This is a genomic window from Pseudomonas sp. BF-RE-22 (assembly GCF_019956155.1).
Taxonomy (GTDB): domain Bacteria; phylum Pseudomonadota; class Gammaproteobacteria; order Pseudomonadales; family Pseudomonadaceae; genus Aquipseudomonas; species Aquipseudomonas migulae.
This window is the reverse complement of sequence record NZ_JAHBDD010000005.1, coordinates 56,085-113,755: the sequence shown is the minus strand read 5'-3', so window position 1 is coordinate 113,755 and position 57,671 is coordinate 56,085. Positions and strand designations below refer to the sequence as shown.

57 protein-coding genes (1 of these 57 only partly in view) are annotated in these 57,671 nt (G+C 60.1%); 56 read left to right on the top strand and 1 reads right to left on the bottom strand.

Annotated features, from left to right (window positions below):
- Positions 1–1,372 precede the first annotated feature (1,372 nt).
- The 56 genes from rfbF (at position 1,373) to KGA82_RS03655 (ending at position 57,346) form a co-directional block, all read left to right on the top strand.
- Positions 1,373–2,146: a glucose-1-phosphate cytidylyltransferase gene (rfbF, locus tag KGA82_RS03930; RefSeq protein WP_008044636.1), complete on the top strand. Its 774-nt coding sequence runs from the start codon at positions 1,373–1,375 to the stop codon at positions 2,144–2,146.
- A complete protein-coding gene (gene rfbG / locus KGA82_RS03925) occupies positions 2,128–3,210 on the top strand; it encodes a CDP-glucose 4,6-dehydratase (RefSeq protein WP_008044634.1) in 1,083 nt (360 codons plus the stop codon). Before rfbF ends, rfbG begins: the two co-directional genes overlap by 19 nt.
- A complete protein-coding gene (locus KGA82_RS03920) occupies positions 3,207–3,767 on the top strand; it encodes a dTDP-4-dehydrorhamnose 3,5-epimerase family protein (protein ID WP_192226012.1) in 561 nt (186 codons plus the stop codon). The genes rfbG and KGA82_RS03920 overlap by 4 nt, the downstream gene beginning before the upstream one ends.
- Complete coding sequence (locus KGA82_RS03915) at positions 3,764–4,990, top strand: class I SAM-dependent methyltransferase (protein WP_223449651.1); 1,227 nt, start codon at positions 3,764–3,766, stop codon at positions 4,988–4,990. The genes KGA82_RS03920 and KGA82_RS03915 overlap by 4 nt, the downstream gene beginning before the upstream one ends.
- Positions 4,987–6,108, top strand: a complete 1,122-nt coding sequence (locus tag KGA82_RS03910) for a DegT/DnrJ/EryC1/StrS family aminotransferase (RefSeq protein ID WP_223449650.1) — start codon at positions 4,987–4,989, stop codon at positions 6,106–6,108. Before KGA82_RS03915 ends, KGA82_RS03910 begins: the two co-directional genes overlap by 4 nt.
- Entirely contained in the window at positions 6,105–6,770 is a 666-nt protein-coding gene (locus KGA82_RS03905) for an acetyltransferase (RefSeq protein ID WP_032832884.1), read from the top strand. The genes KGA82_RS03910 and KGA82_RS03905 overlap by 4 nt, the downstream gene beginning before the upstream one ends.
- A 31-nt stretch (positions 6,771–6,801) precedes the next feature.
- Complete coding sequence (locus KGA82_RS03900) at positions 6,802–7,530, top strand: cephalosporin hydroxylase family protein (protein WP_192226020.1); 729 nt, start codon at positions 6,802–6,804, stop codon at positions 7,528–7,530.
- 54 nt (positions 7,531–7,584) lie between these two features.
- Positions 7,585–10,518, top strand: a complete 2,934-nt coding sequence (locus KGA82_RS03895; RefSeq protein WP_223449649.1) for a glycosyltransferase family 2 protein — start codon at positions 7,585–7,587, stop codon at positions 10,516–10,518.
- A 30-nt stretch (positions 10,519–10,548) separates the two neighbouring features.
- Positions 10,549–11,550 carry a UDP-N-acetylglucosamine 4,6-dehydratase (inverting) gene (gene pseB / locus KGA82_RS03890; protein WP_008044619.1) on the top strand — a complete coding sequence of 334 codons (1,002 nt, stop codon included), beginning with the start codon at positions 10,549–10,551 and terminating at the stop codon, positions 11,548–11,550.
- Positions 11,547–12,710 (top strand): UDP-4-amino-4,6-dideoxy-N-acetyl-beta-L-altrosamine transaminase, encoded by a 1,164-nt coding sequence (pseC, locus tag KGA82_RS03885; protein WP_223449648.1) that lies wholly within the window; start codon positions 11,547–11,549, stop codon positions 12,708–12,710. The genes pseB and pseC overlap by 4 nt, the downstream gene beginning before the upstream one ends.
- A gap of 4 nt (positions 12,711–12,714) precedes the next feature.
- Positions 12,715–13,410, top strand: coding sequence for a pseudaminic acid cytidylyltransferase (gene pseF / locus KGA82_RS03880; RefSeq protein WP_223449647.1), 696 nt, complete (start codon positions 12,715–12,717; stop codon positions 13,408–13,410).
- A complete protein-coding gene (gene pseG, locus KGA82_RS03875) occupies positions 13,407–14,912 on the top strand; it encodes a UDP-2,4-diacetamido-2,4,6-trideoxy-beta-L-altropyranose hydrolase (protein ID WP_223449646.1) in 1,506 nt (501 codons plus the stop codon). Before pseF ends, pseG begins: the two co-directional genes overlap by 4 nt.
- Positions 14,905–15,957, top strand: coding sequence for a pseudaminic acid synthase (gene pseI, locus KGA82_RS03870; protein ID WP_223449645.1), 1,053 nt, complete (start codon positions 14,905–14,907; stop codon positions 15,955–15,957). Before pseG ends, pseI begins: the two co-directional genes overlap by 8 nt.
- A gap of 228 nt (positions 15,958–16,185) precedes the next feature.
- Entirely contained in the window at positions 16,186–17,112 is a 927-nt protein-coding gene (locus KGA82_RS03865) for a ketoacyl-ACP synthase III (RefSeq protein WP_008035244.1), read from the top strand.
- An 86-nt stretch (positions 17,113–17,198) separates the two neighbouring features.
- The gene (locus KGA82_RS03860; RefSeq protein ID WP_223449644.1) at positions 17,199–18,491 is read left to right on the top strand and encodes a motility associated factor glycosyltransferase family protein; all 1,293 of its coding nucleotides are present in this window, start codon (positions 17,199–17,201) and stop codon (positions 18,489–18,491) included.
- The gene (locus KGA82_RS03855) at positions 18,488–18,763 is read left to right on the top strand and encodes a hypothetical protein (protein ID WP_223449643.1); all 276 of its coding nucleotides are present in this window, start codon (positions 18,488–18,490) and stop codon (positions 18,761–18,763) included. The genes KGA82_RS03860 and KGA82_RS03855 overlap by 4 nt, the downstream gene beginning before the upstream one ends.
- 244 nt (positions 18,764–19,007) lie before the next feature.
- Positions 19,008–19,853 carry a flagellin domain-containing protein gene (locus KGA82_RS03850; protein WP_008044606.1) on the top strand — a complete coding sequence of 282 codons (846 nt, stop codon included), beginning with the start codon at positions 19,008–19,010 and terminating at the stop codon, positions 19,851–19,853.
- 72 nt (positions 19,854–19,925) lie between these two features.
- Positions 19,926–20,291 (top strand): flagellar protein FlaG, encoded by a 366-nt coding sequence (locus tag KGA82_RS03845; RefSeq protein WP_008044605.1) that lies wholly within the window; start codon positions 19,926–19,928, stop codon positions 20,289–20,291.
- A gap of 82 nt (positions 20,292–20,373) precedes the next feature.
- Entirely contained in the window at positions 20,374–21,807 is a 1,434-nt protein-coding gene (fliD, locus tag KGA82_RS03840; protein ID WP_223449642.1) for a flagellar filament capping protein FliD, read from the top strand.
- 129 nt (positions 21,808–21,936) lie between these two features.
- On the top strand, positions 21,937–22,332 hold the full coding sequence (gene fliS, locus KGA82_RS03835) for a flagellar export chaperone FliS (protein ID WP_008044602.1): 396 nt from the start codon (positions 21,937–21,939) through the stop codon (positions 22,330–22,332).
- Positions 22,333–22,342: 10 nt separating this feature from the next.
- Positions 22,343–22,639 carry a hypothetical protein gene (locus KGA82_RS03830; RefSeq protein ID WP_008044601.1) on the top strand — a complete coding sequence of 99 codons (297 nt, stop codon included), beginning with the start codon at positions 22,343–22,345 and terminating at the stop codon, positions 22,637–22,639.
- A 173-nt stretch (positions 22,640–22,812) separates the two neighbouring features.
- Complete coding sequence (locus tag KGA82_RS03825; protein WP_008044600.1) at positions 22,813–24,288, top strand: sigma-54 dependent transcriptional regulator; 1,476 nt, start codon at positions 22,813–22,815, stop codon at positions 24,286–24,288.
- Between the two features lie 110 nt (positions 24,289–24,398).
- Positions 24,399–25,622 (top strand): sensor histidine kinase, encoded by a 1,224-nt coding sequence (locus KGA82_RS03820; RefSeq protein WP_411737485.1) that lies wholly within the window; start codon positions 24,399–24,401, stop codon positions 25,620–25,622.
- A gap of 5 nt (positions 25,623–25,627) precedes the next feature.
- Entirely contained in the window at positions 25,628–27,013 is a 1,386-nt protein-coding gene (locus KGA82_RS03815; protein ID WP_008044596.1) for a sigma-54-dependent transcriptional regulator, read from the top strand.
- A gap of 214 nt (positions 27,014–27,227) precedes the next feature.
- Entirely contained in the window at positions 27,228–27,557 is a 330-nt protein-coding gene (gene fliE / locus KGA82_RS03810) for a flagellar hook-basal body complex protein FliE (RefSeq protein WP_008044594.1), read from the top strand.
- A gap of 15 nt (positions 27,558–27,572) precedes the next feature.
- Positions 27,573–29,360, top strand: a complete 1,788-nt coding sequence (fliF, locus tag KGA82_RS03805; RefSeq protein WP_008044586.1) for a flagellar basal-body MS-ring/collar protein FliF — start codon at positions 27,573–27,575, stop codon at positions 29,358–29,360.
- Complete coding sequence (fliG, locus tag KGA82_RS03800; protein ID WP_003184041.1) at positions 29,353–30,372, top strand: flagellar motor switch protein FliG; 1,020 nt, start codon at positions 29,353–29,355, stop codon at positions 30,370–30,372. The genes fliF and fliG overlap by 8 nt, the downstream gene beginning before the upstream one ends.
- Positions 30,373–30,379: 7 nt before the next feature.
- A complete protein-coding gene (gene fliH, locus KGA82_RS03795) occupies positions 30,380–31,180 on the top strand; it encodes a flagellar assembly protein FliH (RefSeq protein WP_008035210.1) in 801 nt (266 codons plus the stop codon).
- Positions 31,170–32,528 carry a flagellar protein export ATPase FliI gene (gene fliI, locus KGA82_RS03790; protein WP_223449641.1) on the top strand — a complete coding sequence of 453 codons (1,359 nt, stop codon included), beginning with the start codon at positions 31,170–31,172 and terminating at the stop codon, positions 32,526–32,528. Before fliH ends, fliI begins: the two co-directional genes overlap by 11 nt.
- Positions 32,529–32,534: 6 nt before the next feature.
- Complete coding sequence (fliJ, locus tag KGA82_RS03785; RefSeq protein ID WP_008024572.1) at positions 32,535–32,984, top strand: flagellar export protein FliJ; 450 nt, start codon at positions 32,535–32,537, stop codon at positions 32,982–32,984.
- A 214-nt stretch (positions 32,985–33,198) separates the two neighbouring features.
- Positions 33,199–33,498, top strand: coding sequence for an STAS domain-containing protein (locus tag KGA82_RS03780; RefSeq protein ID WP_008024574.1), 300 nt, complete (start codon positions 33,199–33,201; stop codon positions 33,496–33,498).
- 5 nt (positions 33,499–33,503) lie between these two features.
- Positions 33,504–35,207, top strand: coding sequence for a SpoIIE family protein phosphatase (locus tag KGA82_RS03775; protein WP_223449640.1), 1,704 nt, complete (start codon positions 33,504–33,506; stop codon positions 35,205–35,207).
- 30 nt (positions 35,208–35,237) lie between these two features.
- A complete protein-coding gene (locus KGA82_RS03770) occupies positions 35,238–35,606 on the top strand; it encodes an Hpt domain-containing protein (RefSeq protein ID WP_223449639.1) in 369 nt (122 codons plus the stop codon).
- Positions 35,607–35,688: 82 nt separating this feature from the next.
- Positions 35,689–37,065, top strand: a complete 1,377-nt coding sequence (locus KGA82_RS03765) for a flagellar hook-length control protein FliK (RefSeq protein ID WP_223449638.1) — start codon at positions 35,689–35,691, stop codon at positions 37,063–37,065.
- Between the two features lie 237 nt (positions 37,066–37,302).
- Positions 37,303–37,803, top strand: a complete 501-nt coding sequence (gene fliL / locus KGA82_RS03760) for a flagellar basal body-associated protein FliL (protein WP_223449637.1) — start codon at positions 37,303–37,305, stop codon at positions 37,801–37,803.
- A 9-nt stretch (positions 37,804–37,812) separates the two neighbouring features.
- Positions 37,813–38,781: a flagellar motor switch protein FliM gene (gene fliM, locus KGA82_RS03755; protein WP_008024584.1), complete on the top strand. Its 969-nt coding sequence runs from the start codon at positions 37,813–37,815 to the stop codon at positions 38,779–38,781.
- A gap of 69 nt (positions 38,782–38,850) precedes the next feature.
- Positions 38,851–39,309 carry a flagellar motor switch protein FliN gene (fliN, locus tag KGA82_RS03750; protein WP_008039811.1) on the top strand — a complete coding sequence of 153 codons (459 nt, stop codon included), beginning with the start codon at positions 38,851–38,853 and terminating at the stop codon, positions 39,307–39,309.
- Positions 39,310–39,753, top strand: coding sequence for a flagellar biosynthetic protein FliO (gene fliO, locus KGA82_RS03745; RefSeq protein WP_008024589.1), 444 nt, complete (start codon positions 39,310–39,312; stop codon positions 39,751–39,753). It begins immediately after the preceding gene.
- Positions 39,753–40,511 carry a flagellar type III secretion system pore protein FliP gene (gene fliP, locus KGA82_RS03740; RefSeq protein WP_008039813.1) on the top strand — a complete coding sequence of 253 codons (759 nt, stop codon included), beginning with the start codon at positions 39,753–39,755 and terminating at the stop codon, positions 40,509–40,511. The genes fliO and fliP overlap by 1 nt, the downstream gene beginning before the upstream one ends.
- The gene (gene fliQ / locus KGA82_RS03735) at positions 40,508–40,777 is read left to right on the top strand and encodes a flagellar biosynthesis protein FliQ (RefSeq protein WP_008024593.1); all 270 of its coding nucleotides are present in this window, start codon (positions 40,508–40,510) and stop codon (positions 40,775–40,777) included. Before fliP ends, fliQ begins: the two co-directional genes overlap by 4 nt.
- Positions 40,778–40,780: 3 nt before the next feature.
- Positions 40,781–41,566: a flagellar biosynthetic protein FliR gene (fliR, locus tag KGA82_RS03730; RefSeq protein ID WP_207285368.1), complete on the top strand. Its 786-nt coding sequence runs from the start codon at positions 40,781–40,783 to the stop codon at positions 41,564–41,566.
- A gap of 3 nt (positions 41,567–41,569) precedes the next feature.
- The gene (gene flhB, locus KGA82_RS03725) at positions 41,570–42,709 is read left to right on the top strand and encodes a flagellar biosynthesis protein FlhB (RefSeq protein ID WP_192419620.1); all 1,140 of its coding nucleotides are present in this window, start codon (positions 41,570–41,572) and stop codon (positions 42,707–42,709) included.
- A gap of 256 nt (positions 42,710–42,965) precedes the next feature.
- A complete protein-coding gene (flhA, locus tag KGA82_RS03720; protein WP_008039816.1) occupies positions 42,966–45,095 on the top strand; it encodes a flagellar biosynthesis protein FlhA in 2,130 nt (709 codons plus the stop codon).
- Positions 45,096–45,106: 11 nt separating this feature from the next.
- Positions 45,107–46,435 (top strand): flagellar biosynthesis protein FlhF, encoded by a 1,329-nt coding sequence (gene flhF / locus KGA82_RS03715; protein ID WP_008024604.1) that lies wholly within the window; start codon positions 45,107–45,109, stop codon positions 46,433–46,435.
- 116 nt (positions 46,436–46,551) lie between these two features.
- Positions 46,552–47,382 (top strand): flagellar synthesis regulator FleN, encoded by an 831-nt coding sequence (fleN, locus tag KGA82_RS03710; protein WP_008001746.1) that lies wholly within the window; start codon positions 46,552–46,554, stop codon positions 47,380–47,382.
- A complete protein-coding gene (gene fliA, locus KGA82_RS03705; protein ID WP_007894214.1) occupies positions 47,379–48,119 on the top strand; it encodes an RNA polymerase sigma factor FliA in 741 nt (246 codons plus the stop codon). Before fleN ends, fliA begins: the two co-directional genes overlap by 4 nt.
- 167 nt (positions 48,120–48,286) lie before the next feature.
- Entirely contained in the window at positions 48,287–48,658 is a 372-nt protein-coding gene (locus KGA82_RS03700) for a chemotaxis response regulator CheY (protein ID WP_008006721.1), read from the top strand.
- A 22-nt stretch (positions 48,659–48,680) separates the two neighbouring features.
- On the top strand, positions 48,681–49,469 hold the full coding sequence (locus KGA82_RS03695) for a protein phosphatase CheZ (protein WP_008039817.1): 789 nt from the start codon (positions 48,681–48,683) through the stop codon (positions 49,467–49,469).
- 55 nt (positions 49,470–49,524) lie between these two features.
- Positions 49,525–51,798 carry a chemotaxis protein CheA gene (locus KGA82_RS03690; RefSeq protein WP_223449636.1) on the top strand — a complete coding sequence of 758 codons (2,274 nt, stop codon included), beginning with the start codon at positions 49,525–49,527 and terminating at the stop codon, positions 51,796–51,798.
- Positions 51,799–51,848: 50 nt separating this feature from the next.
- Positions 51,849–52,979 carry a chemotaxis response regulator protein-glutamate methylesterase gene (locus KGA82_RS03685; protein ID WP_223449635.1) on the top strand — a complete coding sequence of 377 codons (1,131 nt, stop codon included), beginning with the start codon at positions 51,849–51,851 and terminating at the stop codon, positions 52,977–52,979.
- Positions 52,979–53,719, top strand: coding sequence for a flagellar motor protein (locus KGA82_RS03680; RefSeq protein WP_008024616.1), 741 nt, complete (start codon positions 52,979–52,981; stop codon positions 53,717–53,719). The genes KGA82_RS03685 and KGA82_RS03680 overlap by 1 nt, the downstream gene beginning before the upstream one ends.
- 15 nt (positions 53,720–53,734) lie before the next feature.
- Positions 53,735–54,625, top strand: a complete 891-nt coding sequence (motD, locus tag KGA82_RS03675; RefSeq protein ID WP_223449634.1) for a flagellar motor protein MotD — start codon at positions 53,735–53,737, stop codon at positions 54,623–54,625.
- Between the two features lie 39 nt (positions 54,626–54,664).
- A complete protein-coding gene (locus KGA82_RS03670) occupies positions 54,665–55,453 on the top strand; it encodes a ParA family protein (RefSeq protein ID WP_008039835.1) in 789 nt (262 codons plus the stop codon).
- 1 nt (position 55,454) lies between these two features.
- A complete protein-coding gene (locus tag KGA82_RS03665; protein WP_223449633.1) occupies positions 55,455–56,393 on the top strand; it encodes a CheW domain-containing protein in 939 nt (312 codons plus the stop codon).
- A 74-nt stretch (positions 56,394–56,467) separates the two neighbouring features.
- Positions 56,468–56,953, top strand: a complete 486-nt coding sequence (locus KGA82_RS03660; RefSeq protein WP_008024622.1) for a chemotaxis protein CheW — start codon at positions 56,468–56,470, stop codon at positions 56,951–56,953.
- Positions 56,954–57,346 carry a DUF2802 domain-containing protein gene (locus KGA82_RS03655; RefSeq protein ID WP_008039837.1) on the top strand — a complete coding sequence of 131 codons (393 nt, stop codon included), beginning with the start codon at positions 56,954–56,956 and terminating at the stop codon, positions 57,344–57,346.
- Between the two features lie 117 nt (positions 57,347–57,463).
- Here KGA82_RS03655 and KGA82_RS03650 read toward each other — a convergent pair whose 3' ends face one another.
- Positions 57,464–57,671 carry the 3' portion of an EscU/YscU/HrcU family type III secretion system export apparatus switch protein gene (locus KGA82_RS03650; protein ID WP_008026830.1) on the bottom strand. Its footprint extends 122 nt past the window's final position, so only the last 208 of its 330 coding nucleotides appear in the window; its start codon lies beyond the right edge, outside the window; the stop codon is at positions 57,464–57,466.

Genomic DNA, 57,671 nt, shown 5'->3' with positions numbered 1-57,671 from the left:
CCCGGGGGTCTGTTGCGATTGGGGGGCATATCCGTTGCTGCGGTTATGGCGGCTATTGGTTTCGCCCTTACGGCGAGTCACTTTCGAAAAGCGCGAAAGTAACCAAAGCGCTCTTGCCCCTTTCGTTCGGTGCCTCGCCTAGGCTCGGCATACCCTCGCTCCGGTCCTGCTCCGTGGGCCCGCCGCCATCGGCCATCCATGGCCGGGGGCGGCTAACCCGGCATCCATGCCGGGTTGCCCACTGCGCAGAACCTGCGCTCGGCCTCTCGAGGGGGCGACCACCGCCACAGCCGCCGAGGCGGCCTGAAAGCCGACCTGGCTCTTTGGTGCGTGCGTTCCCTCATTCCGGATATGTACACCTATCCCCTGTAGGAGCCGGCTTGCTGGCGATGGCGTCCCTCCAGCCAATACATACGTTGACTGATCCACCGCCATCGTCGGAACGCCGCCCGCAGCAAGCCGGCTCCTACACGGTGATTGGGTTCGCACGATTCAAAATTGTAGGAGCCAGCTTGCTGGCGATGGACGTCAACGATAACGCAGTCTGTCTGAATGAGCGCGTCGCTCAGACGCTTTTCGCCGGCAAGCCGGCTCCTACAGGGAATCCCATACGCTTTTGATTTTCACCACTCATCAGGCCGAGCGTTAGCTCGCCTTGCTGCGTTCAGTCATTCCGGATATGTACACCGCTCCCCTGTAGGAGCCCGCAGCAAGCCGGCTCCTACACGGTGATTGGGTTCGCACGATTCAAAATTGTAGGAGCCAGCTTGCTGGCGATGGACGCCAACGATAACGCGGGCTGTCTGAATGAACGCGGTGTCCAGACGATTTTCGCCGGCAAGCCGGCTCCTACAGGGGGCACGTACGCTTTTGATTCCCACCACTCATCAGGCCGAGCGTTAGCTCGCCTTCCGCTTTTGATCTGAGCGCCCCCTCGAGAGGCCGAGCGCAGGTTCTGCGCAGTGGGCAACCCGGCATGGATGCCGGGTTAGCCGCTCCCGGCCATGGATGGCCGATGGCGGCGGGCCCACGGAGCAGGACCGGAGCGAGGGAATGCCGAGCCTAGGCGAGGCACCGAACGAAAGGGGCAAGAGCCCTTTGGTTACTTTGGGGCTTTTCGAAAGTGACTCGCCGTAAGGGCGAAACCAATAGCCGCCATGACCACAAAAACGGATATACACCCAAGGCCAGAGCCCACCCACCACAGCGAAAGAGCTGGCGCGTTTCCTGCAAGCCCCCCCGATATCGCCATAAAACGAGCACTTCCGGTGAATCCAGAAGCGCCCTGAGCGGCATTGAAGGTTTTATCCAGAAGGCCTGCAAAAGCTTGATACAGCTTGGCTGAGCCCTGTGACGAACAAGAGGGGAGACGATGAAGGCAGTTATTTTGGCGGGCGGCCTGGGCACGCGCATCAGTGAGGAGTCGCACCTCAAACCCAAGCCGATGATTGAAATCGGCGGCAAGCCAATTCTCTGGCACATCATGAAGCAGTACTCCGCTCACGGGATCCATGACTTCGTGATTTGCCTGGGCTACAAGGGCTACGCGATCAAGGACTTCTTCGCCAACTACTTCCTGCACACCTCTGACGTCACGTTCGACATGTGCAACAACCGCATGGACGTTCACCAGAACTACAGCGAGCCATGGCGCGTCACGCTTATCGATACCGGTGAAGACACCATGACCGGCGGGCGCTTGCGTCGGGCCAGCCGCTACCTGGAAAACGAAGACGCGTTCTGCTTCACCTACGGCGACGGCGTGTCCGATTTGAACATCGGTGCCCTGGTGGACTTCCACCTGTCCCACGGCAAGCTCGCCACGGTAACGGCGGTTCAGCCGCCTGGCCGTTACGGCGCGCTGGAACGCGACGGTCACCTGGTCCGCGGTTTTACTGAAAAGCCGCGCGGTGACGGAGGCTGGATCAATGGTGGCTTCTTTGTGCTGTCGCCCAAGGTCCTGCCGCTGATTACCGCCGACGAGACGGTTTGGGAATCCGAGCCTTTGGTTGGCCTGGCCAGCAGCGGTCAACTGGCTGCCTACCAGCACGATGGTTTCTGGCACCCGATGGACACCCTGCGCGATAAAAACCATCTGGAGCATTTGTGGCAGAGCGGGGAGGCCCCATGGAAGCAATGGGACTGAGCCCGGAATTCTGGCGCGGCAAGCGGGTTCTGCTGACCGGCCACACCGGTTTCAAAGGCAGTTGGCTGACGTTGTGGCTGCAAAGCCTCGGCGCGAAAGTCAGCGGGTTTTCCCTCGATCCGTCCACCGAGCCGAGCCTGTTCGAACTGGCACGTGTCCACGAAGGCATCAACGATCAGCGCGGCGACCTGCGTGACCTGGGGGCCCTGCTTGAACTGATCGCCGACACCCAGCCGGAAATCGTCCTGCACCTGGCGGCCCAGCCGCTGGTGCGCGAGGGTTATCGCGATCCGTTGGGGACTTACTCCAGCAACGTCATGGGCACCCTGAACCTGCTTGAAGCGATCCGTCAGGTCGGCGGCGTGCGCGCCTGCGTGCTGGTGACCACCGACAAGGTCTACGCCAATCAGGAATGGTTGTGGCCATACCGTGAAAACGAAGCCCTCGGCGGCCACGACCCTTACAGCAGCAGCAAAGCCTGCTGCGAGTTGCTGGCGCAGTCGTATGCGGCGTCGTTTTTCCCGGCCGAGAAGTATGCCGAACACGGTCTGGCCCTGGCCACGGCCCGAGCCGGCAACGTGTTGGGTGGCGGTGATTTTGCCCCTGAGCGTTTGATTCCCGATGTCCTGAAAGCCTGGTCCGCCGACGAGCCGGTGACCCTGCGCTACCCGCAAGCCGTCCGCCCGTGGCAACACGCGCTGGAGCCGCTGGCCGGTTACCTGCAACTGGCTGCCGCTCTTTACGAGCGAGGCCCCGAGTTCGCCGGTGCGTGGAACTTCGGCCCGAGCGAAGCGGACATGTGCAGCGTCGGCGAAGTGGTCGAGCTGCTCGCCAACCGTTGGCCACAAGCGCGCGGATTGCGCATCGAACCGAGTGAACTGCATGAAGCAGGCCTGTTGCGCCTGGACAGCAGCCGCGCCCGCCAACTGTTGGCCTGGCAGCCGCGCTGGTCGTTGCAACAATGCCTGACCCAGACCCTCGACTGGCATCTGGCCTGGCAAAACGGCGACGACATGCGTGGCATCACGTTGGGTCAGTTGAACCTGTACCGAGGCGCGCTGTGAGTGAGTTTTCGTTGAAGGCGCTGCCGCTGACGGGTTTGTTCAGCGTGCAGCACAAACGCTTCGAAGATGATCGCGGGCACTTCGCCCGGTTGTTCTGCGAGGGCAGCCTGAGCGCCTTCGGCCAAGCGTTTTCCATTCGCCAGATCAACCATTCCTGCACCCGCGCACGCGCGAGTGTGCGTGGCCTGCATTACCAGAATGCCAACGCGCCGGAAGCCAAGTTGATCACCTGCCTGCGCGGTGAAGTCTGGGATGTGGCGGTGGACTTGCGGCCCGACTCCGCAACGTTCCTGCACTGGCACGCCGAACACCTGCGGGCCGGTGACGGTCGCAGCCTGCTCATTCCTGCCGGGTTTGCCCATGGCTTCCAGACCCTGACCGACGACGCCGAATTGCTTTACCTGCACAGCGCCGACTACGCGCCGGAGCATGAAGGCGGCTTGTCGGTGAACGATCCACGGCTGGCGATTGCCTGGCCGTTGCCTGTCAATAATCTGTCAGCCAGGGACGCCAGCCATCCCTTGCTCGATGAACGTTTCGCTGGAGTGCGTCTATGAACTGCCGTGGTTGCGGTACTCCTTTGGCCTTGCCGCTGATTGACCTCGGCACCTCGCCACCGTCGAACGCCTACGTTCGTGCCGATCAGCTGGAACAGGCTGAACAGTGGGTGCCACTCAAGGTTGCGGTATGTCAGCAGTGCTGGTTGGTGCAAACCGAGGATTACACCAGCGCCGACAGCCTGTTCGACGCTGAGTATGCGTATTTCAGTTCGTTCTCCAGCACCTGGCTGGCGCATGCCGATCGCTACGTCGCCGAGATGGTCGAGCGCTTCGGCCTGACCGCCGACAGTCGTGTGGTGGAAATCGCTGCCAACGACGGTTACCTGTTGCAGTACGTCGCCGGTCGCGGCATTCCTTGCCTGGGCGTCGAGCCAACCCGCAGCACCGCGCAAGCGGCGCGGGAAAAAGGCCTGGAGATCCGCGAGTTGTTCTTCGGCCGTCACACCGCTGCGCAATTGGTCAGCGAAGGCTGGTCCGCGGACCTGATGGCTGCCAACAACGTGTTGGCCCACGTACCGGACATCAATGACTTCCTCGGCGGCTTTGCGACCTTGCTCAAGCCGACCGGCGTGGCGACATTCGAGTTTCCGCAACTGCTGACGCTGATGGCCGGGCAACAGTTCGACACGCTGTATCACGAGCACTATTCCTACCTGTCCCTGACGGCCGTGCAGACATTGTGCGAACGCAACGGCCTGGAAGTGTTCGACGTCAGTCAGCTGTCGACCCACGGCGGTTCGCTGCGGGTTTTCGTCCAGCGTGCCGATGGCGTTCGTCGTGACGTGCAGCCTGCGGTTGCTCAGCAACTGCAAGCCGAAATCGCCGCCGGGGTGAAAACCCCCGAGTACTACGCGACCCTCGCACCAGCCGCCGAGGGCATCAAGCACCAATTGCTGCGCTTCTTGTTGCAGGCGAAAGCCGATGGCAAACGAGTGGTCGGTTACGGTGCTGCTGCCAAGGGCAACACGTTGCTTAACTACGCCGGGGTCAAGCCTGATCTGTTGGCCTGGGTCGCCGACGCCAATCCGCACAAACAGGGCAAGTTCTTGCCTGGCAGCCGGATTCCGGTGGTGTCGCCCGAGCGTATCGCCCTCGAACAACCCGACTACATCCTGGTTCTGCCATGGAACCTGTTGCCTGAAATCACCCAGCAATTCGCCTCGGTCAAAGAGTGGGGCGCACAGTTTGTCGTTGCCGTTCCGGAGTTGAGTATTCAATGAGCAGAATTCACTACACCAAACCGAGTGTCGGCGAACTGGAAGCCCGGTATGCCCTGGATGCCGTGCAGAACGGTTGGGGCGCGCGTTGCTACGAATACCTGACGCGTTTCGAGCACGGGTTTGCCGAGCACCTTGGTGCGACCTATGCCATCGCGACGTCGAGCTGCACCGGCGCGCTGCACATGGGGATGGCTGCACTGGACATCGGCGCGGGTGATGAAGTGATCCTGGGCAACACCAACTGGATCGCTTCGGCAGCACCGATCACCTATCTGGGCGCTACGCCGGTGTTTGTCGATGTTCTGCCGGATAGCTGGTGCCTGGATCCGGAGCTCGTCAGGCAGGCAATTACCCCGAAGACCAAAGCCATTCTCGCGGTCCATCTTTACGGCAACCTGTGTGACATGGACGCATTGCTGGCGATCGGTCGCGAACACGGTATCCCGGTCATCGAAGACGCCGCCGAAGCCATCGGCTCGCAGTGGCGCGGCAAGGCTGCCGGCTCGATGGGGGCGTTCGGTGCGTTTTCATTCCATGGCACCAAAACCATGACCACCGGCGAGGGCGGTATTTTCGTCACCTCGGATAAAGCCTTGTATGAGCGCGTCCTGACGTTGTCCAACCATGGTCGTGTCGCGGGCAGCACCAAACAATTCTGGCCAGAGTTCATTGGCTTCAAATACAAGATGAGCAACTTGCAGGCGGCCGTCGGCTGCGCCCAGGTCGAGCGGATCGAAGAGCTGATCGAACGCAAACGGACGATATTCGCCAATTACGCCCGCGCGCTGTCATCGCTGCCGGGGGTTTCGCTGAACCCCGAACCTACCCATGCGCGCAACGGTTACTGGATGCCCACGGTGGTATTCGATGCCGGGACCGGGATCCATCGCGACGAGATGATCGCCGCGTTCCAGGCCGCCGATATCGACGCCCGGGTGTTCTTCTGGCCACTGTCGTCGTTGCCCATGTTCAGAGAACACGTGGTCGATACACCGGTTTCGTTTGCCTTGCCGGAGCGTGCGTTCAACCTGCCGAGTTATCACGACATGACTGACGCCGATCAGGCACGGGTGGTGGATGTGGTGCGTACACTGCTGGCAAAAAGGCAATCACTGTGAAGATGTACTTGCTGGGCGCGGCCAACCCGGAAGCGGTGCGCATGCTGCACGCGGTGAAGCGCAGCACACCGAACGTCGAGTTTGCGTTTCTGGACAATGACCCGAACAAACACGGGACACCGTTTTTTGGTGTGCCGGTCATTGGCGGTTCGGCGTTGGTCAGTGAGCTCAAGGGGCCGGACGTACGTTTCGTCAACCTGATCACCGGCAGCACCCAACTGCGCTACGAGACCACTCGCCAACTGGTCGAGGCCGGTGCAACGCTGGGCCAGTTCATCCACCCCGGCATTGACCTGACCATGATTCGCATGGGGCAGGGCAGTTATCTGCAGGAAGGCGTAATCATGCAGGCCGAGGTGACGCTGGGCGACAACACCAGCATCAGCGCCGGCAGCGTGGTGGGGCATGAAGGGCAAATCGGCCACTCGGTGTTCATGGCGCCCGGCGTGTGCATCGCCGGTTGCGTGGAGATCGGCGACGGCACGTTCATCGGCACCAACGCCACCATTCTTCCGCGCTTGCGTATCGGACGCTGGGTGACCATCGGCGCCGGCGCCGTCGTCACCAAAGATGTCCCGGATTATTCAGTCGTGGCGGGCAATCCCGCCAGGATCATCAAGACCAACGTGGTGCCTTACCCCGACGGTAAGGTCTTCAACTAACCCGTTTGCCTATTTTTTTTGGAGCGTTTCAATGAATCCCCATGAGCAGTTTCGCGAAGAAGTAAAAGACAACATCGAAGGCCTGAAGAAGGACAAGGCACTGCAAGCCGAGTCGCTGGGCTGGGTCGGCACCACGGCCAAACACAAGTACACCTACAACTTCAGCTGGATGGGCCGGCCGATCATTCAGTTCCCGCAGGACATGGTCGCCATGCAGGAAATCATCTGGAACCTGCGTCCGGATGTGATCGTTGAAACCGGCATCGCCCACGGCGGTTCGCTGGTGTTTTACGCCTCGATCCTGGAACTGATGGGCCATGGCGAAGTGCTGGGTGTCGATATCGATATCCGCCAGCACAACCGCGAAGCGATCGAAGCTCACCCGATGAGCAAACGCATCCAGATGATCCAGGGTTCGAGCATCGACACCGCCATCGTCGACCAGGTGCGCGAGCGCATCCAGGGCAAGAAAGTGCTGGTGGTTCTGGACTCCAATCACACCCACGAACACGTGCTCGAAGAGCTGCGCCTGTATGCACCGATGGTCTCGGTGGGCAGCTATTGCGTGGTCATGGACACCGTGGTCGAAGACATGCCGGAAGATGCGTTCCCGGACCGTCCATGGGGCAAGGGTGACAACCCGAAAACCGCGGTCTGGGCCTACCTGGAAGAGAACCGTGATTTCGAGATCGACCAGGCCATTCACAGCAAGCTGCTGATCACTGTCGCGCCGGATGGCTACCTGCGCCGAGTACGTTAAGCGACACCTCTATTCAAGCGTTAATCAGGCAATCGGTCTGTGGTGGGGAAGGATATGCAAGGCATTTACGGTTCTGAAAACATGCGGCCCTTGAGTGAACTGTTCACTCTGGTGCTGATTACACACAATCGCCCGACGTTCCTGCGCAGGGCATTGCAGTACTACAGCACGTTGCCTTGCAAGATCCTGGTTCTCGATTCGTCGGCCATCGCACTGGAGGGCGCGGCGACGGTTGCGGACACCATCGACTATCGGCATTTGCCGCAATTCGGCTACTGGGGAATCCAGGCCAAACTGGTGTACGGCGTCGAGCAGGTCACCACGCCTTACATGGTCTTCGCCTCCGACGATGATTTCCTGATGCACGGTGGCCTCACCGAGTCGGTGAACTTCCTCGAAGCCAACCCCGACTACGGTCTGTGCCATGGCTATTGCCTGATGTACCTGACCCACTCCAACTATGTGCAGTACTACCTTCGTGACAAGAAAGTAAACGAGGACTACAACGCCGAGCTCGGTCAGGATCGTGTACTCGATTACGTGAGCCAGTACATTCCGCCGTTCTATGCGGTCCATCGGACTTCGCTGCTGCGTGACTGGTATGCCGCGATGCCTGAAGGAACGATCTTCCAGTGGCAGGAGATCGGGCATGTCTACTACATGCTCGCCCGGGCCAAGGCACGGATTCTTCCAATTCCTTACGTGGTGCGTGAGGTCAACTATGGCCGCTCGGATCACAACACCGAGATCATGACGACCCTGGCCCTCAAGGACGCCCGGTCTGTCGCCGACCGTGAGCGTTTTGCCGGCTTCCTGGCATCGCTGCCGACCGGCATCAAAGGTCTGGATGAACACCAGACCGCGCAGGTCGCGCTGCAAAGTTTTGCCGCCCTCGCCGAGAGCCTGACGAAACGCAACGCGCTGACCATCGAGCCGATTTTCGAGTCTTACTGGACGGATCCGACGATAGGGCCGAAGCGGGTCTTCGGCCCTCAGCAATACGTTGAAATGCCGTTTTATAACAGTGCCTTCTTCGACCAACTGACGCAGTGCGAATTCCTGCTTCATTCGATGCCGGCGGGACGCCTGCAACTCGAAGAAATGGAAGGCGTGTTGCTCAAGCAGGAAGCGTTGCAGCGCACCTATTCCAATGACACTCCGGCGACCATCCAGACCCGTCTGATTGAAGCCGTTGGCCTGGGAGCGTTCAACCGTCGGGTGATGCAGAAACTGGCGCAGCAGCTGTTGGATATGGATGAAGCCGCTGATGCCCGGATACTGACCGACTGGGTTGAGCGTCTGGACAGCGTGCCAACCTTCGACAGCCGTCAGTTGCTCGACACAATGCCGTCGGGACGTTTGCAAAACTGGCTGCAGGCCCGGCAACCGAACGACACCGCGGTGCGCAAAATCAACCAGCACCTGGCGGCCAACGAAGGGGGCCCTCAGTTCGGCATTCTGCTGCTCGATCTGGACGCAGACATGGACAAGCTTCAGGTCACTCTGGACAGCCTCATGGAAAGTGCGTTCCGGGCGTTCAAGGTGGTGATCTTCACCACGGGCGACTTGCCGGCAGTCACCACGGCACAAAACACCCTGCATTTCGTCAAGGTCACGGCGGCCAATTACGTCGACAAGCTGAACCAGATCGCTCGTCAGTCGACTTCGGACTGGTTGCTGCTGGCCGAGGCGGGTGACGAGTTCACCACTGCCGGCTTCCTGCGTGCCAGCCTCGAGTTGCAAGACGCCGAGGGTTGCCGTGCGGTGGCGATGGACGAAATTCATCGCCAGGAGAATGGCACGCTGGTCGATGTGTTCCGGCCAGCCTTCAACCTCGACCTGTTGCAGAGCCTGCCGTCACTCATCGCGCGGCACTGGCTGATTCGCCGCGAAGCGCTGGTGGAAGTCGGTGGTTTTGCCCGCGAGTTCGCCTCGGCGCTCGAGTTCGACCTGCTGCTGCGCCTGATCGAAACCGGTGGCCTGGCCGGCCTTGCCCATTTGGCCGAGCCGTTGCTGATCACCGCCGCTCCTGAGCCGACAGCCAACGAACACGAGCGTCAGACGCTGGTCCGTCATCTGGTGACCCGCGGTTATCAAGCCCAGGTCAGTGCCGAAGCATCGGCTGGTTTGCGTATCGAATACCGCCATGCGGGGCGTCCGAAGGTATCGGTCATCATCCACAGCCAGGACAACCTGGAGCACTTGCAGCGCTGCCTGGTCAGTGTCTTGCAGCGCACGCGCTATCAAAACAACGAAGTTATCATTGCCGATAACCACAGCCAGTCCGCCGAACTTCACACCTGGCTGGACAGCCTGGAACGAAACGGACGGGGCCGGATTCGTCTGGTCAAGGCAGAACAGCGTCTCAGCACGTCGGCCCTGATCAACCTCGCAGCCGGCGAGGCTCAAGGCGAATACCTGGTGCTGCTGGCGGCGGACGCCGAAGTGGTCAACGCCAACTGGATCGAGGCGCTACTCAATCAGGCCCAGCGTCCCGAAGTCGGCGTGGTCGGTGCCAAGCTGGTGGACCGCGAAGGCAGCGTGACCGGTGCCGGGTTGATTCTGGGGCTCAACGGCGGGATTGTTTCGCCCTTCATCGGTGAGAAGAAGGACGCGTCGGGCTACATGCGCAGACTGCTCGTCGAGCAGAATTACGCGGCTGTCAGCGGTGCATGCCTGATGATTCGCAAGGAAGTATTCGACGCGCTCGGTGGTCTGGATCGGGAGCATTTCGATGACGTGTACGCCGATGTCGATCTGTGCCTGAAAGTCGCCGACGCCGGGTTGCTCACGGTGTGGACGCCGCAAGTGCAAGTTACCCACCCGGGCACCTTGCCGGACGCTCCCCAGGCAGTGGCGGCCCTGCGCGACAAGTGGCAGGCGCGTTTCGCGCACGACGAGGCTTACAACAACAACCTGGCCTTGACCGGCACGGGCTTTGCCCTGAGTGAACCGGCCCCGGTGAACTGGGCGCAGTTGCTCGCATAAGCCTGACTGACAGGTACAAGGACTCAAGGCATGTTCAACGGTAAATCGATTTTCATCTCTGGCGGCACCGGCTCGTTCGGGCGCAATTTCATCCGCCGGCTGCTGGAGCAATATCAGCCGAAGCGGGTGGTGGTGTTCTCGCGCGATGAGCTCAAACAGTACGAGATGCAGCAGACGTTCAACGCGCCGTGCATGCGTTACTTCCTCGGTGATGTGCGCGATGCTGATCGTCTGCGCCAGGCCATGCGCGGCATCGATTACGTGGTGCATGCCGCGGCACTGAAACAAGTGCCGGCGGCGGAGTACAACCCGACCGAATGCATCCGCACCAACGTCAACGGCGCGGAAAATATCATTGCCGCGGCTATCGACAACGGTGTGAAAAAAGTCGTCGCGCTGTCCACCGACAAGGCTGCCAGCCCGATCAACCTGTACGGCGCGACCAAGCTGCTGTCGGACAAGTTGTTCGTCGCCGCGAACAATATCGCCGGCGACCAGAACACCCGTTTTTCGGTGGTCCGTTACGGCAACGTTGCCGGTTCGCGTGGCTCGGTGGTGCCGTTTTTCAGCAAGCTGATCGCCGAGGGCGCCACGGAGCTGCCGATCACCGATGAACGCATGACGCGTTTCTGGATCACCCTCGATCACGGTGTGCAGTTTGTGCTCGACAGCTTCGCCCGCATGCACGGTGGTGAAGTGTTTGTGCCGAAGATCCCGTCGATTCGTATCGTCGATCTGGCACTGGGCATGGCTGAACATTTGCCGCACAAGAACGTCGGCATTCGTCCGGGAGAAAAACTCCATGAGTTGATGGTGCCGCTGGACGACGCGCGGATGACCCTGGAGTTTGCCGATCACTACACCATTCAACCTTCGATTCGGTTCACCAGCGTCGATGTGGATTTTGCTGTCGACAAACTGGGCGAGCAGGGCAGGCCTGTCAGTGAAGACTTCGAGTACCGCTCCGACACCAATCCGCACTACCTGTCGGTTGGCCAGATTGCTGATCTGCACGCGAAACTGCCGGCATGATTCCCTACGGTCGGCAGAGCCTCGATCAGGCAGATATCGATGCGGTGGTCGCCGTGCTGCAGTCGGACTGGCTCACTCAAGGGCCGACCATCGAACGCTTCGAACAGGCATTGGCGCAACGTTGCCAGGCTGATTTCGCCGTGGCGGTGTGCAATGCCACGGCGGCGTTGCACATTGCCTGCCTCGCGGCCGGACTCGGCCCGGGCGATCGGCTATGGACTACGCCGAATACGTTTCTGGCTTCGGCCAACTGTGGTCGCTATTGCGGCGCCGAGGTGGATTTTGTCGACATCGATCCACTGACGTGGAATCTCGACGCTTACGCACTGGCATCGAAGCTTGAGGCCGCCGAGCGCGCTGGCACGCTGCCGAAGGTGCTGGTGGCCGTAGCGTTTTCCGGGCAGAGCTGCGACATGCGCATGATCGCCGGGCTGGCCGAACGTTACGGTTTTACGGTGATTGAGGACGCGTCCCACGCGGTCGGTGCTTCCTATGCCGGACGTCCGGTGGGCTGCGGCGAATTTGCGGCGATGACGGTGTTCAGTTTTCACCCGGTGAAAATCATCACCAGCGCCGAAGGGGGCATGGTGTTGACCAACCGCCCTGAACTGGCCGAGCGCTTGCAGCGTCTGCGCAGCCACGGCATGACCCGCGATCCGCAACAGATGACCGAAGCCAGTCACGGCCCCTGGTACTACCAGCAGGTGGAGCTGGGCTTCAATTACCGGATCACCGATCTGCAGGCGGCACTCGGTCTGTCGCAGCTGGACAAGCTCGATGGCTTCATCGCGCGCCGCCGTGAACTGGCGGCGCGTTATGAGCAGTCGCTGGCGTACTTGCCGCTGACCTTGCCCGGCGCGCAGCCGGAGGCCGAATCGGCGTGGCATCTGTACGTGGTGCGGCTGCACACCGACCGGATCAACCTCAGTCATCGCCAGGTGTTCGAAGGCTTGCGAGCGGCCGGGGTCGGTGTGAACCTGCACTACATACCGGTGCATTTGCAGCCGTATTATCGCGACCTGGGGTTTGCCGAAGGCGACTTCCCGCAGGCCGAACGTTATTACGCCGAAGCCATCAGCCTGCCGATGTTTCCTTTGCTGAGCGATGAGCAGCAGGACTATGTGGTGGCGCAACTGCGGCGCCTGGTTCTTGAGGAGTAGTGTTGTGAGCAGCGTTGCGATCATTCCGGCCCGCGGCGGCAGCAAGCGAATCCCGCGCAAGAACCTCAAGCCGTTCGACGGCGTACCGATGATCGTTCGTTCGATTCGCACGGCGCTGGAGTCGCAACTGTTCGACCAGGTGATCGTCAGCACCGACGATGAAGAAATCGCCGAGGTCGCGCGGGCTCATGGGGCTCAGGTGCCGTTCTTGCGCCCGGCGTCGTTGGCCGACGATTTCACCGGCACCGCCGCGGTGATCGTTCATGCCTTGAATCAATTACCAGCGTTCGACTATGCCTGCTGCATCTACGCAACCGCACCGCTGTTGCAGGAAAGGTTTCTGCGCCAGGGACTTGAACTGCTGGAGCAGCATCCGGAAAAATCCTTCGCGTTTTCCGTGACCGATTTCGGCTTTCCCGTGCAGCGCGCCTTGACCCTCGACGAGCAGGGCGCGCTGACATCGTTGTACCCGGAATTCCGCAATACGCGGTCGCAGGATCTGGCCGCAGCCTTTCAGGACGCCGGCCAGTTCTACTGGGGACGCAGCGAGGCCTGGTTGCGCGGCGACGTGTTGTTTTCCCCGGTGAGCCTGCCGGTGATCCTGCCGCGGCATCTGGTGCAGGACATCGACACCCTCGAAGACTGGACGCGCGCCGAATACTTGTACGCTGCGCTGAAGGCCGGTGGTGAGTTGCAATGAGAGTGCTGATTCGCTCCGACGCGTCGCGCACCATTGGCAGCGGGCACATCGCCCGTTTGTTGCCGTTGGCCAGGGTTTTGCGCAAGCAGGGCTCGCATGTTGCTTTTGCATGCCGCCAACTGCCGGGGCATCGGCTGGACATGCTGGCAGACGAAGGCTTCGAAACCTTCGCGCTGCCCGATCGTTATCCCGACGAGGACCCGCAACAAGCCATCGAATCCATGCTGCCGTGGCAGGCGGACATCGACGCGCTGGCGCACGCGTTGGAAAGCCATCCTGCATTCGACTGGATCATCGTCGACCACTATGGGCTCGACCATTACTGGCAGACGGCGGCCCGGCGCTGGGCGCCACGGATCGCGGTGGTGGACGACCTCGCCACTCGCCAGTACGCGGTCGACCTGCTGCTCAACCAGAACCTGTCGGGTACACCAGAGGCTTATGGTTCGCTGCTTGAGCCTGGTTGCCAGACGTTGTTCGGCCCGCGATTCGCGATGCTGCGCGATGAGTTCTGCTGCCCGGCAATTGCGATCAAGCCCCAGGTAAAACGGGTGCTGGTCAATTTCGGCGGTTTCGATGCGGCGATGCAGACTTATCACGCGATGTTGGCGATGGCCGATTTCCATGCGCTGGAAGTTGATTTCGTGGCCGGTGCCGATAACCCGGCATGGGACAAGATGATGGCCATGGCGGCGAGTCATCCCAACTGGCGCTTGCACAGTTTTGTCAGCGACTTCTACCGCCTGATGATCGAGGCCGACCTGTTCGTCGGCGCCGGTGGGGGAACCAGTTGGGAGCGGGCGGCCCTGGGGTTGCCGACGATTTGCATTGCGGTCTCGAATAATCAGCAGGCCAACGGCGAGGTCATGGCGGCCTCGGGCGCCCATGTGTACCTGGGCGCCCGTGAGCAGGTGAGCGTCGAACAATTGCGTCAGGCCATCGGTTTTGTCGCGGGCAATCCTGGGATACGCCAGAGTCTGGCCGAGCATTCGCGCCAGTTGGTGGATGGTCGGGGCGCACAGCGGGTGGCGGCCGCCCTGGCCGGCGCGGTGTTGCTGATCCGCCCCGCGACCACCGACGATGCACAGCTTCTGTTCGACGGGCGTAATGCCGAAGCGGTACGGCGCTGGTCGCGGGAGACCGGGGTGATCGAATGGTCGTCGCATCAAAACTGGCTGGCCGCCAGTTTGAACAATGCACAGCGTCTGCTGTTGATCGCCGAGGCGGATGACGGCCCGGTGGGCGTGTTGCGTTATGACTTGTGCGAATTTGAAGCTGAAGTCTCGATTTATCTGTTTGAAGATCGCATCGGCCTGGGCTGGGGCAGGGCGCTGCTGGCTCGGGGCGAGGCCTTCGTGACCACCCATTGGCCGCAACTGCGGACTATCACCGCTCAAGTCGTGCCAGATAACCAGCCGTCGCTGAAGGTTTTTCGCGAAGCCGGTTTCACTCAGAATGCTTGCGCGTTCACGCGCGTATTAAAGGACCACTGCAATGACTAGCTTCAAAATTGGCGACCGCTTGATCGGGGCCGATGCGCCGCCGTTCATCATCGCCGAGATGAGTGGCAACCATAACCAGTCACTGGACATGGCCCTGCAAATCGTCGATGCCGCAGCCAAGGCGGGTGCGCACGCCTTGAAGCTGCAAACCTACACAGCCGACACCATGACCCTGGACCTGTCCGAGGGCGAGTTCTTCATCAAGGACCCGAACAGTCTTTGGGTCGGATCTTCCCTGTACGCGCTCTACGAAAAAGCGCATACGCCGTGGGAATGGCACGCGCCGATTTTCGCCCGCGCCAAGGCGCTGGGGATGCTCGCGTTCTCCACGCCGTTTGATGACACCGCAGTGGACTTCCTCGAAAGTCTCGACGTGCCGGCCTACAAGATCGCCAGTTTCGAGAATACGGACCTGCCGTTGATTCGTCGGGTCGCTGCGACCGGCAAGCCATTGATTATTTCCACCGGCATGGCCAGCATCGCTGAACTCGACGAAACCGTACGTGCCGCCCGCGAAGCCGGTTGCAAGGATCTGGTGTTGCTCAAGTGCACCAGCACCTACCCGGCGACGCCCGCCAACAGCAACGTGCGGACGATTCCTCATTTGCGCGAATTGTTTGGCTGTGAAGTCGGGCTGTCTGACCACTCGATGGGCGTCGGTGTGTCTGTGGCCGCGGTGGCTCTCGGGGCGACGGTGGTGGAAAAGCACTTCACCCTCGACCGTAGCGCCGGTGGCGTGGACGCCAGTTTTTCGCTGGAGCCGGCGGAGCTCGCCAGCCTGGTGATAGAAACCGAGCGCGCGTGGCAGGCCATGGGGCATGTGCATTACGGTGTGACGGACGCCGAGCGCAAGTCTCTGATGTACCGCCGCTCGCTCTACGTGACTCAGGACATGGTTGCCGGCGAGCCCTTTACTGTCGCTAATCTGCGAGCCATTCGTCCGGGGCTGGGGTTGGCTCCAAAACACGCAGAAACTCTTCTGGGCCGCCGTGCCCGTCAGGCCATCCCGCGCGGAACGCCCCTGGACTGGTCGTTGGTCGAATAACCCCTTATGGTGCTGATTCGGCAAAATAGCGTGACCTGCGAGTCATAACGCGCATCTTCACTGTATTGTATTAATCGGGAAGGTGGCGCCTGGCCTGTTTTTGGCCCAGTGATAGCCTTTTATTCTTCCCGCTGTCGCCTCAATGAGGCGGCGTTTTTCTCCGTTTGTCGGCGCCCCTCGAATCATTACGAGCGGTGGTATTGGGCTGTTTATTATTGGGAAGCCGTAATGATTGGCATAAAAAGCATTGCGAGCTACGTTCCTGTAGCCGGCGTGGACAATTACGCACAAGGTGCAAAATTCGAAAAGGATGAAGAATTCATCCTGGGCAAGATCGGTTCGGCCTTCCTGCCGCGCAAAGACGCTGGTCAGGAAACCTCGGACCTGTGTGTCGAAGCAGCCAATGCGCTGTTCGCCAACAATCCGGACTTGAAACGTGAAGACATCGACGTACTGATCGTCGTCACGCAGAACGGCGACGAAGAAGGCCTGCCGCACACCGCCGCCATCGTTCAGGACAAACTGGGCCTGCCGACCACCGTCGCCGCGTTCGATATTTCCCTGGGCTGCTCGGGCTACGTCTACGGCATCTACGCCATCAAGGGCTTCATGGAAGCCGCAGGCTTGAAGAATGGCCTGCTGATCACCGCAGATCCGTACTCGAAGATCGTCGACCCGGAAGACCGCAACACCACCATGCTGTTTGGCGATGCCGCCACTGCGACCTGGATGGGCGAAAACGCGCCATGGCAACTGGGCAAGGCCAAGTTCGGCACCGATGGTTCCGGTGCGCCGCACCTGAAGGTGACCGACGGGGTGTTCTTCATGAACGGCCGTCAGGTGTTCAACTTCGCGCTGCTGAAAGTCCCGGCGCACTTGCACGAACTGCTGACCGATTCGCAGCTCACCGCTGACGATATCGATGCGTTCTGCATTCACCAGGGCAGTGCCGCGATTGTCGACGCCGTAGCGCGACGCTTCGAAGGCGAGCCGGAGAAGTTCATCAAGGACATGGTCGAGACCGGCAACACCGTTTCGTCGAGTATCCCGTTGCTGCTGGAGAAACACGTACTGGACTCCACCTGGAAACGTGTGGCGTTGAGCGGTTTCGGCGTTGGTTTGTCATGGGGCTCGGCGATTATCTATCGCCCTTGATCCTTCAAAAGCCAGGCATAAAAATAGCGTTCAAGGTGTAACCTTGAGCGCTATTTTTTTTTTGCCCGAATGAAAAGCGAGGCTCCATGAGCGAGTTGTTTGAGCGCAACGGCGAGTTGATTCAGCGGCGTTGGCCCAAGGTCTGGCATCGACTGTCGGTGGAGAACAGCGCCGAGTTGCGCGCTGATCTGGTGGATGGCCAGGGCTCGACATTGAGCATCAATGGCATTCAGTTGACCAGTCGCCATGACCGCACTCGCGAAGCGTTGCTTCAGGCCGGCAGCCTGTCTGTCGACAGTCCGGTGGTGCATGTCTATGGCACCGGGCTGGGGGATTTGCAGCTGCAATTGCTGGAGCGAACCGGGCTTGAACGGTTGTACGTGCACATTCTGAACGGCGCGGTGTTTTCCCTGGTGCTGCAACTGCTCGATCAACAGTCGTGGCTCGCCGATTCACGAGTGGTGCTGCTGTACGCCGGCGATCTGGCGGAAATCCAGTTGCCGTACTTCGCGCTGCCTTCGGAGCTGGTGCTGGCGGACGACTACAACGCCAAGATCCGCGACCGGCTGATCAGCGAAACCCATTTGACCTTCAACAATCGCGAGTTCAATGCCGACAATCCGGAGATTGCCGAGCGTTTGCAGGCGAGTGTCGAGCGTGTTCGCGCCGATGCCGATGCTGCCGAGCTGTTTGCCACCTGTTCCGGCAGGGAAGTATTTGTCATTGCCACCGGACCCAGCCTGGAACAGCACTTCGACACGCTGCGCGCGGTACGCGAACAGGCGCAGCGGCCGTTGTTCATTTGCGTCGATACCGCCTACCGACCGCTTATCGAGCATGGGATCAAGCCGGATGTGGTGGTCACGATTGATCAGCGCATCTCGACGCGACATTTGCCGCCCGATGCCACGCGCGAAATCACGCTGGTCTACATGCCCATGGTTGATCCGGAGGTCTTGGGGGGCTGGCAGGGCAAGCGTTACGTGGCCTATTCCGCCAGCCCTGTCTATAGGGACATGCGCGAGCAGTTGCCCAAGGCCCAACTGTTTGTCGGTGGCAGTGTGATTCACCCGGCGGTGGACCTGGCGGTACACATGGGGGCCAGCCAGATCACGCTGTTCGGCGCCGATTTTGCTTTTCCGAACAACAAGACCCACGCCGGCTGGAATGACGGTGATCTTGGGCCGCAGGTGGGCGCTGCCCGGCACTGGGTGCTCGATGGCCACGGTCAGCGAGTCAAGACGCAGCTCAATTTCCGCAGTTACTTGTGCGAGCTGGAACGGTACATCGCCGGGCATCCTCAGATGGCTTTCTATAACAGCAGTCGGGCAGGGGCGATGATCGTCGGCACGACGTTTCACCCGGAGCTCACGCGATGACTGAATCCTCCCTGATTGCCGAGGCGCGTCAGTGTTCTGTTTTGTTCCGTCTGGGGCGAGATGTCGAAGCGGCGCTGCACATGGTCCAGATATGCAGTGATGTGCAATCCGCAATGGGGCACGAGACTGTCGAGGTCCAATCCCGCTGGACGGCGTTGCTCACCCACATGCAGGCCTGTCAGGAGGCGCAGGATTGGTTGGCGCTGGCCGATTATCTTGATTATGAGTTGCCCCAAATGCTGGAAGCGGCCGCGGCCGGTCAAGGCTTTTGACAATGTGCCGGTACAGGCGAGTCCTCGCTGTCCCGTTACCGGCATTTCCCTGACGTCACTTTTTTGGATTGGCTTGCCGCCAAGCCCTTGTTTTATGGGGGGTGGCAGTGTGATGGCAAATTTTTTTCAAAATGGCCTAAAGCAACCTGCATTCGCGACGATAACTATTACGAAGGTTCTCTAGGCCATACCCGGCGGTTGCCAGGGCCGGAAGCCGCAGTACCCAACCAACGAGGAATTCGTCATGGCTTTGACAGTAAACACCAACACTACGTCGCTGAACGTTCAGAAGAACCTGAACCGTGCTTCCGACGCGCTTTCGACTTCGATGACTCGCCTGTCTTCCGGCCTGAAAATCAACAGCGCCAAAGACGACGCCGCCGGCCTGCAAATCGCTAACCGTATGACCTCGCAGATCCGTGGTCAGACCATGGCTATCAAAAACGCCAACGACGGTGTTTCGATCGCTCAGACCGCTGAAGGCGCTCTGCAAGAGTCGACCAACATTCTGCAACGTATGCGTGAAATTGCACTGCAATCGCGAAACGACTCCAACGGCACTGCTGACCGTACCGCTCTGGACAAAGAATACCAACAGTCGGTTGCAGAACTGACCCGTATTGCTCAGTCCACCAACCTGAACGGCAAAGCGCTGATCGACGGTACTGCTGGCGCGATGGAATTCCAGGTAGGTTCGAACACTACTTCCGACAACCAGATCACTCTGACCCTGTCGACCAGCTTCGACGCCAGCGCCCTGGGCATGACCGGTACTACCATCTCCGGTACTTCCAACTCGGGTAACCACAACTCTGTATTGTCCGCGATCTCGGCCATCAACATTGCCCTGGACAAAATCAACTCCACTCGTGCTGACCTCGGTGCTGCTCAGAACCGTTTCTCCACCACGATCTCCAACCTGCAGAACATCAACGAAAACGCCAGTGCTGCACTGAGCCGCGTACAAGATACCGACTTCGCTGCTGAAACTGCACAGCTGACCAAGCAAAACACCCTGCAACAAGCTTCCACTTCGGTTCTGGCCCAGGCCAACCAACTGCCATCCGCTGTACTGAAACTGCTTCAGTAATAGCTGGGTAAGTTTTGGCGGGGGAGTGCGCACGCGCGCTCTCTCGCTTTTTCAATTTAAGAGGTGATGGACATGGATATGAGCGTGAAGCTGAACTTGTCTTATCCTGCCGCGAAGCCGGCGACGACTGTTGCTGAACAATCGGTGGAAAAGCCTCGAGCCGATGCTGCCACCGTGGCAACGGTCAAGGATGAATCAAAAGACGCGCAAAGCGAGCAGGACAAACTGAAGATGGCCGTTCAGGAAATCGAAAAGTTCGTTCAATCGATCAAGCGCAATCTGGAGTTCTCGATCGATGAACCTTCAGGCAAGGTTATCGTTAAAGTGATCGCCAGTGAGTCGGGTGAAGTGGTTCGCCAGATCCCCAACGAAGAAGTGCTCAAACTGGCCAATAGTTTGAATGATGCAAGCAGCCTGTTGTTCAGCGCTAAAGTCTGACAGCTGGCACGAATTTTGTTGCTATGTTCTTTTGGGCGTTGTAATGGTCAAAAGGCCGGCGACACACTGAAGGGAGTCCCACATGGCAAGTCCAATTCTACCGGGTCTGGGGTTAGGCTCCGGCCTTGACACCACGGCTATCGTCAAAGCTTTGGTTGATGCTGATAAATCGGCCAAGCAAACCCAGATCAACCGGCAGACGAACACCAATACATCGCAGATTTCCGGTGTCGGGACCCTCAAGAGTGTGTTGGCGAATTTCCAGGCCGCGATCAAAAACCTTGGTGATACCAAGACCCCTCAGTTCCTGGGTTACAACGCCACGAGTTCCGATCCCAAAGTGCTGACCTCTGTCGCCAGCAACTCGGCGGTCAACGGCACGTATGTCATCAAGGTCAACTCCCTTGCGACTTCATCCAAGGTGGCGACCGCTGCGTTTCCCCTTGGCCCTACCAGTGCCATTCAGGACGGTACGCTCAATATCACTCAAAATGGCATTGCCCGACCGGTCACCATTCCTCCTGGTGCTACATTGCAGACGGTGCGGGATGCGATCAACACCCAGCAAGGCGCCAATGGCTTCAGTGCCAACATTGTCACTGACTCCTTCGGTTCGCGTCTGGTCCTGGGCTCTACCGCGACCGGTTTGAATTCCGATATCACGCTCAGTGGTATTCCTGGCCTGGAAATTACCGCGGGCCAGAAAATGGGTGCCACGCCTGATGAGAATTCGGCGGGTGCCATCGGCGAACTCGCTGCGAATGCCAGCTTCACGGTTGACGGGCTGGCTATCTCCAGCAAATCCAACACCGTGGATGGCGCCATTTCCGGCCTGACACTGAATCTGGTGACGACGGGTACTTCCACTGTGACGGTCGGGCCGAACAGTGACGGTTTGAAAAAATCGATCCAGGCTTTTGTCGACGCTTTCAACCAGGTGGTCAGCACCGTCAGTACGCTGAGCAAGCCTTCCCTGGATAAAGATGGCAAGCCAACCATTCCCGCGGCTTTGACCGGTGACTCGCTGGGTCGCAGTGTTCTGGCGTCGATCCGTGAGCCGTTGGCAAGTACCGGTGCTGGCGACAAACTGACCGTGCTTTCGCAGTTGGGTATTACCACTAACCAGAAAACCGGTGCGCTCGATTTTGACAGCACCAAGTTCTCTGCGGCGATGGATACGCAGAAACTGGGTGGTGAAATTCAGAAGCTGTTTCTGGGTGATCCAGCGGCGACCGGCGATGCGGCCAAGGGGCTGCTGGAGCGAATGAATTCGGCGATTACGCCTTATACCGTTACTGGCAACGAAGGCATCCTCGATGCGCGTTCGGCCAGCCTGGCGAAGGTTAAAACCAACCTGGCCAGCCAGCAGGAGGCACTGGATCGTCGGGTCGCGACTCTGACAACCGTGCTGACCAAGAAGTACAACGACATGGACACTCTTGTCGGCAAGCTCAAGGCAACGGCGAGCAACATTACCTCGATGTTTGAGGCGATGAACGCACAGAAAAAAGGCTGATAGCGCGTAGGCGCCAAAAGCCCGGCAGCGAATTCCGCTTGTCGGGCTTTTTTTGTTTCGATCTAAAGATTTTTGACGCGGTGTCGATACACTGGCTATACGAATCACAAAGTTTTGATGAGGTACAGCATGAACCCGATGTTAGCCCTTCGGCAGTACCAGAAGATTGGTGCTCAGGCCCAGACTTCCGAAGCCAGCCCCCATCGCCTGGTGCAAATGCTCATGGAAGGTGGGCTGGATCGCATCGCTCAGGCCAAGGGTGCCATGGAGCGCAAGGATATTCCCAACAAAGGCATTTTCATCGGCAAGGCGATCGCGATCGTCGGTGGCTTGCGTGAAGGCCTGGACCTGGAAAATTCGATTGAGTCTGTGGGTGAGCTGGACAAGCTGTACACCTACATGATGAAGCGCCTGGCAGAAGCCAACGTCAAAACCGATCCAAAGATTCTCGACGAAGTCGCCGATTTGCTTCGCACAGTCAAAGAAGGCTGGGATGCTATCGCCGCGCCGGGTCCGCAGTTTTAAGGAGATCACCATGAGTCTTGTATTGCAGCGTATCGAACACACTCGTGATGCCCTCGTCGGTGCCTTGGCCGAGCGCAATTGGGAAGCCATCGGTGAGTTGGATCTGGCTTGTCGTTCCTGCATGGAAGACGTCTTGAGTGAAGCTTCGGTAGACGAGGCCGCCTTGCGCGACAATCTTGAGGAGTTGCTGGGGGTGTACAAGCAGCTTCTGGAGGCGGCGACAGGGGAGCGACAAGCAATAGTTGATGAGATGTCGCAGATCCATCAAGCACAGAACGCTGCAAAGGTTTACCATCTGTTTGGTTAATTAATCCTCAGTTAATCCAAACATAGTGCGCCATAAATTTGACTGTGCACGGTTTTTTGACTTAACTAGTGGCTGGTTCCAGATTTCAGGCGTCTACAGGCATAACGTGTCTGCAAGCGTCTAGCTTGCCCCATCATTTCGGGCATTGAGTTGACTAGGGAAGTTGCTATTGCATGTGGCGTGAAACCAAAATTCTGCTGATTGATGACGATAGCGTCCGCCGCCGCGACCTGGCGGTGATTTTAAATTTTCTTGGCGAAGAAAATTTACCCTGCGGTAGCCATGACTGGCAGCAGGCTGTCGGCTCTTTGTCATCAAGTCGTGAAGTGATCTGTGTCCTCATCGGGACGGTCAATGCTCCTGGTGCACTTCCGGGCTTGTTAAAGACACTCTCTACCTGGGATGAGTTCCTTCCGGTTTTGTTAATGGGCGATAATTCTTCCGTTGACTTGCCAGAAGACCAGCGTCGCCGAGTGCTTTCGACCCTCGAAATGCCACCCAGCTACAGCAAACTGCTCGATTCGCTGCACCGTGCCCAGGTCTATCGCGAGATGTACGACCAGGCCCGCGAGCGCGGTCGTCATCGCGAGCCCAACCTTTTCCGCAGTCTTGTCGGCACCAGCCGGGCGATTCAACACGTCCGTCAGATGATGCAGCAAGTAGCCGACACCGACGCCAGCGTGCTGATCCTCGGCGAGTCGGGGACTGGCAAGGAAGTGGTCGCGCGCAACCTGCACTACCATTCCAAGCGTCGTGACGCGCCGTTCGTTCCCGTCAACTGCGGGGCGATCCCGGCCGAGTTGCTGGAAAGCGAATTGTTCGGTCATGAGAAAGGCGCGTTCACCGGGGCGATCACCAGTCGCGCCGGGCGCTTTGAGCTGGCCAACGGCGGTACGCTGTTCCTCGACGAAATCGGCGACATGCCGCTGCCGATGCAGGTCAAGCTGTTGCGCGTGCTGCAGGAACGCACTTTCGAACGCGTGGGCAGCAACAAGACCCAAAGCGTCGATGTGCGCATCATCGCGGCGACTCACAAGAATCTCGAAAGCATGATCGAGATCGGCACTTTCCGCGAAGACTTGTACTACCGCCTGAACGTGTTCCCGATCGAGATGGCACCGCTGCGCGAACGTGTCGAAGACATTCCGCTGCTGATGAACGAGTTGATCTCGCGCATGGAGCACGAGAAGCGCGGTTCGATCCGTTTCAACTCCGCAGCGATCATGTCGCTGTGCCGTCACGGCTGGCCGGGCAACGTTCGCGAACTGGCTAACCTGGTGGAGCGCATGGCGATCATGCACCCGTACGGGGTGATCGGTGTGGTCGAGTTGCCGAAGAAGTTCCGCTACGTCGATGACGAAGACGAGCAACTGGTCGATAGCCTGCGCAGCGATCTTGAAGAGCGCGTGGCCATCAACGGTCACACTCCGGACTTCACCGCCAACGCCATGCTGCCGCCGGAAGGCCTGGACCTGAAAGACTACCTCGGTGGTCTGGAACAGGGCCTGATCCAGCAGGCGCTGGATGATGCCAATGGCATCGTGGCGCGCGCTGCCGAGCGGTTGCGGATCCGTCGTACCACGCTGGTAGAGAAGATGCGCAAGTACGGCATGAGCCGTCGCGATGGTGATGAACAGGCGGATGATTGACGCCTGTTTTTCAAGTCGTTCATTTGTAGGCGGTTTTTTTTAGGCACGGGTATTGCTACATCCCTCGCAACGTTCCGTTTAACTGACGGTCAGCCAAGCGAGAGAGCCCGATGCCCCAAGCCGCCCAGATGTCTCCTGTCCCTGATGCTTCGGGACAAACGTCGTCCGTAGAGCAGGCAAGCCGGCTTGGCCTTGAGCAGGCTTTCGCGTTGTTCAACCAGATGTCCAGCCAGTTGACCGACTCCTACAGCATGCTCGAAGCCCGGGTCACCGAGCTCAAGGGTGAGCTGGCGGTGGTCAGCGCTCAGCGCATGCAGGAACTGGCGGAAAAAGAACGCCTGGCCAACCGCCTGCAAAACCTCCTCGATCTATTGCCCGGCGGCGTTATCGTCATCGACGCCCAGGGCATCGTGCGTGAAGCCAACCCCGCTGCTTGTGAGTTGCTCGGCCTGCCTCTCGAAGGCGAGCTGTGGCGTCATGTCATTGCCCGATGCTTCGCGCCGCGCGAAGACGACGGCCACGAAATCTCGCTCAAGGACGGTCGGCGTCTGTCGATCGCCACCCGCTCGCTGGATGCCGAGCCTGGCCAGTTGGTATTGCTCAACGACCTGACCGAAACCCGTCATCTGCAAGATCAACTGGCTCGCCACGAACGCCTGTCTTCCCTTGGTCGAATGGTCGCGTCGCTGGCTCACCAGATTCGTACGCCGCTGTCCGCCGCATTGCTTTACGCCAGTCATTTGACCGAGCAAGAGCTGCCGGTTGCCACGCAGCAACGTTTTGCCGGACGGCTCAAAGAGCGTTTGCATGAGCTGGAACATCAAGTGCGCGACATGCTGGTGTTCGCCCGTGGCGAGCTGCCGCTGACTGATCGCGTCACGCCGAAAATGCTGATGCAATCCTTGCAGGCAGCGGCGCTGACCCATGTGCAGGATTTGCCGGTTCGCTGGCAGTGCGACAGTCATGCGGGTGAGTTGCTGTGCAATCGCGACACGCTGGTCGGGGCGATTCTCAATCTGATCGAGAACGCGATCCAGGCCAGTGCCGGCGACGTTCGCTTGAAAGTCCATCTCTACACCCGTGACAACAACCTGCGTGTCTGCGTCAGTGACAGCGGCAGCGGCATCGATGCGAAAGTGCTGGCGCGTTTGGGCGAGCCATTTTTTACCACTAAAACCACCGGGACCGGCCTTGGCCTGACCGTGGTCAAGGCCGTGGCTCGTGCTCATCAGGGAGAATTGCAGCTGCACTCGCGGTTGGGTCGCGGCACCTGCGCGCAGGTGATTCTGCCGCTGTTTTCTGATGAGAAGCGCAGTGCTCAGGGAGTGGAGTGAACGACATGGGGATCAAGGTTTTACTGGTCGAGGATGACCGCGCATTACGCGAAGCACTGACCGATACGTTGTTGCTCGCAGGGCATGACTACACAGCCGTGGGGTCGGCCGAAGAAGCGCTGGATGCCGTCGAAGCCGAGGCGTTCAACCTGGTGCTCAGTGACGTCAACATGCCGGGCATGGACGGCCATCAACTGCTCGGATTGCTGCGCGCTCGCCAGCCGCAGTTGCCGGTGCTGCTGATGACGGCGCACGGCGCCGTAGAGCGCGCGGTCGATGCGATGCGTCAGGGCGCGGCGGATTATCTGGTCAAGCCGTTCGAGCCCAAGGCTTTGCTGGACCTGGTTGCGCGGCATGCGCTGGGCAGTCTCGGCGCTGCCGACAGCGAGGGGCCTGTAGCGTTCGAACCGGCCAGTGCGCAGTTGCTGGAATTGGCCGCACGGGTGGCGCGCAGTGATTCGACGGTGTTGATCTCCGGTGAGTCCGGGACCGGTAAAGAAGTGCTGGCGCGTTACATCCATCAGCATTCTCATCGCGCCAGCCAGCCGTTCATTGCGATCAATTGCGCGGCGATTCCCGACAACATGCTCGAGGCAACGCTGTTCGGTCACGAAAAGGGTTCGTTCACTGGCGCCATCGCGGCGCAGGCCGGCAAGTTCGAGCAGGCCGACGGCGGAACCATTCTGCTCGACGAAATTTCCGAAATGCCCCTGGGGCTTCAAGCCAAGTTGCTGCGTGTGTTGCAGGAGCGCGAAGTCGAGCGGGTCGGCGCGCGCAAACCGATCACGCTGGATATTCGGGTCGTCGCCACCACCAACCGTGACCTTGCCGGTGAAGTGGCGGCAGGGCGTTTCCGCGAAGACCTTTACTATCGCCTGTCCGTATTTCCGTTGGCCTGGCGTCCGTTGCGAGAACGCACCGCCGACATCCTGCCGCTGGCCGAGCGACTGCTGACCAAGCACGTCAATAAAATGAAGCATGCGGCGGCGCGACTGTCGCCCGAGGCGCAGGCGTGCCTGATCGGCTATCCGTGGCCGGGCAATGTGCGGGAGCTGGATAACGCGATTCAGCGTGCATTGATCCTGCAGCAGGGCGGTGTGATCCAGCCGCAGGATTTCTGCCTGGCCGGGCCGGTTGCCTGTGCGCCGTTGCCGGCATTGGCCGCCGTGCCAGTGCGGGGCGTGGAAGTCGAGTCCGAGTCTGCCGGTGCGCTGGGTGACGACCTGCGTCGCCGCGAATTCCAGATGATCATCGATACCTTGCGCTCTGAGCGGGGGCGTCGCAAGGAAGCGGCAGAGCGTCTGGGCATCAGCCCTCGCACCCTGCGCTACAAACTGGCGCAAATGCGTGATGCCGGAATGGATGTGGAAGCGTACCTGTTCGCCACCTGATTTTACTTTGTGGGAGCGAGCCTGCTCGCGGTGGAGTCAGGAGCGACGCGTTATCGTTCACGACCATCGCGAGCAGGCTCGCTCCTGCAGAAGTTTGTGAGCTGATAAAGGGCTTTTGTTCTGGGCGGCCACGGAGATGGCACCCTTGTTGCTAACACCTCACTACCCGCCGAGTGAGTGTCAAAAAATTGCGGGTCGTCAATGAGAGTAGACCATGAGCCAAGGTATTGAATTCAATCGGTTGATGCTGGACATGCGTTCCATGCAAATGGATGCCATGTCTGCGCCGAAATCGACTGCCGCCGTCCCTGAATTGAGCGGCAGCAGCTTTTCCGACATGCTCGGTCAGGCCGTCAATAAAGTGAGCGACACCCAGCAGGCTTCCAGTCAGTTGGCCAGTGCCTTCGAGATCGGCAAGAGTGGTGTCGACCTGACGGACGTGATGATTTCCTCGCAGAAGGCCAGCGTGTCTTTTCAGGCGTTGACCCAAGTGCGTAACAAGCTGGTTCAGGCATACCAAGACATCATGCAGATGCCGGTTTAAGGACGAGATTGAGTCATGGCAGAAGCAGTCGCCGATAATGTTCCGGCCAAGGCCACACCGATAGACGGCAAACCGCCGCTGTTCGGCTTGTCCTTCCTGGAAAACCTCTCCGAGATGACCATGTTGCGTCAGGTGGGCCTGTTGGTCGGCCTGGCTGCGAGCGTGGCGATTGGCTTCGCCGTGGTGTTGTGGTCCCAACAGCCGGACTACCGGCCTCTGTACGGCAGCCTTGCCGGTATGGACGCCAAGCAAGTCATGGATACCCTGGCTGCCGCTGACATTCCCTATACCGTTGAACCGAACTCCGGTGCCTTGCTGGTCAAGGCCGATGACCTGTCCCGTGCGCGCCTGAAGCTCGCGGGCGCTGGTGTCACTCCCAGCGATGGCAACATCGGTTTCGAGATCCTCGACAAGGACCAGGGGCTCGGCACCAGCCAGTTCATGGAAGCGACCCGTTATCGTCGCGGCCTCGAAGGTGAACTGGCTCGGACCATCTCCAGCCTGAACAACGTCAAGGGTGCCCGCGTGCACCTGGCGATTCCGAAAAGCTCGGTGTTCGTACGTGACGAACGCAAGCCGAGCGCTTCGGTGTTGGTAGAGCTGTATTCCGGTCGCTCGCTGGAGCCGGGTCAGGTGGTGGCGATCATCAACCTGGTCGCGACCAGCGTTCCAGAACTCAGCAAGTCGCAGATCACCGTCGTCGACCAGAAGGGCAACCTGCTCTCGGATCAGGCGGAGAACTCCGAACTGACCATGGCCGGCAAGCAATTCGATTACAGCCGTCGCATGGAAAGCATGCTCACTCAGCGTGTGCACAACATCCTGCAACCGGTGCTGGGCAACGACCGCTATAAAGCCGAAGTCTCGGCGGACGTGGATTTCAGTGCTGTCGAGTCGACCTCCGAGCAGTTCAACCCGGATCAACCGGCGTTGCGCAGCGAGCAGTCGGTCAATGAACAACGCACCGCCAGCAATGGCCCGCAAGGCGTACCGGGTGCCCTGAGCAACCAGCCGCCATCGCCAGCCTCGGCGCCGCAAACCACCGGTGGCGCTACCGCGTCGGCCGGCATGGTGCAGCCAGGCCAGCCACTGCTGGATGCCAACGGTCAGCAAATCATGGACCCGGCCACCGGTCAGCCGATGCTGGCACCGTACCCGGCGGACAAGCGTCAACAATCCACCAAGAACTTCGAACTCGACCGTTCCATTAGCCACACCAAACAACAGCAAGGGCGTTTGAACCGCCTGTCGGTGTCGGTAGTGGTGGACGATCAGGTCAAGATCAACGCAGCCAACGGCGAAACCACCCGTGCACCGTGGAGCGCCGACGAATTGGCGCGCTTCACCCGTCTGGTACAGGACGCCGTCGGTTTCGACGCCAGCCGTGGTGACAGCGTCAGCGTGATCAACATGCCGTTCTCCGCCGAGCGCGGTGAAGTGATTGCCGATATTCCGTTCTACTCCCAGCCGTGGTTCTGGGACATCGTCAAACAAGTGCTGGGTGTCTTGTTCATCCTGATACTGGTGTTCGGTGTGCTGCGTCCGGTGCTCAACAACATCACCAACGGCGGCAAAGGCAAACAGCTGGCCGGTTTTGGCGGCGACGTGGAACTCGGTGGCATGGGCGGCCTGGACGGCGAACTGGCCAACGACCGCGTCAGCCTCGGCGGCCCGACCAGCATCCTGCTGCCAAGCCCAAGCGAAGGCTATGACGCACAGTTGAACGCAATCAAGAGTCTGGTGGCAGAAGATCCGGGTCGCGTGGCCCAGGTCGTGAAAGAGTGGATTAACGCAGATGAGTGATAACCGAGCCGCCGTCGCCAAACTGTCCCGGGTCGATAAAGCCGCAATCCTGCTGCTGTCCCTGGGTTCTACCGATGCCGCCCAGGTGCTGCGCCACATGGGGCCCAAAGAGGTCCAGCGTGTGGGTGTGGCCATGGCGCAGATGGGTAACGTGCACCGCGAGCAGGTCGAGCAGGTGATGAGCGAGTTCGTCGACATTGTCGGCGATCAGACCAGCCTGGGCGTCGGCTCCGACGACTACGTGCGCAAAATGCTGACTCAGGCGCTGGGCGAGGACAAGGCCAACGGCCTGATCGACCGGATCCTGCTGGGAGGCAACACCAGTGGCCTCGACAGCCTGAAGTGGATGGAACCGCGCGCCGTCGCCGACGTGATCCGTTACGAGCACCCGCAGATCCAGGCGATCGTCGTGGCATATCTCGACCCGGACCAGGCCGGCGAAGTGCTGGGCAACTTTGACCACAAGGTGCGACTGGACATCATTCTGCGGGTTTCCTCGCTGAACACCGTGCAGCCAGCCGCCCTGAAAGAACTCAACCAGATTCTCGAGAAGCAGTTCTCCGGCAACTCGAATGCCTCGCGCACCACCCTGGGTGGCATCAAGCGTGCGGCCGACATCATGAACTTCCTCGACAGCTCGATCGAAGGTCAGCTGATGGACTCGATCCGCGAAGTCGACGAAGACCTGTCCGGTCAGATCGAAGACCTCATGTTCGTGTTCAACAACCTGTCCGATGTCGACGACCGCGGGATTCAGGCGTTGCTGCGCGAAGTCTCCTCCGATGTACTGGTACTGGCCCTCAAAGGCTCGGACGAAGGCGTCAAGGAAAAGATCTTCAAGAACATGTCCAAACGGGCGGCCGAACTGTTGCGCGACGACCTCGAGGCCAAAGGCCCGGTGCGTGTCAGCGACGTGGAAACCGCACAGAAAGAAATCCTCACCATTGCTCGCCGTATGGCCGAAGCCGGAGAAATCGTTCTCGGCGGGAAGGGCGGCGAAGAGATGATCTAAGGTCACTATGTCGTCCAAACATGATGAGTCCCAGACCGACCTGATCCGCGCCAAGGACGTCGCGGGTTTCGACACCTGGTCGCTGCCCAGTTTCGACCCGCCTGCACCGGAGCCCGAGCCGGAACCAGAGCCCGAGCCGCCGGAAATGGAGGAAGTGCCGCTGGAAGAAGTCCAGCCACTGACCCTCGAAGAACTCGAAAGCATTCGCCAGGAGGCCTACAACGAAGGCTTCGCCACGGGCGAGAAAGAAGGTTTTCACAGCACCACGCTCAAGGTCCGTCAGGAAGCAGAGGCGGTCCTGGCGCCGAAAGTCGCCGCGCTTGAGCAACTGATGGCCAACTTGTTCGAGCCTATCGCCGAGCAAGACACCCAGATCGAAAAGTCGCTGGTCGATCTCGTGCAGCACATCACCAAACAGGTGATTCAGCGCGAACTGGCCATCGACTCGACGCAGATCGAACACGTCATGCGCGACGCCCTCAAGCTGTTGCCGCTGGGCGTGGGCAATGTGCGGCTGTACATCAATCCGCAGGATTTCGAACAGGTCAAAGCCCTGCGCGAACGCCATGAAGAAACCTGGCGCATCGTCGAGGACGAAGCCTTGTTGCCTGGTGGTTGCCGGGTCGAGACGGAGCACAGTCGCATCGACGCCACCGTTGAAACGCGCATCGCGCGGGTCATGGACAAACTGTTCGATCAGTTGCACGAGCAGGCCCTGCACCCGGCCGCGCCGGACCTGAGCCTGGAACTGCCAATCGACGCCAAGCCTGCCGTCGAAGCCGAGCCGGACGTCCCCGATGCGCCTTGATCGCACCAGCTTCGCCAAGCGCCTGGGCAGTTACGCCGAGGCCACGGAACTGGCCGGCGCACCGATCCTCGAAGGCCGCTTGCTGCGCATGGTCGGCCTGACCCTCGAAGCTGAAGGCCTGCGCGCCGCCATGGGCAGCCGCTGCATGGTCATCAACGACGACAGTTACCATCCGGTGCAGGTCGAAGCCGAAGTCATGGGCTTCTCCGGCAGCAAAGTCTTTCTGATGCCGGTCGGCAGCGTCGCCGGCATCGCGCCTGGTGCCCGAGTGGTGCCGTTGGCCGATACCGGTCGCCTGCCGATGGGCATGAGCATGCTCGGACGAGTGCTCGATGGCGCCGGTCGTGCGCTGGACGGCAAGGGCGGAATGAAGGCTGAAGACTGGGTGCCGATGGACGGCCCGACGATCAACCCGCTCAAGCGTCACCCGATCAGCGAGCCGCTGGACGTGGGCATTCGCTCCATCAACGGTTTGTTAACGGTCGGTCGCGGTCAGCGGCTCGGGCTGTTCGCCGGTACCGGCGTCGGCAAGAGTGTGCTGCTGGGCATGATGACCCGCTTCACCGAGGCCGACATTATCGTTGTCGGGCTGATCGGTGAACGGGGTCGCGAAGTTAAGGAATTCATCGAGCACATCCTCGGTGAAGAAGGGCTCAAGCGTTCGGTGGTCGTGGCGTCCCCGGCGGATGATGCGCCGCTGATGCGTCTGCGTGCCGCGATGTATTGCACGCGGATCGCCGAGTATTTCCGCGACAAGGGCAAGAATGTCCTGTTGCTGATGGACTCGCTGACTCGTTTCGCCCAGGCCCAGCGGGAAATCGCCCTGGCCATTGGCGAGCCGCCGGCGACCAAGGGTTATCCGCCATCGGTGTTCGCCAAGTTGCCGAAACTGGTGGAGCGGGCGGGTAACGCTGAAAAGGGCGGCGGTTCGATCACCGCGTTTTATACCGTGTTGTCCGAAGGCGATGACCAGCAGGATCCGATCGCCGACTCGGCGCGGGGTGTGCTTGACGGGCACATCGTCCTGTCCCGGCGTCTGGCCGAGGAAGGGCATTACCCGGCCATCGACATCGAAGCGTCGATCAGCCGTGTCATGCCGTCGGTGGTGTCGCCGGAACACATGACCCGCGCCCAGTATTTCAAGCAGTTGTGGTCGCGCTATCAACAGAGTCGCGACCTGATCAGTGTCGGCGCCTACGTCGCTGGCGGTGATCGCGAGACCGACCTGGCGATTTCCCTGCAGCCGCAGCTGGCCAAATACCTGCGCCAAGGGTTGAACGACAGCATCAGCCTGGGCGAAAGCGAATCCTATCTGGGCTCGATCTTCGCGCCTGCGGCTGGCGGTTAATCGATCATGGCCCAGAGTCGGGCAGGGCGTCTGGCGCCGGTGGTCGAAATGGCCGAAAAGGCCGAGAAAACCGCCGCTCAGCGGTTAGGCCATTTTCAGGGCCAGGTTCGCGTGGCAGAAAGCAAGCTCGCCGACCTTGAAGCCTTTCGACTCGACTATCAGGAACAATGGATCGTGCGCGGCAGCAGCGGCGTCTCGGGCCAGTGGCTGCTGGGTTATCAGGGCTTCCTCGCGCAACTGGGCACCGCCATCGATCAGCAGCGACAAAGCCTGGCGTGGCATCAGAACAATCTGAACAAGGCGCGGGAAACCTGGCAGCAGGCATTTGCCCGGGTCGAAGGCTTGCGCAAACTGGTTCAGCGTTACGCAGACGAGGCGCGACAGCTGGAAGACAGGCGCGAACAGAAGCTGATGGACGAGTTGTCCCAGCGGTTGCCGCGTGAGAGTCCGTACTGATTCAGGTCGACCGCGTTATCGTTCTTCGCGGGCAAGCCTCGCTCCTACAGGTTTCGCATCGTCCATGATTTCGTGAACGGCACAAATCCCGCAGGAGCGAGGCTTGCCCGCGAAGGCGTCCTCAAAAACTCCGCCCCTTTCCAGCCTTGCCCCCATCTCCGTCAAGTGCTAAACCTTGTACAAGTATGTTCACCAATGACAAGGATGCCGTTCAATGTCAGTCGTTACAGAAGTCTCTCCGGATGGGCAAAAACTGACGATATCGATCAGAGGACGATTCGACTTCGCCAAACATCAGGAATTTCGCGAGTCCTACGAGAACAAGGAACTCTCTGCAGTGGTCGTCGATTTGAAAGAAGCGACCTACCTCGACAGTTCTGCACTGGGCATGCTGCTTCTGCTGCGTGATCACGCCGGTGGCGACGATTCCGACATTCGCGTCGTCAACAGCAGTTCTGACGTGAAGAAGATTCTCGCCATCTCCAACTTCGACAAACTGTTCGACATCAGTTGACCAACGTGCAGCCGCTCGAGCCGCTGACGATCCTGATTGCCGAAGACAGCGCGGCCGACCGCATGCTGCTGTCGAGTATCGTCCGTCGCCAGGGCCATGAAGTCCTGACGGCGGCCAACGGTGCCGAAGCGGTTGAAGCGTTTCGCTTACAACGACCGCAACTGGTCTTGATGGACGCCATGATGCCGGTGATGGACGGTTTCGAGGCGGCACGGCAGATCAAGGCGCTGGCCGGGGAAACCCTGGTGCCGATCATCTTCCTGACGTCGCTGAGCGAAAGCGAAGCCTTGGCGCGCTGTCTGGAGGCTGGCGGTGACGACTTTCTGGCAAAACCCTATAACCAGGTGATCCTCGCCGCCAAAATCAAGGCAATGGACCGCTTGCGCCGGTTGCAGGCCACCGTGCTGGAGCAGCGCGACCAAATTGCCAGGCACCACGATTACCTGCTCAACGAGCAGCGTGTGGCCAAGGCCGTGTTCGACAAGGTCGCCCATTCCGGCTGCCTGAACGCCCCCAACATCCGCTACCTGCAATCGCCTTATGCGCTGTTCAATGGCGATTTGCTGCTCGCGGCGTTCACGCCGGCCGGCGACATGCACGTGCTGCTCGGCGATTTTACCGGCCATGGCTTGCCGGCCGCCGTTGGGGCGATGCCGCTGGCCGAGGTCTTCTACGGCATGACCGCCAAGGGTTATGGCCTGTCGGAAACCCTGCGCGAGATGAACGCCAAGCTCAAGCGCATCCTGCCGGTGGACATGTTCTGTTGTGCGACGCTGCTGTGCCTGAGTTTTCAGCGGCGCTCGGTGGAGGTCTGGAACGGCGGGATGCCGGACGGTTACCTGCACAGTATTGCCAGCGGCGAGCGCACACAGCTGACGGCTCGGCATTTGCCGCTGGGCGTGCTGAGCCCGCAGACGTTCGATGATCGCACCGAAGTGTTTCCGATGGCGGTCGGGGATCGGGTGTTCCTGTTGTCTGACGGGGTGATCGATACGTGCGATGCCAATGAGCAGTTGTTCGGCGTCGAGCGATTGCAGCGGGTGTTTGCGGCCAATCGTCGGCCAGATCAACTGTTCGAGGAGATCGAGCAGGCGCTGCGGGATTTTCGCGGTGAGGCTCGCGACGATGTCAGCATGGTCGAAGTCAGCCTGTTGGAGGCTGCGCAGCTGAGCCCGCCGGCCCTGGTGTATTCCGACAGCGGTCAGTCCTGCCCGCTGGACTGGTCGGTGAGTTTCGAGTTTCGTGCGGCCACCCTCAAGCGCTTCAATCCATTGCCGTATCTTTTGCAGTTGCTGCTGGAAGTGCATGGTTTGCGCGCCCAGAGCGGTGCGCTTTACAGTGTGCTCGCGGAGTTGTACTCCAATGCACTGGAGCACGGCGTGCTGGGGCTGGACTCAAGCCTGAAACGCGATGCCTCGGGTTTTGCCCGCTATTATCAACAGCGCAATGCACGTCTGGACGAGCTGCAGGACGGCTATGTGCGGGTGCATTTGCAGGTCGCGCCCAAAGGTGAGGGCGGTTGCCTGACGATTCGTGTCGAAGACAGTGGCAAGGGTTTTGATGTCGACAGGGTGATGGCGCGCCCCCTCGATGGTGCCCGTCTGTCGGGACGCGGGGTCAGTCTGATCCGCCAGTTGAGCCGTAACGCCAACTGGTCCGACGATGGTCGTAGTGCCCGCGTGGAATTTTTCTGGGAGGCTCTGGCATAATCCGCGCATTCTTGATCAAGGAGTGAGCAAGTGGCTGACACACATCTGGATCGCGACGTGCTGAGCGCGTTGCAAGAGGTCATGGAGGATGAGTATTCGACGTTGCTGGATACTTTTCTTGCCGATTCCACAGAGCGCTTGAGTCAGCTGCACAAGGCTGACGATGCCGAGACGCTCGGTGCCACCGCGCACAGTTTCAAGGGCAGTTGCAGCAACATGGGCGCCATTCGCCTCGCGCAGTTGTGCAATGAGCTTGAGCAGCGAAGCAAACAGAAGTCGCTGGAAGGCATCGAGAAACTGATCAGCGAAATCGATAGTGAATTCGCGATTATCCGCACCCTCTACGAAGCAGAGCGCCAGCGCTCTCTCGCTGACAGTGCGACCGTCCGGCGTTTTTAGCGCCGTTCGAACAAAACTGGCGCAACCCTTGCAGCAATCTCCGCAACTGTACCTACGATCCCAGTGCAGCGGAGACCGTTTCATGCCCGTTACCCCCAATATTCTTCTTCAGGCCGCCGCTCAGGCCAAGACTCAAGCCGCCTCCGCCAATCCACCGGCGCTGTCCGCTGAGCCCGGGGACAAAGCCTCCAGCTTCGCTCAGGTCTACGCCAATCAAGCCCAGAACAAGCCCTCGGCGGCCACCGATGGAACGCCGAAGCCGGTGCGCGATAAAGCCCCGGACAGCCCCGATAAAAAGAGCGTCGGCAACGACAATGCTGCCGCCCCGGAACCGACGGTTGCCGATAGCGGCAAAACCTTGCCCGCCGATAAACCGGCGCCGGCCGACGACAAGGCTGCCAGCGATGATGCCGCAGATGCCGCGGATACCGCAGAAACCCCGGTAGTCGTCGACACGGCGCCGGTTGATCCGGCTCTCGATCCGTCATTGCTGCCAGCGTTGCAAGCCGTGGTGGCAGCTCCGGTTTCGCAAGCACCGCCAGTGGTGGTCACTGAGCAGCCGCAAGTCCAGGCGCCTGTTGCTGCGCCAGTGGCGGCGGCACAGATTGCCGCACCGACGGATGACGCGTTCGATCCTGAAGCCGATCCGCTGGATGCGCTGCCGGCCGTGCGTATGGCCATGGAGCAGGGCGGTCATATTTCCGCTGCCAGTCAGGCGCAACCCAAGGCAGCGCCGACGGCTGCTCAGGCCCAGGCTGATGGCGAACCCACCTCGGCACAGAACTTTGCCGCCGGCATGGCGGGCATGCTCGATGTGCAGGCGGACAAGGACAGTACCAGCCAGGGCGGTGAGAAAACCTTCAGTGGGTTGATCGATGACGGCCTCAAGGACTTGAAGTCGGCGAGCAGCGATACCCGCGTCGACGACTTCGCCAACCGTCTGGCGGCGCTGACTCAGGCAGCTACACCGAAAACCGCCAACGCGGTACCGGTGAATCAGCCGATCACGATGAATCAAAGCGGCTGGACCGAAGAGATCGTGAACCGGGTCATGTACCTGTCCAGCGCCAATCTCAAGGCGGCCGATATCCAGTTGCAACCGGCCGAACTGGGGCGTCTCGATATTCGGGTGAACATGGTGCCGGACCAGCAGACCCAAGTGACCTTCATGAGCGCGCATCCAAGCGTTCGCGAAGCGCTCGATGGTCAGATGCACCGCTTGCGTGACATGTTCGCGCAGCAGGGCATGGGGCAGGTCGATGTCAACGTGTCTGACCAGTCGCGTGGCTGGCAGGGGCAGGGTCAGGAACAACAGGCTCAGCAGGGGCAGGGCGGGCGCAGCAACGCCAGCGGTGGTCGCCTCGATGGCGTGGATGAAGAGCTCGCGCCGACCGTTGCCGAAGTCGCGGCGAGTACCACCAGTGTCATCGGTTCCAGCGCCGTCGACTACTACGCCTGATCAAACGCAATCCCTTGTAGGAGCGAGCGGTTCGGCGTTCCGACTTGCCCGCGAAGAATGATGACGCGGTTTGTCAGTTAAACCGCAACATCGTTCTTCGCGGGCAAGCCTCGCTCCTACAAGTGCGGTATTCGCCGATCATTCGCTGTCTCCAATACCTCCCGACACTTCTGGCATAACACTTGCTCTTGCCTTGCCGTGCGACTGTGAAAACCCGAATAGTGACGGATTATTGGCATGGCGAAGAGCGAAGCAGTAGTAAAAGACCCCGCAACCAAAGGCAAAATCAAGCTGATCATTGTGATCGTGGTGGCCCTGCTGCTGGCGATCGGCTTGTCCGTGGGAGCGACCTGGTTCTTCATGCACAGCGCTCAGAGCAAGCCTGCCGCCGCGGTTGAAACTGCCCCGGCCGGCAAGCAACCAGCGGTTTTCGAGCAAATGGCGCCGGCCTTCGTGGCCAACTACAACCAGAACGGCCGCCAGCGCTTCATGCAGGTGAGCATCACCATGCAAGGTCGCAATCAGGCCGACCTGGAAGCCCTGAAAGTCCACATGCCGGTCATCCGCAACAACCTTGTCATGCTGTTCTCCGGGCAGGATTTCGCGACCCTGGCGTCGCCGGTCGGTCAGGAAATGCTGCGCCAGAAAGCCACGGCCAGCGTCCAGGAAGTGGCGCAGAAAGAGCTCGGCAAAGTGGTCATCGAACAGTTGCTTTTCACTAATTTCGTACTGCAGTAGGAACACGACATGGCCGTGCAGGACCTGCTGTCCCAGGATGAGATCGATGCGCTGTTGCATGGTGTCGACGATGGTCTGGTACAGACCGATACCGCTGCCGAACCCGGCAGTGTCAAAAGCTACGACCTGACCAGCCAGGATCGCATCGTCCGTGGACGCATGCCGACCTTGGAAATGATCAACGAGCGTTTCGCCCGCTACACCCGCATCAGCATGTTCAACATGCTGCGCCGCTCGGCGGACGTTGCCGTCGGTGGTGTGCAGGTGATGAAGTTTGGCGAATACGTGCACTCGCTGTACGTGCCGACCAGCCTCAACCTGGTCAAGATCAAGCCGTTGCGCGGCACGGCGCTGTTCATCCTCGACGCCAAACTGGTGTTCAAACTGGTGGACAACTTCTTCGGCGGCGATGGCCGTCACGCGAAGATCGAAGGGCGTGAATTCACCCCGACCGAACTGCGTGTGGTGCGCATGGTGCTGGAGCAGGCCTTCGTCGATCTGAAGGAAGCCTGGCAGGCGATCATGGAAGTGAACTTCGAGTACATCAACTCGGAAGTGAACCCGGCCATGGCCAACATCGTCGGCCCGAGCGAAGCCATTGTGGTGTCGACCTTCCACATCGAACTCGATGGCGGTGGCGGCGACCTGCACGTGACCATGCCGTACTCGATGATCGAGCCGGTGCGCGAAATGCTCGACGCCGGCTTCCAGTCGGACCTCGACGATCAGGACGAGCGTTGGGTCAATGCCCTGCGCCAGGACGTGCTCGACGTCGACGTGCCGATCGGCGCTACGGTTGCCCGTCGCCAGTTGCGCCTGCGCGACATTCTGCACATGCAGCCGGGGGACATTATCCCGGTCGAAATGCCGGAAGAAATGATCATGCGCGCCAATGGCGTGCCTGCGTTCAAGGTCAAGATGGGCTCGCACAAAGGCAACCTCGCGTTGCAAGTGATCGAGCCGATCGAGCGCCGTTGACCGGCGCCTCTACATATTCGCTTTTAACTGACGGCTGCCCTCTGATGGGTTGCCCGCCGAGGACACATGATGGCTGACGATATGAATACTCAGGACGACCAGGCGCTGGCTGACGAATGGGCTGCGGCCCTGGAAGAAACCGGCGATGCCGGGCAGGACGACATTGACGCCTTGCTGGCGGCTGACGCTGCTGGTTCGTCGTCGAACCGTCTGCCGATGGAAGAATTCGGCAGCGTGCCGAAAAACAACGATCCGGTAACCCTGGACGGTCCGAACCTGGACGTGATCCTCGACATCCCGGTGTCGATTTCCATGGAAGTCGGCAGCACCGACATCAACATCCGTAACCTGCTGCAGCTCAACCAGGGTTCGGTGATCGAGCTCGATCGCCTGGCCGGTGAGCCGCTGGACGTGCTGGTCAACGGTACGTTGATCGCTCACGGTGAAGTGGTGGTGGTCAACGAGAAGTTCGGCATCCGCCTGACCGACGTGATCAGCCCAAGCGAACGCATCAAGAAGCTGCGCTGAGTGAAAAAGCTTTCGGGGTTGTTACTGGCCTTGCCGTTCAGTGCGTTGGCGGCCGAACCGGTGGCTAATGCTGCCGTGGCCGTCGCACCTGCTGTCAGCAGCGGTGTGGCGGGCCAGTTGACGCAATTGGTGCTCGGTCTGCTGCTGGTGCTGGGGTTGATCTTCTTCCTCGCCTGGCTGCTGCGCCGGGTCCAGCAGGCCGGGCCTGCGGGCAAGGCGCAGGTGATCGAGTTGATCGGTTCCCGGGCGCTGGGTCCGCGTGACCGATTGATGCTGGTGCAGGTCGGCAACGAGCAGATTCTGCTCGGTTTGAGCCCCGGCACCATCACCGCGCTGCATGTGCTCAAGGAGCCGGTGCACGTACCGGTCACCGAGAAAGCGACCCCGGAATTTGCCCTGCGCCTGATGGAACTGATGGGCAAGGATCAGAAGGATAAGAAGTAATGGGTGCGCTACGCATCATCTTGACGCTGGCCCTGATGCTGGCCGCGCCGCTGGCCTTCGCCGCCGATCCGTTGTCGATCCCGGCGATCACCCTGGGCACCAACGCACAGGGCGCTCAGGAATATTCGGTCAGCCTGCAAATCCTGCTGATCATGACCGCGCTGAGTTTCATTCCGGCGTTCGTCATGCTGATGACCAGCTTCACGCGGATCATCATCGTCTTCTCGATCCTGCGTCAGGCCCTGGGCCTGCAGCAGACGCCGTCGAACCAGATCCTCACGGGCATGGCGCTGTTTCTGACCCTGTTCATCATGGCGCCGGTGTTTGACCGGGTGAACCAGGATGCCTTGCAGCCGTATCTGGCGGAAAAACTCACCGCCCAGGATGCCGTGGCCAAGGCTCAGGTGCCGATCAAGGACTTCATGCTGGCGCAGACGCGCAGCAGCGATCTGGAACTGTTCATGCGCCTGTCCAAGCGCACGGACATCGCCACGCCGGATCAGGCGCCGCTGACCATCCTGGTGCCGGCCTTCGTCACGTCCGAGCTGAAAACCGCGTTCCAGATCGGCTTCATGATCTTCATTCCATTCCTGATCATCGACCTGGTCGTCGCCAGTGTGCTGATGGCCATGGGTATGATGATGCTCTCGCCGCTGATCATTTCCCTGCCGTTCAAGATCATGCTGTTCGTGCTGGTGGATGGCTGGGCGCTGATCATCGGGACATTGGCGAGTAGCTTCGGCGGTGTTTCGCCATGACGCCGGAAGTTGCGGTAGACATCTTTCGTGAAGCGCTCTGGCTGACCACCATGATGGTCGCCGTGCTGGTGATTCCGAGTCTGCTGGTGGGCCTGTTGGTCGCGATGTTCCAGGCGGCTACGCAGATCAACGAACAAACCCTGAGCTTCTTGCCGCGCCTGCTGGTCATGCTGGTGACGCTGATCGTTGCCGGTCCGTGGCTGGTGCAGACGTTCATGGAATACATCCTGCAGTTGTACGGCAATATTCCTCGGGTCATCGGCTAAGCCATGCAGTCACTGCTGCAACTGACCGATACCCAGATCAGCACCTGGGTGGCGACGTTCATGTTGCCCCTGTTTCGCATCGGTGGCTTGCTGATGGTCATGCCGGTTTTCGGTACGACCCTGGTGCCCCAGCGGGTGCGTCTGTATTTCGCCCTCGCGATCACGGTCGTGATTGCGCCCGGGTTGCCGCCAATGCCGCCGGTCAATGCGCTGGACTTGAGCGGGTTGCTGCTGATTGCCGAGCAGATCCTCATCGGCGCGGTGATGGGGTTCGCCCTGCAACTGTTCTTCCAGGCCTTCGTGGTCGCCGGGCAGATCGTTTCGATTCAGATGGGCATGGGCTTCGCGTCGATGGTCGACCCCACCAACGGCGTGTCGGTGGCGGTGATCGGGCAGTTCTTCACCATGCTGGTGACGCTGTTGTTCCTGGCCATGAATGGCCACTTGGTGGTCTTCGAAATTCTCACTGAAAGTTTCACCACGCTCCCGGTCGGTAGCGGCTTTATGGTTTCGCAATTCTGGGACCTGGCCGGCAAGCTCGGTTGGGTGCTGGGTGCGGCATTGTTGCTGGTGTTGCCGGCGATCACCGCGCTACTGGTGGTCAACATCGCGTTTGGCGTGATGACCCGTGCCGCGCCGCAACTGAACATCTTTTCCATCGGCTTTCCGCTGACCCTGGTGCTCGGGCTGTTCATTGTCTGGGTCGGGCTGGCGGACATCATCAATCAGTACCAACCGCTGGCTACCGAGGCCTTGCAGTGGTTGCGCGAACTGGCACGGGCGCGCTGAGTCATGGCTGAGAGCGAAAGCGGTCAGGACAAAACAGAAGACCCCACGGAGAAACGTAAAAAGGACTCCAGGGACAAGGGCGAGATTGCGCGCTCCAAAGAGCTCAATACCCTGGCGATCATGCTCGCCGGTGCCGGTGCGCTGCTGATTTTCGGCGGGGCTTTGGCGCAGGACATGATGGAGCTGATGCGCATGAACTTCACGCTGTCGCGGGAAGTGATTCTGGATCAGCGCAGCATGGGCACCTTCCTCCTGCACTCGGGGCAGATTGCCCTGTTGGCGATTCAGCCGGTGATGATCACCTTGCTGCTGGCGGCATTTCTCGGCCCGATTTCCCTCGGTGGCTGGCTGTTCGCGGCAGGCTCGATGGCGCCGAAATTCAGTCGCATGAACCCCGGCGCGGGGCTGAAGCGGATGTTCTCGGCCAAGGCGCTGGTGGAGCTGCTCAAGGCCCTGGCGAAGTTTTTCATTGTGCTGTTCGTCGCGCTGGCGGTGTTGAATTCCGACATCGACGACCTGATGCGCATTGCGCATGAGCCGTTGGAAATGGCGATCATTCACAGCCTGCAAGTGGTCGGCTGGAGTACCCTGTGGATGGCGTGCGGCTTGATCATCATCGCCGCCGTCGACGTGCCGGTGCAGCTCTGGGAAAGCCACAAGAAGCTGCTGATGACCAAGCAGGAAGTGCGCGACGAGCACAAGGATCAGGAGGGGAGGCCGGAGGTCAAGCAGCGCATTCGCCAGTTGCAGCGCGAGATGTCCCAGCGCCGGATGATGGCGGCCATCCCCGAGGCCGATGTGGTCATTACCAACCCGACTCACTATGCCGTGGCGCTCAAATACGACCCGGACAAGGGCGCGGCGCCGATGCTGATTGCCAAGGGCAGTGATTTCCTGGCCCTGAAAATCCGTGAAATCGCCGTGGCCAACGAAGTGCTGCTGTTGGAGTCTCCGGCCCTGGCGCGTTCGATCTATTACTCCACGGAGCTGGAGCAGGAAATTCCTGGCGGGCTCTATCTGGCCGTCGCTCAGGTATTGGCCTACGTCTACCAGATCCGACAGCACCGCGCGGGCAAGGGCAAGCGGCCGGATCCGCTCAAGGATGACTTGCCGATTCCACCGGATCTGCGCCGCGATTCCTGAGTTTTGCGCTAGTTGTGCCGACGCCTTCGCGGGCAAGCCTCGCTCCTACAGGGTTTGCGTCGACCACAAAAACATCTGTGCCATCCGTCCTGTAGGAGCAAGGCTTGCCCGCGAAGGCGTCAGCCCGGACGACACAATTCCCCCCAGAAACCCCTCTGTTCCAAGCTCTCGGCAAAAGTTGGAAGGCTTCTTGCAGTAGCCGCCCTGCGTCTGCTTCAGGCGTCAAAAGTTTGCTTTAAAGGAACGGGGAAAACCGGTGGATCGCTCTCAGTTACTCAACAGTGCCCGCACAAACGTTGCCGACTTAAGTCGGGGCAATCTGGGCGTGCCGTTGTTGCTGCTGGTCATGCTGGCCATGATGATGCTGCCGGTGCCGCCGTTCCTGCTGGACGTGTTCTTCACGTTCAACATCGCGCTGTCGATCGTCGTGCTGCTGGTCTGCGTCTACGCGTTGCGGCCGCTGGATTTCGCGGTGTTCCCGACCATTCTGCTGGTGGCAACGTTGTTGCGACTGGCGCTGAACGTGGCCTCCACGCGAGTGGTGATGCTTCACGGGCAGGACGGCCACGCCGCCGCCGGTAAGGTGATCCAGGCGTTCGGTGAGGTGGTGATCGGCGGTAACTACGTGGTCGGTATCGTGGTCTTCGCGATTTTGATGATCATCAACTTCGTCGTGGTAACCAAGGGTGCCGGGCGGATTTCCGAGGTGAGCGCACGTTTCACCCTCGATGCGATGCCCGGCAAACAAATGGCGATCGACGCCGATTTGAACGCCGGCCTGATCGATCAGAACCAGGCCAAGATGCGCCGGATGGAAGTGGCCCAGGAAGCCGAGTTCTACGGTTCCATGGACGGTGCCAGCAAATTCGTGCGTGGCGACGCCATTGCCGGTTTGCTGATTCTGTTCATCAACCTGATCGGCGGCATGGCGGTCGGTATCTTCCAGCACGGCATGACCTTCGGTGATGCGGGCAGGGTTTACGCGTTGCTGACCATCGGTGACGGTTTGGTGGCGCAATTGCCATCACTGTTGTTATCTACAGCTGCAGCGATCATGGTGACCCGTGCTTCCGGTTCGGAAGACATGGGCAAACAGATCAATCGCCAGATGTTCGCCTCGCCCAAGGCGCTGGCCGTGGCAGCGGGCCTGATGGCAGTGATGGGCCTGGTGCCCGGCATGCCGCACTTTTCCTTTCTGACCATGGCGGCCCTGGCGGCCGGTGGCGCGTACCTGTTCTGGAAGAAGCAGAACATCGTCAAGGTTCAGGCCCTGCAAGAGGTCAAGCGTCAGCAGGAATTGCTGCCATCGCCGGCTCGCGCTCAGGAAACCAAGGAGCTTGGCTGGGACGATGTGACGCCGATCGACATGATTGGCCTGGAAGTCGGCTATCGTCTGATTCCGCTGGTGGACCGCAATCAGGGTGGTCAGCTGCTGGCGCGGATCAAGGGTGTGCGTAAAAAACTGTCCCAGGATCTGGGCTTCCTGATGCCGACTGTGCATATCCGTGACAACCTCGACCTCGCGCCGAGCGCCTATCGCCTCACTCTGATGGGGGTGATCCTGGCCGAAGCGGAGATTTATCCGGACCGCGAACTGGCGATCAACCCAGGTCAGGTCTACGGTTCGCTCAACGGTATTACCGCCAAAGATCCGGCTTTCGGGCTGGAGGCGGTCTGGATCGAAGTCAGTCAGCGCGCACAGGCACAATCCCTCGGTTACACCGTGGTCGATGCCAGTACGGTAGTGGCAACCCATTTGAACCAGATTCTGTACAAGCACTCCAGTGAGCTGATTGGCCACGAAGAAGTGCAGCAACTCATGCAATTGCTGGCCAAAAGCTCGCCAAAACTGGCGGAAGAGCTGGTGCCGGGCGTGGTTTCGTTGTCGCAGCTACTCAAGGTGCTCCAGGCGTTGCTGGCCGAACAAGTGCCCGTACGGGACATTCGCAGCATCGCCGAAGCGATCGCGAACAATGCCGCCAAGAGTCAAGATACTGCCGCGCTGGTGGCCGCCGTCCGCGTCGGCGTATCTCGTGCAATCGTCCAAAGCATTGTGGGGACTGAGTCGGAGCTGCCAGTTATCACCTTGGAGCCAAGGTTGGAACAAATATTGCTCAATAGTCTTCAGAAGGCAGGACAAGGCTCGGAAGAGGGCGTTCTGCTGGAGCCAAGCATGGCTGAAAAACTGCAACGCTCGTTGATCGATGCGGCGCAGCGTCAGGAAATGCAAGGTCAGCCGGTGATTCTGCTGGTGGCCGGCCCGGTTCGCGCGATGCTGTCGCGATTCGGCCGACTGGCAGTCCCGGGTTTGCATGTGTTGGCTTACCAGGAAATCCCTGACAACAAGCAAGTGACCATCGTTGCGACAGTAGGGCCCAACGGCTGAGGTAGTGGTTTATGCAAGTTAAGCGTTTTTTCGCCGCCGATATGCGTCAGGCCATGAAGCTGGTTCGTGATGAGCTGGGCGCTGATGCCGCCATCATTGGCAACCGCCGGATCGCCGGTGGTGTCGAGCTGACGGCCGCTCTGGATTACAAACTGTCGGCGCTGGCCCCGCGTGTTCCGAACATGGAACTCGAGGATGAGCTGCGCAAGACCCAGTCGCGGATCGTCACCGCCCAGGCCGAACTGAGCCTGCGCAGCGATGGCGAGAGCGACAAGTCCACCAATCGCCAGTTGTTCGCCGGCCTGCCGTTGACTGCCGCCGAGCCACTGATCGAACCGACCTACGCTGAACCTCGTCGCCCGGCACCGGCCCCTGCGCCTGCCGCGACCGGTGTTGATCCGCGTGCCTTCGACTCGATGCGTTTCGAACTCAACAGCCTGCGCGAACTGATGGAAGTACAACTCGGTTCGCTGGCCTGGAATCAGTTGCAAGGCAGCCGCCCGGCCCAGGCCAACCTTTGGCGCCGCCTGCAACGCATCGGTTTGTCCGGTCCGTTGTCCCGCGATCTGCTGGAGCTGATTACCGACATTGATGAACCTCGTCAGGCCTGGCGCATGTTGCTGGCGCACCTGGCGCGGATGATCGCCACACCGGAAGTCGAGCCACTGGAAGAGGGCGGCGTGATTGCCATGGTCGGCCCTGCCGGCATGGGCAAGACCACCACCCTGGCCAAGCTCGCGGCTCGTTACGTGCTCAAGTACGGCGCGCAGAACATCGCGCTGGTGAGCATGGACAGCTACCGCATCGGTGCTCAGGAACAACTCAAGACCCTCGGCCGGATCCTCAATGTGTCGGTGACGCACGTCGATCCGGGCCAGTCCCTGGTGCAGGCGCTGGATCCTTTGCTGCGCAAGCGCGTGGTGCTGATCGATACCGCGGGCCTTCAGGCCAGCGATCCGGCATTGCGCATGCAGCTCGAAAGCCTGGCCGGTCGTGGCATCAAATCAAAAAATTATCTGGTTCTGGCAACCACCAGCCAAAAACAGGTTCTAACCGCCGCTTATCACAGTTACAAGCGCTGCGGGCTGGCTGGCTGCATCCTGACTAAACTGGATGAGACGGCAAGCCTGGGCGAGGTGTTGAGCCTGGCGATCAGTCATGAATTGCCGGTGGCTTACCTGACTGATGGACCGCGTATTCCGGATGATCTGCATCTGCCGCGTCGTCATCAGTTGGTCAGTCGCGCCGTTAGCGTGCAAATGCAGGAAGAACCCAGCGAAGAAGCCATGGCTGACATGTTCGCTGATATTTATCACAGCCCGACCAAGCAGGTTGGCTGAGGTATTAATGAACAGTTTTTGTACCTACATCGATGGTCTGCCATGCATTGTTCAGTTGATGAACGCGCAGCCAGTAATGTGGCCTCCGTCTATGCAAGACAAGGTAAAGAAATAACATGGGCAGCATGCATCCCGTACAGGTGATCGCGGTGACCGGCGGCAAAGGTGGCGTCGGGAAGACTAATGTGTCAGTGAACTTGTCCCTGGCTCTAGCTGAGCTCGGCCGGCGCGTCATGCTGCTGGACGCCGATCTGGGGCTGGCGAATGTCGACGTCCTGTTGGGACTGACACCCAAACGTACCCTGGCCGACGTCATCGAAGGCCGCTGTGAGCTGCGCGACGTATTGTTGCAGGGGCCAGGCGGCATCCGTATCGTCCCGGCCGCGTCCGGCACACAAAGCATGGTTCATCTGAGTCCGGCCCAGCATGCCGGCCTGATCCAGGCGTTCAGCGATATCGGCGACAACCTCGACGTGCTCGTGATCGACACCGCTGCGGGTATTGGTGACTCGGTAGTCAGTTTTGTTCGCGCCGCGCAAGAAGTCTTGCTGGTGGTCTGCGACGAGCCGACTTCGATCACGGATGCCTACGCCCTGATCAAATTGCTCAACCGCGACTACGGCATGAACCGCTTCCGCGTCCTGGCCAACATGGCCCAGAGCCCGCAGGAAGGCCGCAACCTGTTCGCCAAGTTGACCAAGGTCACGGACCGCTTCCTCGACGTCGCCTTACAATACGTTGGTGCGGTGCCGTACGACGAAAGCGTGCGCAAGGCTGTGCAGAAGCAGCGCGCGGTCTATGAAGCCTTCCCTCGTTCCAAGTGCTCCCTGGCTTTCAAGGCCATCGCACAAAAGGTCGATACCTGGCCGCTGCCTGCCAACCCGCGCGGGCACCTGGAGTTTTTCGTCGAGCGCCTCGTGCAACAAACGGCAGGACCCGTGCTATGACAGCCAGCGGTTACAACCTCTACAAGAAGTCGGCGCGTGACGCGCAGTACGAGCTGATCGAGCGTTACGCGCCACTGGTCAAACGCATTGCTTACCACCTGCTGGCGCGACTGCCAGCCAGTGTCCAGGTCGAAGACCTGATCCAGGCCGGGATGATCGGCCTGCTTGAAGTATCCACCAAATATGACGCCAGCAAAGGCGCGAGTTTCGAGACGTACGCGGGCATCCGGATCCGCGGCGCCATGCTTGATGAAGTGCGCAAAGGGGACTGGGCACCACGTTCGGTCCACCGCAATACCCGCATGGTCAGCGACGCAATTCGCTCGATTGAAGCTAAAACCGGCCGTGACGCTAAAGATCACGAAGTTGCGGCCGAACTCCAATTGAGTCTCGACGATTACTACGGGATTTTGAACGACACCCTGGGCAGCCGCTTGTTCAGTTTCGACGACCTGTTGCAGGACGGCGAACACGAAGGGCTGCATGAGGATGGCGCGAGTGCTCATCTCGAGCCGTCGCGCGATCTGGAAGATGAACGCTTCCAGGCAGCGCTGGCGGACGCGATTGCCAATTTGCCGGAGCGTGAGCGACTGGTGTTGGCGCTGTACTACGACGAAGAGTTGAATCTCAAGGAAATCGGTGAGGTCCTGGGGGTCAGCGAATCTCGGGTCAGCCAGTTACACAGCCAGTGCGCGGCCCGTTTGCGGGGGCGTTTGGGGGAGTGGCGAGCGCGCTGAAGGCAGTGTGGGGACACTGCGAACTTGGCTGGTGTGGTGTTGAACTGCGCCGGTCTCGATCTGTTGTGCTCCAGACAGTCATTGAGTGCTTTGCCGGATTGATTGAAATGGCGCGTCCAGGTGCTGGGCGCGTTTAAGACTGCTTGGAGGTCGAATTGGACAAGAACATGAAAATCCTCATCGTTGATGACTTCTCAACGATGCGGCGGATCATAAAAAACCTGTTGCGTGACCTTGGGTTCACCAACACGGTCGAGGCTGACGATGGCATCACCGCCATTCCGGTTCTCAACAGCGGAAGCATCGACTTTCTGGTAACGGACTGGAACATGCCTGGCATGACCGGTATCGATCTGCTGCGCCACGTGCGCGCCGATGAAAAGCTCAAGCACCTGCCAGTGCTGATGGTGACCGCTGAAGCCAAGCGCGAGCAGATCATCGAAGCGGCCCAGGCCGGCGTAAACGGCTATGTGGTCAAACCCTTCACGGCCCAGGCGTTGAAAGAAAAAATCGAGAAGATTTTCGAACGCATCGGTTGAGAAACTGCGCCACGGGGAAGCTATGGACCAAAACGAATCTTCACAGGGCGATTTTGAATCGACCCTGAAAAAACACGCGGTCGAACTGGTCGAAAGCCTTGAAAAAGGCAAGTTCGGCGACGCTGTGCAACTGATCCATGAGCTCAACCAGACCCGTGACCGCGGCCTGTATCAGGAAGTGGGCAAGCTCACCCGCGAGCTGCACAGTGCGATCGTCAATTTTCAGATTGACCCGCACATGCCGCAAGCCGAGGAAGTGTCCCAGATCACAGATGCCACCGAGCGTCTGGGTTACGTTGTCAAGCTGACAGAGGCCGCAGCCAACCGCACCATGGATCTGGTCGAAAACTCCACGCCGCTGGTCAACAGCCTGAGCGATGAAGCTCAGGCGCTGAGCACGGACTGGGGGCGGTTCATGCGTCGCGAAGTCGGGGCTGAGGAGTTTCGTGAACTGGCACGGCGTGTCGATGGTTTCCTGGCACGCAGCAGCGCGGACAACCGTGCGGTGTCGAGCAACCTCAACGACATTCTGCTCGCTCAGGATTACCAGGACCTCACCGGTCAGGTGATCAAGCGTGTGACCCAATTGGTCACTGAAGTTGAAAGCAACCTGCTCAAGCTCGTGCTTATGGCCAGTCAGGTGGACCGCTTTGCGGGCATCGAACATGACCGTGAAGCGATGCTTGCAGAAAAAGATCCGCAAAAACATCTCTCTCAGGGTGAAGGTCCGCAGATTCATGCCGATAAAAGAGAAGACGTTGTGTCCGGTCAGGACGATGTGGACGATTTGTTATCCAGCCTAGGATTTTAGATTTTTTAGCATTTTAGGTTTTTTAGGTTTTTAGACCTTTAGGAGCACCCCCTTAATGAGCTTCGGCGCCGATGAAGAGATCCTTCAGGATTTCCTGGTTGAGGCCGGCGAGATTCTAGAGCAACTGTCCGAACAGCTGGTCGAGCTTGAAAGCCGACCGGATGATGCGGACTTGCTCAATGCAATTTTTCGCGGTTTTCACACTGTAAAAGGGGGCGCCGGCTTCCTCCAGCTCAACGAGCTGGTGGAGTGCTGTCACATCGCCGAGAACGTGTTTGACATCCTGCGCAAGGGTGAACGTCGCGTCGATTCGGAATTGATGGACGTGGTTCTCGAAGCGCTGGACGCGGTGAACGGCATGTTCAGCGAAGTCCGCGAGCGCGGCCCGATAACGGCCGCCACGCCTGAATTGCTTGCAGCCCTGGCCCGTCTGGCCGAGCCGCAAACCGCCGATCAAGCCGCACCTGTGGCTGAAGTGGTGGAAGAGCCGGCTGCCGAAGCCGAATCAGGCGACATCACTGATAACGAATTCGAACAACTGCTGGACTCGCTGAACGCCGTCAAGGCTCAGGCTGAGGCCCCGGCCGCTGTTGCGCTGCCGGCCGGCGATGCCGCGACCAGCGATGAAATCACCGATGCCGAGTTCGAGTCGTTGCTCGATCAGTTGCACGGCAAAGGCCAGTTCGCCGTCGACGCGGTGGCAACACCCGCTGCGCCTGCCGCACCGGCTGCGCCGAAAGCGCCAGGTGACAGTTCCGACATTACTGACGATGAGTTCGAAGCACTGCTCGATCAGCTGCACGGCAAGGGCAACTTTGCCGTCGACGCGCTGGAATCGGCCATTGCCTCGGTACCGACCCCGGCTGCGCCAACCGCAGCAGCGGCTGGCGGCGATCTGATCTCGGATCACGAGTTCGAATCGCTGCTCGACGAATTGCATGGCAAAGGCAAGTTCACTGAAGTCGGCACCGGTTCCGCCGCCTCTTCGGTAGCAACGCCCGTCGCCAAGGCCTCGGCATCTGTCGCCAAGGCGCCCGAACCAAAAGCCGAAGCAGCGAAGCCTGCTGCCGCCGCTGCACCGAAACCTGCCGCCGCCGCTGCTGCACCGGCACCTGCCCGTGCAGCGGCCGCGCCGCCTGCGGAAAAACCGGCCAGCGAAGCCGAGACCACCGTGCGGGTCGACACCGCGCGTCTCGACGAAATCATGAACATGGTCGGCGAGTTGGTACTGGTGCGTAACCGCCTGGTTCGCCTGGGTGCCAACAGCGCCGATGAAGCCATGTCCAAAGCCGTGTCGAACCTCGACGTGGTCACGGCCGACTTGCAGACCGCTGTCATGAAGACCCGGATGCAACCGATCAAGAAAGTCTTCGGGCGCTTCCCGCGTCTGGTTCGCGACCTGGCTCGCCAGCTCAAGAAAGAGATCAACCTGGAGCTGGTCGGCGAAGAAACCGACCTCGACAAAAACCTTGTCGAGGCCCTGGCCGACCCGCTGGTCCACTTGGTGCGCAACTCGGTCGACCACGGTATCGAAGAGCCGGCCGATCGCGAAGCGATGGGCAAACCGCGCAGCGGCAAAGTGATTTTGTCCGCTGAACAGGAAGGCGACCACATCCTGCTGTCCATCTCCGATGACGGCAAGGGCATGGACGCCGACGTGTTGCGCGGCATCGCGGTGAAGAAAGGTTTGATGGACAAGGATGCGGCGGACCGCCTCAGCGAGTCCGACTGCTTCAACCTGATCTTCGCACCGGGTTTCTCGACCAAGACCGAGATCTCCGACGTGTCGGGTCGTGGCGTGGGCATGGACGTGGTGAAAACCAAGATCGCCCAGCTCAACGGCACCATCAATATCTACTCGACCAAGGGCAAGGGCTCGAAGATCGTCATCAAGGTCCCGTTGACCCTGGCGATCATGCCGACGCTGATGGTCATGCTCGGCAACCAGGCGTTCGCGTTCCCGCTGGTGAACGTCAACGAGATCTTCCACCTCGACCTGTCGACCACCAACGTGGTGGACGGCCAGGAAGTGGTGATCGTGCGGGACAAGGCGCTGCCACTGTTCTACCTCAAGCGCTGGCTGGTCAGCTCCGCCGCTCACGAAGAGCAGCGCGAAGGCCATGTGGTGATCCTTTCGGTGGGCACCCAGCGGATCGGCTTCGTTGTCGATCAACTGGTCGGCCAGGAAGAAGTGGTCATCAAGCCATTGGGCAAAATGCTCCAGGGAACCCCGGGCATGTCGGGCGCCACCATCACCGGTGACGGTCGCATTGCGCTGATTCTCGATGTTCCGAGCATGCTCAAGCGTTACGCCGCACGGCGTATTTGATTCTGGGGGAGCGGGGCGACGAAGCCTCGCCCCCGCCTAACGGAGTGTTTATGGTAGTCAAAGTCCTGGTGGTGGACGATTCGGGGTTTTTCCGCCGCCGCGTCTCGGAAATTCTTTCAGCGGATTCGAATATCCAGGTCGTCGGTACGGCGACCAACGGAAAAGAGGCGATCGATCAGGCCCTGGCCCTCAAGCCGGACGTGATCACCATGGACTACGAGATGCCGATGATGGATGGCATCACGGCAGTGCGGCACATCATGCAGCGCTGCCCGACCCCGGTGTTGATGTTCTCCTCGCTGACGCACGAAGGCGCCCGGGTCACCCTGGACGCGCTGGATGCCGGCGCGGTGGATTTCCTGCCGAAGAATTTCGAAGACATCTCGCGCAATCCCGAGAAGGTCAAGCAACTGCTGTGCGAGAAGATTCTCAGCATCTCGCGCAGTAACCGTCGTGTCAGCGCCTACAGCGCGCCGGCACCGGTCGCAGCCCCCGCGCCGACACCTGCGCCTTCCAGCATCGGCAGTTATGGCGGCAGCGCACCTGCTCGTCCGGCACCGGCACCGATCCCGGCTCGCACATTCGCGGCCAGCCCATCGTCACCAGCGCCGAAACGCAAAGCCTACAAACTGGTTGCCATCGGTACGTCCACGGGCGGCCCGGTTGCCCTGCAACGGGTTCTGACCCAGCTGCCGGCCAATTTCCCGGCCCCGATCGTGTTGATCCAGCACATGCCGGCCGCCTTCACCAAGGCGTTCGCCGAGCGTCTGGACAAGCTCTGCCGCATCAGCGTCAAGGAAGCCGAGGATGGCGACATCCTGCGTCCGGGCCTGGCGCTGCTGGCGCCGGGTGGCAAGCAAATGATGATCGACGGCCGTGGCGCGGTGAAAATCCTGCCGGGCGACGAACGTCTGAACTACAAGCCGTGCGTGGACATCACGTTCGGTTCGGCTGCCAAGTCCTACGGTGACAAAGTTCTGGCGGTGGTACTGACCGGCATGGGCGCCGACGGTCGTGAAGGCGCGCGCCTGCTCAAGCAGGGCGGCAGCTCGATCTGGGCTCAGGATGAAGCCAGCTGCGTGATCTACGGCATGCCGATGGCCATCGTAAAAGCCGAACTCGCCGATGCGGTGTACGGTCTCGACGACATTGGCAAGCACCTGGTCGAGGCGTGCATCTGATGGACGTACTCAGCCTTATCGGGATCATCATGGCGTTCGTCGCCATCATCGGTGGCAACTTCCTTGAAGGCGGCCATCTCGGTGCGCTGGCCAACGGTCCGGCAGCGTTGATCGTGCTCGGCGGGACCGTCGGCGCGGCGCTGCTGCAATCGCCGATGAGCGCGTTCAAGCGCGCCATGCAGATTGTTGGCTGGATCCTGTTCCCGCCGCGCGTGGACCTGGCCGGCGGCGTCGACCGCGTGGTGAACTGGAGCCTGACCGCCCGCAAGGAAGGTCTGCTCGGTCTGGAAGGTATCGCCGACGCCGAACCCGACGCCTACTCGCGCAAAGGCCTGCAACTGCTGGTGGACGGCGCTGAGCCGGAAGCGATTCGCAGCATTCTGGAAGTGGATTTCTACACCCAGGAAAGCCGTGACATCGAAGCCGCCAAAGTCTTCGAAAGCATGGGCGGCTACGCGCCGACCATCGGCATCATCGGTGCGGTGATGGGCCTGATCCATGTCATGGGCAACCTGGCCGATCCGTCGCAACTGGGCAGCGGCATCGCCGTGGCCTTCGTCGCCACCATCTACGGTGTCGCCAGTGCCAACCTGGTGCTGTTGCCGATTGCCGCCAAACTCAAATCCGTTGCATTGCGTCAGTCGCGTTATCGCGAAATGTTGCTGGAAGGCATCCTGTCGATCGCCGAAGGTGAAAACCCTCGCTCTATTGAGTTGAAGCTTCAGGGCTTCATGGATTGATGGGAGACATGGACCATGGCACGCCGTCGCCAACCTGAAGAACATGTAAACCATGAACGCTGGCTCGTTTCCTATGCCGACTTCATTACGTTGCTGTTCGCCTTTTTCGTGGTGATGTACTCGATCTCTTCGATCAACGAAGGCAAGTACAAGATCATCTCGCAAGCGTTGATCGGCGTGTTCACCGATTCGGATCGTTCGCTCCAGCCGATCCCCATCGGTGAGGAGCGTCCGAAAACCGTGACCCCGGCCAAGCCGCTGGTCAAGGACAGCGAACAGGTCGACACCGGCATCGCCGGTGCCAGCGACCCGCTGAAAAGTATTGCCGATGACATCAGCGCCGCGTTCGGCGACTTGATCAGCTCCAACCAGATGACCGTTCGCGGCAACGAGCTGTGGGTCGAGATCGAACTCAATTCCAGCCTGTTGTTCGGCAGCGGCGATGCCATGCCCAGCGACATGGCGTTCAACATCATCGATAAGGTCGCAGTGATCCTGAGGCCATTCGACAACCCGATTCACGTCGAAGGTTTCACCGACGATCAACCGATCCGCACCGCGCAATACCCGACCAACTGGGAGCTGTCCTCGGCCCGTTCGGCGAGCATCGTGCGGATGCTGGCGATGCAGGGGGTAAATCCTGGTCGGTTGGCATCGGTGGGTTACGGCGAATTCCAGCCGGTGGCCAACAACGCGACCGCCGAAGGCCGTGCGCGCAACCGTCGTGTGGTGTTGGTGGTGTCACGAAATCTTGATGTCCGTCGCAGCCTCACAGGCACCGGAACCGCTCATGCGCAACCGGATGCCGCGTTGAAGCGTGCTGGCACACAAACTGCACCTGCACCAGTCAAGTCGCCGGGACGAGAGAGCGCCGTCAATTCTCCGTCACCCGCATTAACACGTTGAGCTATTTCCCGGTCGAATCGACCGGGAGGAACAATCCGAATGAGAGTCTGGGCCGTTGCCAATCAAAAGGGTGGTGTTGGTAAAACCACTTCCTCTATCGCTTTAGCCGGGTTGCTGGCTGAGGCGGGCAAGCGCGTGGTCGTGGTCGATCTCGATCCCCACGGCTCGATGACCAGCTACTTCGGTTACGACCCCGACAGCCTGGAACACAGCAGCTACGACCTGTTCCTGCACCGGGGCAGCGTGCCGCAAGGCTTGCCCGGTCAGTTGCTGTTGCCCACCAGTCACGCGAGTATTTCCCTGTTGCCGTCCAGCACTGCGCTGGCGACGCTTGAGCGCCAGTCGCCGGGGCAGAGTGGTTTGGGCCTGGTGATTGCCAAGAGCCTGGCGCAATTGTGGCAGGACTTCGATTACGCGGTGATCGACAGCCCGCCGTTGCTCGGCGTGCTGATGGTCAATGCCTTGGCGGCCAGTCAGCAATTGGTGATTCCGGTGCAGACCGAGCACCTGGCGGTCAAAGGCCTGGAGCGCATGGTCAATACGCTGGCGATGATCAACCGTTCGCGCAAGCAGCCATTGGCATTCAACATCGTGCCGACCCTGTTCGACCGGCGCACGCAGGCGTCGCTCGGGACCTTGCGGGTGTTGCGCGACAAGTACCCGGAAGAAATCTGGCAAGGCTACATCCCGGTCGATACGCGTTTGCGCGACGCCAGCCGTGCCGGCGTGACGCCTTCGCAATTCGACGGCAAGAGCCGCGGCGTGCTGGCCTATCGCGCACTGCTCAAGCACTTGCTGACGCAGCAATCCGTTGCGCAGGTGGCGTGAGATGAATCGCCCGGTAAAAATCACTTCCCGTCCGCAACTTGCGCTCCAGTCCTATCTGGACAGCTTGTTGATGGACGCGACCGAAGAGTTGCCGCCGGAAATCGAAGCGATTCCCGAGGTGGTCGAGGTTGAAGCGGCGCTGGACGAATTCCAGGCCGCGGTGCTTGAAGAGCAGGCGCGCGATGCGCAGAAGCCGGCCGAGAAACCGCCAGCCGTTGCCGCGCCGGTCACCGCACCTGTGGTGAAAACCCCGGTGGCGCTGATGGAAGCGCCGGCTCTGGCGCCGGTATCGACCATCGCTCCGCTGCTGCAAGCGCTGGTACCGCCGACCGCTCCGCTGCAGCAAGAGCTGGTACCTCCGACCGCACCGCAGTTGCAAGCGCTTGTGCCGCCGATCGTCGAAGTCCATCTGCCGCCGAGCAACACGCCGCCGCCAGTGGAAACCAACGGCCGTCCTGCGTGGGCCGCCGAGCCGTTCGAATGCCTGTTGTTCGATGTCGCCGGGTTGACCCTGGCGGTGCCGCTGGTGTGCCTGGGCTCGATTTATTCCCTGGCCGGTCAGGAACTGACACCGCTGTTCGGTCAGCCGGAATGGTTCCTCGGAATCCTGCCGAGCCAGGCCGGCAACCTGAAAGTGCTCGATACCGCCCGTTGGGTCATGCCCGACCGCTATCGCGATGACTTCCGTCAGGGCCTGCAATACGTTATTTCGGTTCAGGGTTACGAGTGGGGGCTGGCAGTGCATCAGGTCAGCCGCTCGTTGCGCCTGGACCCGAACGAAATCAAATGGCGCACCCACCGTGGTCAACGGCCATGGCTGGCGGGCACGGTGATTGAACACATGTGTGCGTTGCTCGACGTTTCCGAACTGGCCGAGCTGATCGCCAGCGGTGGGGCGAAGCACATGGGCGGCAGCAAGCCGTCCCACAAACCGACATAAAAAACACGCGGGGCAAGTGACTTGCCATCGCACTGAACACACACCGCTAGGGCGGTTTTTCGAGGGGTCAGGGTATGAATGATAAGGCGTCGTCTGCAAAAGGTTCCGAAGATCCGATCCTGCAATGGGTAACCTTCAAGCTGGACAATGAAACCTACGGCATCAACGTGATGCGCGTTCAGGAAGTCCTGCGCTACACCGAAATCGCCCCGGTCCCGGGTGCCCCGAGCTACGTGCTGGGCATCATCAACCTGCGCGGCAATGTGGTGACCGTGATCGACACCCGTCAGCGCTTCGGCCTGATGAATGCCGAGATCAGCGACAACACCCGGATCGTCATCATCGAAGCCGACAAGCAAGTGGTCGGGATCATGGTCGACAGCGTGGCTGAAGTGGTTTACCTGCGTCAGTCGGAAATCGAAACCGCGCCGAACGTGGGTAACGAAGAGTCCGCCAAGTTCATTCAAGGCGTGTGCAACAAGAACAACGAATTGCTGATCCTGGTCGAGCTGGACAAGATGATGAGCGAAGAAGAATGGTCGGAACTGGAGAGTATCTGATTGATTCTTGAGGTTGCGGTCATTGTCCTGTTCCTCTTCTGGGCAGGCACGCTGGCAATGTTTCTGGCGTACATTCGCGGTCAGCGGCGGATCGCTGCGCAACAGGCCGAGGGCGATGCGCTGCGCGATCAGCGCATCAAGGACCTGGGCAAGCGCGTTGACAACTACCAGAACGGCAGCGTGCGCATGGGTGAAGACCTGCACGAGCTGCGCGCGGTGGTCGGGCCGTTGCCGGACAAGCTGGCTCAACTTGAACAGCGCGACCCGTCGAGCCTGTCGTTTGCCCAGGCAGCGCGCCTGGTCGGAATGGGCGCGAGCGTCGATGAACTGACTCAGTCCTGCGGCTTGACCCAGGCTGAGGCGGAGTTGATGAGCAAGCTGCACAAGAACTGACATAGCCAATCGCGAGCAGGCTCGCTCCCACAGGGGACCGGTGACGGACACAAAATGTGTGAACGCCGCCAATCCTTTGTGGGAGCGAGCCTGCTCGCGATTGGCGTCTTCAAAACCTCAGTAATCATCCCCGCGATCGGTGATGTCCTTCTCGATCATCGGCGCACTCGGGTCATGCCCCGCTGGAAACTTGCCTTTCAGATTCCAGGCAAACGCAATGATCTCGGCGATCGTGCGATACAACTCCTCCGGAATACTGTCCCCAAGCTCCATCCTCGCGAGCAATTTCACCAGCTCGGCGTTTTCGTAGATCGGTACTTCATAA

Coding starts and splice junctions, on each gene's coding strand:
- rfbF (WP_008044636.1), top strand. CDS start 1,373: ATGAAGGCAGTTATTTTGGCGGGCGGCCTGGGCACGCGCATCAGTGAG.
- rfbG (WP_008044634.1), top strand. CDS start 2,128: ATGGAAGCAATGGGACTGAGCCCGGAATTCTGGCGCGGCAAGCGGGTT.
- KGA82_RS03915 (WP_223449651.1), top strand. CDS start 3,764: ATGAACTGCCGTGGTTGCGGTACTCCTTTGGCCTTGCCGCTGATTGAC.
- KGA82_RS03910 (WP_223449650.1), top strand. CDS start 4,987: ATGAGCAGAATTCACTACACCAAACCGAGTGTCGGCGAACTGGAAGCC.
- KGA82_RS03900 (WP_192226020.1), top strand. CDS start 6,802: ATGAATCCCCATGAGCAGTTTCGCGAAGAAGTAAAAGACAACATCGAA.
- KGA82_RS03895 (WP_223449649.1), top strand. CDS start 7,585: ATGCAAGGCATTTACGGTTCTGAAAACATGCGGCCCTTGAGTGAACTG.
- pseB (WP_008044619.1), top strand. CDS start 10,549: ATGTTCAACGGTAAATCGATTTTCATCTCTGGCGGCACCGGCTCGTTC.
- pseC (WP_223449648.1), top strand. CDS start 11,547: ATGATTCCCTACGGTCGGCAGAGCCTCGATCAGGCAGATATCGATGCG.
- pseG (WP_223449646.1), top strand. CDS start 13,407: ATGAGAGTGCTGATTCGCTCCGACGCGTCGCGCACCATTGGCAGCGGG.
- pseI (WP_223449645.1), top strand. CDS start 14,905: ATGACTAGCTTCAAAATTGGCGACCGCTTGATCGGGGCCGATGCGCCG.
- KGA82_RS03865 (WP_008035244.1), top strand. CDS start 16,186: ATGATTGGCATAAAAAGCATTGCGAGCTACGTTCCTGTAGCCGGCGTG.
- KGA82_RS03860 (WP_223449644.1), top strand. CDS start 17,199: ATGAGCGAGTTGTTTGAGCGCAACGGCGAGTTGATTCAGCGGCGTTGG.
- KGA82_RS03855 (WP_223449643.1), top strand. CDS start 18,488: ATGACTGAATCCTCCCTGATTGCCGAGGCGCGTCAGTGTTCTGTTTTG.
- KGA82_RS03850 (WP_008044606.1), top strand. CDS start 19,008: ATGGCTTTGACAGTAAACACCAACACTACGTCGCTGAACGTTCAGAAG.
- KGA82_RS03845 (WP_008044605.1), top strand. CDS start 19,926: ATGGATATGAGCGTGAAGCTGAACTTGTCTTATCCTGCCGCGAAGCCG.
- fliD (WP_223449642.1), top strand. CDS start 20,374: ATGGCAAGTCCAATTCTACCGGGTCTGGGGTTAGGCTCCGGCCTTGAC.
- fliS (WP_008044602.1), top strand. CDS start 21,937: ATGAACCCGATGTTAGCCCTTCGGCAGTACCAGAAGATTGGTGCTCAG.
- KGA82_RS03830 (WP_008044601.1), top strand. CDS start 22,343: ATGAGTCTTGTATTGCAGCGTATCGAACACACTCGTGATGCCCTCGTC.
- KGA82_RS03825 (WP_008044600.1), top strand. CDS start 22,813: ATGTGGCGTGAAACCAAAATTCTGCTGATTGATGACGATAGCGTCCGC.
- KGA82_RS03820 (WP_411737485.1), top strand. CDS start 24,399: ATGCCCCAAGCCGCCCAGATGTCTCCTGTCCCTGATGCTTCGGGACAA.
- KGA82_RS03815 (WP_008044596.1), top strand. CDS start 25,628: ATGGGGATCAAGGTTTTACTGGTCGAGGATGACCGCGCATTACGCGAA.
- fliE (WP_008044594.1), top strand. CDS start 27,228: ATGAGCCAAGGTATTGAATTCAATCGGTTGATGCTGGACATGCGTTCC.
- fliF (WP_008044586.1), top strand. CDS start 27,573: ATGGCAGAAGCAGTCGCCGATAATGTTCCGGCCAAGGCCACACCGATA.
- fliG (WP_003184041.1), top strand. CDS start 29,353: ATGAGTGATAACCGAGCCGCCGTCGCCAAACTGTCCCGGGTCGATAAA.
- fliH (WP_008035210.1), top strand. CDS start 30,380: ATGTCGTCCAAACATGATGAGTCCCAGACCGACCTGATCCGCGCCAAG.
- fliI (WP_223449641.1), top strand. CDS start 31,170: ATGCGCCTTGATCGCACCAGCTTCGCCAAGCGCCTGGGCAGTTACGCC.
- fliJ (WP_008024572.1), top strand. CDS start 32,535: ATGGCCCAGAGTCGGGCAGGGCGTCTGGCGCCGGTGGTCGAAATGGCC.
- KGA82_RS03780 (WP_008024574.1), top strand. CDS start 33,199: ATGTCAGTCGTTACAGAAGTCTCTCCGGATGGGCAAAAACTGACGATA.
- KGA82_RS03765 (WP_223449638.1), top strand. CDS start 35,689: ATGCCCGTTACCCCCAATATTCTTCTTCAGGCCGCCGCTCAGGCCAAG.
- fliL (WP_223449637.1), top strand. CDS start 37,303: ATGGCGAAGAGCGAAGCAGTAGTAAAAGACCCCGCAACCAAAGGCAAA.
- fliM (WP_008024584.1), top strand. CDS start 37,813: ATGGCCGTGCAGGACCTGCTGTCCCAGGATGAGATCGATGCGCTGTTG.
- fliN (WP_008039811.1), top strand. CDS start 38,851: ATGGCTGACGATATGAATACTCAGGACGACCAGGCGCTGGCTGACGAA.
- fliP (WP_008039813.1), top strand. CDS start 39,753: ATGGGTGCGCTACGCATCATCTTGACGCTGGCCCTGATGCTGGCCGCG.
- fliQ (WP_008024593.1), top strand. CDS start 40,508: ATGACGCCGGAAGTTGCGGTAGACATCTTTCGTGAAGCGCTCTGGCTG.
- fliR (WP_207285368.1), top strand. CDS start 40,781: ATGCAGTCACTGCTGCAACTGACCGATACCCAGATCAGCACCTGGGTG.
- flhB (WP_192419620.1), top strand. CDS start 41,570: ATGGCTGAGAGCGAAAGCGGTCAGGACAAAACAGAAGACCCCACGGAG.
- flhF (WP_008024604.1), top strand. CDS start 45,107: ATGCAAGTTAAGCGTTTTTTCGCCGCCGATATGCGTCAGGCCATGAAG.
- fleN (WP_008001746.1), top strand. CDS start 46,552: ATGGGCAGCATGCATCCCGTACAGGTGATCGCGGTGACCGGCGGCAAA.
- fliA (WP_007894214.1), top strand. CDS start 47,379: ATGACAGCCAGCGGTTACAACCTCTACAAGAAGTCGGCGCGTGACGCG.
- KGA82_RS03700 (WP_008006721.1), top strand. CDS start 48,287: ATGAAAATCCTCATCGTTGATGACTTCTCAACGATGCGGCGGATCATA.
- KGA82_RS03695 (WP_008039817.1), top strand. CDS start 48,681: ATGGACCAAAACGAATCTTCACAGGGCGATTTTGAATCGACCCTGAAA.
- KGA82_RS03690 (WP_223449636.1), top strand. CDS start 49,525: ATGAGCTTCGGCGCCGATGAAGAGATCCTTCAGGATTTCCTGGTTGAG.
- KGA82_RS03685 (WP_223449635.1), top strand. CDS start 51,849: ATGGTAGTCAAAGTCCTGGTGGTGGACGATTCGGGGTTTTTCCGCCGC.
- KGA82_RS03680 (WP_008024616.1), top strand. CDS start 52,979: ATGGACGTACTCAGCCTTATCGGGATCATCATGGCGTTCGTCGCCATC.
- motD (WP_223449634.1), top strand. CDS start 53,735: ATGGCACGCCGTCGCCAACCTGAAGAACATGTAAACCATGAACGCTGG.
- KGA82_RS03670 (WP_008039835.1), top strand. CDS start 54,665: ATGAGAGTCTGGGCCGTTGCCAATCAAAAGGGTGGTGTTGGTAAAACC.
- KGA82_RS03665 (WP_223449633.1), top strand. CDS start 55,455: ATGAATCGCCCGGTAAAAATCACTTCCCGTCCGCAACTTGCGCTCCAG.
- KGA82_RS03660 (WP_008024622.1), top strand. CDS start 56,468: ATGAATGATAAGGCGTCGTCTGCAAAAGGTTCCGAAGATCCGATCCTG.